At 68.3% G+C, this 57,671-nt stretch carries 50 protein-coding genes (2 of these 50 cut by a window edge); 40 read left to right on the top strand and 10 right to left on the bottom strand.

Annotation, left to right across the window (positions count from 1 at the left end; all coding sequences use genetic code 11):
* Positions 1-258, bottom strand: partial view of an ACT domain-containing protein gene (locus tag ATK74_RS06565; protein ID WP_098460285.1) — the 5' portion only. 381 nt of this gene lie to the left of the window's left edge; only the first 258 of its 639 coding nucleotides appear in the window; its start codon is at positions 256-258; the stop codon falls past the left edge of the window.
* A gap of 94 nt (positions 259-352) precedes the next feature.
* Between ATK74_RS06565 and gatC the strand changes: the two genes are divergently transcribed.
* From gatC to ATK74_RS06540, 5 genes are read left to right on the top strand one after another with little or no spacing between them, the layout of a single operon-like run.
* On the top strand, positions 353-649 hold the full coding sequence (gene gatC / locus ATK74_RS15570) for an Asp-tRNA(Asn)/Glu-tRNA(Gln) amidotransferase subunit GatC (protein ID WP_169923763.1): 297 nt from the start codon (positions 353-355) through the stop codon (positions 647-649).
* Positions 646-2,166, top strand: a complete 1,521-nt coding sequence (gene gatA, locus ATK74_RS06555) for an Asp-tRNA(Asn)/Glu-tRNA(Gln) amidotransferase subunit GatA (RefSeq protein ID WP_098460283.1) — start codon at positions 646-648, stop codon at positions 2,164-2,166. Before gatC ends, gatA begins: the two co-directional genes overlap by 4 nt.
* Positions 2,163-3,650 carry an Asp-tRNA(Asn)/Glu-tRNA(Gln) amidotransferase subunit GatB gene (gene gatB, locus ATK74_RS06550; RefSeq protein WP_098460282.1) on the top strand — a complete coding sequence of 496 codons (1,488 nt, stop codon included), beginning with the start codon at positions 2,163-2,165 and terminating at the stop codon, positions 3,648-3,650. Before gatA ends, gatB begins: the two co-directional genes overlap by 4 nt.
* A 4-nt stretch (positions 3,651-3,654) precedes the next feature.
* Positions 3,655-4,047, top strand: a complete 393-nt coding sequence (locus tag ATK74_RS06545; protein ID WP_211283302.1) for a VanZ family protein — start codon at positions 3,655-3,657, stop codon at positions 4,045-4,047.
* Positions 4,048-4,050: 3 nt separating this feature from the next.
* Positions 4,051-5,793, top strand: coding sequence for a DEAD/DEAH box helicase (locus tag ATK74_RS06540; protein ID WP_245840788.1), 1,743 nt, complete (start codon positions 4,051-4,053; stop codon positions 5,791-5,793).
* A gap of 1 nt (position 5,794) precedes the next feature.
* Here ATK74_RS06540 and ATK74_RS06535 read toward each other — a convergent pair whose 3' ends face one another.
* The 4 genes from ATK74_RS06535 to serC all read right to left on the bottom strand — a co-directional run bounded on the left by ATK74_RS06535 (position 5,795) and on the right by serC (position 10,750).
* Positions 5,795-6,154, bottom strand: coding sequence for a hypothetical protein (locus ATK74_RS06535; protein WP_098460280.1), 360 nt, complete (start codon positions 6,152-6,154; stop codon positions 5,795-5,797).
* 94 nt (positions 6,155-6,248) lie between these two features.
* Positions 6,249-8,312 carry a spermine/spermidine synthase domain-containing protein gene (locus tag ATK74_RS06530; protein WP_211283301.1) on the bottom strand — a complete coding sequence of 688 codons (2,064 nt, stop codon included), beginning with the start codon at positions 8,310-8,312 and terminating at the stop codon, positions 6,249-6,251.
* Between the two features lie 180 nt (positions 8,313-8,492).
* The gene (locus ATK74_RS06525; protein ID WP_098460278.1) at positions 8,493-9,662 is read right to left on the bottom strand and encodes a phosphoglycerate dehydrogenase; all 1,170 of its coding nucleotides are present in this window, start codon (positions 9,660-9,662) and stop codon (positions 8,493-8,495) included.
* Positions 9,663-9,667: 5 nt separating this feature from the next.
* On the bottom strand, positions 9,668-10,750 hold the full coding sequence (gene serC / locus ATK74_RS06520; RefSeq protein WP_098460277.1) for a 3-phosphoserine/phosphohydroxythreonine transaminase: 1,083 nt from the start codon (positions 10,748-10,750) through the stop codon (positions 9,668-9,670).
* 474 nt (positions 10,751-11,224) lie between these two features.
* Here serC and ATK74_RS06515 point away from each other — a divergent pair, with 474 nt between their 5' ends.
* The 16 genes from ATK74_RS06515 to ATK74_RS06445 all read left to right on the top strand — a co-directional run bounded on the left by ATK74_RS06515 (position 11,225) and on the right by ATK74_RS06445 (position 33,896).
* The gene (locus tag ATK74_RS06515; RefSeq protein ID WP_098460276.1) at positions 11,225-11,899 is read left to right on the top strand and encodes a response regulator; all 675 of its coding nucleotides are present in this window, start codon (positions 11,225-11,227) and stop codon (positions 11,897-11,899) included.
* A complete protein-coding gene (locus tag ATK74_RS06510) occupies positions 11,896-13,773 on the top strand; it encodes a sensor histidine kinase (RefSeq protein ID WP_098460275.1) in 1,878 nt (625 codons plus the stop codon). Before ATK74_RS06515 ends, ATK74_RS06510 begins: the two co-directional genes overlap by 4 nt.
* 69 nt (positions 13,774-13,842) lie before the next feature.
* A complete protein-coding gene (gene hisI / locus ATK74_RS06505; protein WP_098460274.1) occupies positions 13,843-14,196 on the top strand; it encodes a phosphoribosyl-AMP cyclohydrolase in 354 nt (117 codons plus the stop codon).
* Positions 14,193-15,734 carry an anthranilate synthase component I gene (locus ATK74_RS06500; protein WP_098460273.1) on the top strand — a complete coding sequence of 514 codons (1,542 nt, stop codon included), beginning with the start codon at positions 14,193-14,195 and terminating at the stop codon, positions 15,732-15,734. Before hisI ends, ATK74_RS06500 begins: the two co-directional genes overlap by 4 nt.
* 51 nt (positions 15,735-15,785) lie before the next feature.
* On the top strand, positions 15,786-16,016 hold the full coding sequence (locus ATK74_RS06495; protein WP_098460272.1) for a hypothetical protein: 231 nt from the start codon (positions 15,786-15,788) through the stop codon (positions 16,014-16,016).
* A 1-nt stretch (position 16,017) separates the two neighbouring features.
* Positions 16,018-16,794 carry an indole-3-glycerol phosphate synthase TrpC gene (gene trpC / locus ATK74_RS06490; protein WP_098460271.1) on the top strand — a complete coding sequence of 259 codons (777 nt, stop codon included), beginning with the start codon at positions 16,018-16,020 and terminating at the stop codon, positions 16,792-16,794.
* A gap of 31 nt (positions 16,795-16,825) precedes the next feature.
* A complete protein-coding gene (trpB, locus tag ATK74_RS06485; RefSeq protein ID WP_098460270.1) occupies positions 16,826-18,070 on the top strand; it encodes a tryptophan synthase subunit beta in 1,245 nt (414 codons plus the stop codon).
* A complete protein-coding gene (trpA, locus tag ATK74_RS06480) occupies positions 18,067-18,894 on the top strand; it encodes a tryptophan synthase subunit alpha (protein WP_098460269.1) in 828 nt (275 codons plus the stop codon). Before trpB ends, trpA begins: the two co-directional genes overlap by 4 nt.
* A gap of 18 nt (positions 18,895-18,912) precedes the next feature.
* Positions 18,913-19,839 carry a prolipoprotein diacylglyceryl transferase gene (gene lgt, locus ATK74_RS06475; protein WP_211283300.1) on the top strand — a complete coding sequence of 309 codons (927 nt, stop codon included), beginning with the start codon at positions 18,913-18,915 and terminating at the stop codon, positions 19,837-19,839.
* A gap of 178 nt (positions 19,840-20,017) precedes the next feature.
* Positions 20,018-24,541: a glutamate synthase large subunit gene (gene gltB, locus ATK74_RS06470; RefSeq protein WP_098462080.1), complete on the top strand. Its 4,524-nt coding sequence runs from the start codon at positions 20,018-20,020 to the stop codon at positions 24,539-24,541.
* Positions 24,534-26,003, top strand: a complete 1,470-nt coding sequence (locus tag ATK74_RS06465) for a glutamate synthase subunit beta (protein WP_098460268.1) — start codon at positions 24,534-24,536, stop codon at positions 26,001-26,003. Before gltB ends, ATK74_RS06465 begins: the two co-directional genes overlap by 8 nt.
* Positions 26,004-26,039: 36 nt before the next feature.
* Complete coding sequence (locus ATK74_RS15335) at positions 26,040-27,563, top strand: hypothetical protein (RefSeq protein WP_169923762.1); 1,524 nt, start codon at positions 26,040-26,042, stop codon at positions 27,561-27,563.
* A gap of 2 nt (positions 27,564-27,565) precedes the next feature.
* On the top strand, positions 27,566-28,111 hold the full coding sequence (locus ATK74_RS15330) for a DUF1697 domain-containing protein (protein ID WP_169923761.1): 546 nt from the start codon (positions 27,566-27,568) through the stop codon (positions 28,109-28,111).
* A 101-nt stretch (positions 28,112-28,212) separates the two neighbouring features.
* Positions 28,213-31,731, top strand: a complete 3,519-nt coding sequence (gene dnaE / locus ATK74_RS06455; protein ID WP_098460267.1) for a DNA polymerase III subunit alpha — start codon at positions 28,213-28,215, stop codon at positions 31,729-31,731.
* A 60-nt stretch (positions 31,732-31,791) separates the two neighbouring features.
* The gene (locus tag ATK74_RS06450) at positions 31,792-32,460 is read left to right on the top strand and encodes a hypothetical protein (protein WP_211283299.1); all 669 of its coding nucleotides are present in this window, start codon (positions 31,792-31,794) and stop codon (positions 32,458-32,460) included.
* A gap of 5 nt (positions 32,461-32,465) precedes the next feature.
* Positions 32,466-33,896, top strand: a complete 1,431-nt coding sequence (locus ATK74_RS06445) for a CYTH and CHAD domain-containing protein (RefSeq protein WP_169923760.1) — start codon at positions 32,466-32,468, stop codon at positions 33,894-33,896.
* Positions 33,897-33,900: 4 nt separating this feature from the next.
* Here ATK74_RS06445 and ybaK read toward each other — a convergent pair whose 3' ends face one another.
* Positions 33,901-34,383, bottom strand: coding sequence for a Cys-tRNA(Pro) deacylase (gene ybaK, locus ATK74_RS06440; protein ID WP_098460265.1), 483 nt, complete (start codon positions 34,381-34,383; stop codon positions 33,901-33,903).
* Entirely contained in the window at positions 34,383-35,120 is a 738-nt protein-coding gene (locus ATK74_RS06435; protein ID WP_098460264.1) for a DUF554 domain-containing protein, read from the bottom strand. The genes ybaK and ATK74_RS06435 overlap by 1 nt, the downstream gene beginning before the upstream one ends.
* 100 nt (positions 35,121-35,220) lie before the next feature.
* Between ATK74_RS06435 and hisD the strand changes: the two genes are divergently transcribed.
* The 6 genes from hisD to ATK74_RS06405 are packed head-to-tail and all read left to right on the top strand — an operon-like array spanning position 35,221 to position 40,376.
* Positions 35,221-36,522: a histidinol dehydrogenase gene (gene hisD / locus ATK74_RS06430; RefSeq protein WP_098460263.1), complete on the top strand. Its 1,302-nt coding sequence runs from the start codon at positions 35,221-35,223 to the stop codon at positions 36,520-36,522.
* Positions 36,519-37,613, top strand: coding sequence for a histidinol-phosphate transaminase (locus ATK74_RS06425; protein ID WP_098460262.1), 1,095 nt, complete (start codon positions 36,519-36,521; stop codon positions 37,611-37,613). Before hisD ends, ATK74_RS06425 begins: the two co-directional genes overlap by 4 nt.
* Positions 37,610-38,224 (top strand): imidazoleglycerol-phosphate dehydratase HisB, encoded by a 615-nt coding sequence (gene hisB, locus ATK74_RS06420; RefSeq protein WP_098460261.1) that lies wholly within the window; start codon positions 37,610-37,612, stop codon positions 38,222-38,224. Before ATK74_RS06425 ends, hisB begins: the two co-directional genes overlap by 4 nt.
* Complete coding sequence (gene hisH / locus ATK74_RS06415; RefSeq protein WP_098460260.1) at positions 38,221-38,868, top strand: imidazole glycerol phosphate synthase subunit HisH; 648 nt, start codon at positions 38,221-38,223, stop codon at positions 38,866-38,868. The genes hisB and hisH overlap by 4 nt, the downstream gene beginning before the upstream one ends.
* Positions 38,858-39,580 (top strand): bifunctional 1-(5-phosphoribosyl)-5-((5-phosphoribosylamino)methylideneamino)imidazole-4-carboxamide isomerase/phosphoribosylanthranilate isomerase PriA, encoded by a 723-nt coding sequence (priA, locus tag ATK74_RS06410; RefSeq protein ID WP_098460259.1) that lies wholly within the window; start codon positions 38,858-38,860, stop codon positions 39,578-39,580. The genes hisH and priA overlap by 11 nt, the downstream gene beginning before the upstream one ends.
* Positions 39,564-40,376, top strand: a complete 813-nt coding sequence (locus ATK74_RS06405) for a GNAT family N-acetyltransferase (RefSeq protein ID WP_098460258.1) — start codon at positions 39,564-39,566, stop codon at positions 40,374-40,376. The genes priA and ATK74_RS06405 overlap by 17 nt, the downstream gene beginning before the upstream one ends.
* Positions 40,377-40,380: 4 nt before the next feature.
* Here the strand turns inward: ATK74_RS06405 and lplB are convergent, their stop codons facing one another.
* Positions 40,381-41,469 carry a lipoate-protein ligase small subunit gene (gene lplB / locus ATK74_RS06400; RefSeq protein ID WP_098460257.1) on the bottom strand — a complete coding sequence of 363 codons (1,089 nt, stop codon included), beginning with the start codon at positions 41,467-41,469 and terminating at the stop codon, positions 40,381-40,383.
* 67 nt (positions 41,470-41,536) lie between these two features.
* Between lplB and ATK74_RS06395 the strand changes: the two genes are divergently transcribed.
* The 10 genes from ATK74_RS06395 (at position 41,537) to ATK74_RS06350 (ending at position 51,861) form a co-directional block, all read left to right on the top strand.
* Positions 41,537-42,304, top strand: a complete 768-nt coding sequence (locus tag ATK74_RS06395; RefSeq protein WP_098462076.1) for a YebC/PmpR family DNA-binding transcriptional regulator — start codon at positions 41,537-41,539, stop codon at positions 42,302-42,304.
* 71 nt (positions 42,305-42,375) lie between these two features.
* Positions 42,376-42,900, top strand: a complete 525-nt coding sequence (gene ruvC, locus ATK74_RS06390; RefSeq protein WP_098460256.1) for a crossover junction endodeoxyribonuclease RuvC — start codon at positions 42,376-42,378, stop codon at positions 42,898-42,900.
* On the top strand, positions 42,897-43,499 hold the full coding sequence (gene ruvA / locus ATK74_RS06385) for a Holliday junction branch migration protein RuvA (protein WP_098460255.1): 603 nt from the start codon (positions 42,897-42,899) through the stop codon (positions 43,497-43,499). The genes ruvC and ruvA overlap by 4 nt, the downstream gene beginning before the upstream one ends.
* 5 nt (positions 43,500-43,504) lie before the next feature.
* The gene (gene ruvB / locus ATK74_RS06380) at positions 43,505-44,566 is read left to right on the top strand and encodes a Holliday junction branch migration DNA helicase RuvB (protein ID WP_098462073.1); all 1,062 of its coding nucleotides are present in this window, start codon (positions 43,505-43,507) and stop codon (positions 44,564-44,566) included.
* Positions 44,567-44,666: 100 nt separating this feature from the next.
* Positions 44,667-45,008 carry a preprotein translocase subunit YajC gene (yajC, locus tag ATK74_RS06375; RefSeq protein ID WP_098460254.1) on the top strand — a complete coding sequence of 114 codons (342 nt, stop codon included), beginning with the start codon at positions 44,667-44,669 and terminating at the stop codon, positions 45,006-45,008.
* Positions 45,009-45,024: 16 nt separating this feature from the next.
* Positions 45,025-46,728: a protein translocase subunit SecD gene (gene secD / locus ATK74_RS06370; RefSeq protein ID WP_098460253.1), complete on the top strand. Its 1,704-nt coding sequence runs from the start codon at positions 45,025-45,027 to the stop codon at positions 46,726-46,728.
* On the top strand, positions 46,725-47,918 hold the full coding sequence (secF, locus tag ATK74_RS06365; RefSeq protein WP_098460252.1) for a protein translocase subunit SecF: 1,194 nt from the start codon (positions 46,725-46,727) through the stop codon (positions 47,916-47,918). Before secD ends, secF begins: the two co-directional genes overlap by 4 nt.
* Before the next feature lie 2 nt (positions 47,919-47,920).
* Entirely contained in the window at positions 47,921-48,457 is a 537-nt protein-coding gene (locus ATK74_RS06360) for an adenine phosphoribosyltransferase (protein WP_098460251.1), read from the top strand.
* Positions 48,457-49,533 (top strand): potassium channel family protein, encoded by a 1,077-nt coding sequence (locus ATK74_RS06355; RefSeq protein ID WP_098460250.1) that lies wholly within the window; start codon positions 48,457-48,459, stop codon positions 49,531-49,533. The genes ATK74_RS06360 and ATK74_RS06355 overlap by 1 nt, the downstream gene beginning before the upstream one ends.
* A gap of 30 nt (positions 49,534-49,563) precedes the next feature.
* Complete coding sequence (locus tag ATK74_RS06350; protein ID WP_098460249.1) at positions 49,564-51,861, top strand: RelA/SpoT family protein; 2,298 nt, start codon at positions 49,564-49,566, stop codon at positions 51,859-51,861.
* A 7-nt stretch (positions 51,862-51,868) separates the two neighbouring features.
* Here ATK74_RS06350 and ATK74_RS06345 read toward each other — a convergent pair whose 3' ends face one another.
* Positions 51,869-53,113 carry a DUF349 domain-containing protein gene (locus tag ATK74_RS06345; RefSeq protein WP_098462070.1) on the bottom strand — a complete coding sequence of 415 codons (1,245 nt, stop codon included), beginning with the start codon at positions 53,111-53,113 and terminating at the stop codon, positions 51,869-51,871.
* A 74-nt stretch (positions 53,114-53,187) separates the two neighbouring features.
* On the opposite strand from ATK74_RS06345, the gene ATK74_RS06340 reads away from it, so the two are divergent.
* Genes ATK74_RS06340 through aspS form a run of 3 tightly spaced genes read left to right on the top strand, consistent with a single transcriptional unit; the run spans position 53,188 to position 57,024 of the window.
* Entirely contained in the window at positions 53,188-53,874 is a 687-nt protein-coding gene (locus ATK74_RS06340; protein WP_098460248.1) for an MBL fold metallo-hydrolase, read from the top strand.
* Entirely contained in the window at positions 53,874-55,205 is a 1,332-nt protein-coding gene (gene hisS, locus ATK74_RS06335) for a histidine--tRNA ligase (protein ID WP_098460247.1), read from the top strand. Before ATK74_RS06340 ends, hisS begins: the two co-directional genes overlap by 1 nt.
* Positions 55,206-55,236: 31 nt before the next feature.
* Complete coding sequence (gene aspS, locus ATK74_RS06330; protein ID WP_098460246.1) at positions 55,237-57,024, top strand: aspartate--tRNA ligase; 1,788 nt, start codon at positions 55,237-55,239, stop codon at positions 57,022-57,024.
* A 68-nt stretch (positions 57,025-57,092) separates the two neighbouring features.
* Here aspS and ATK74_RS06325 read toward each other — a convergent pair whose 3' ends face one another.
* Positions 57,093-57,671: the 3' portion of a PadR family transcriptional regulator gene (locus ATK74_RS06325; protein ID WP_098460245.1), read on the bottom strand. 147 nt of this gene lie beyond the right edge of the window; only the last 579 of its 726 coding nucleotides appear in the window; its start codon lies beyond the right edge, outside the window — the gene reads right to left on this strand; its stop codon occupies positions 57,093-57,095.

Genomic DNA, 57,671 nt, shown 5'->3' with positions numbered 1-57,671 from the left:
GGCTTCCGGATAGTGGGACACCCAGATCACTTCGACGCCGGGCACCGAGGCGCACGCGCTGACTAAGGAGTCGGGCCGGGAACCGGCCGGAAGTTCCACCATGAAGTCGTCCACGGCGTAGCCATCGCCCTTTTCGACGATCTCGACCGCATTGATGTCGGCAGAGACCACGCCCATGGCCGTCGCTACGGCACCGAGGGAGCCGGGACGGTCTGGCAAGAGCACGCGAACGAGGAACACTCCGACAGTCTGCCTCATCGGTGTTACGAGGGTGTCAAACGGCACCGGTAGAGTGAGACCTCGTCACCGAGCGGACGATTCCGGCCCGCTCCATCCCCACAGGAGATGTGTCTTGGCCTTGACCCCAGCCGATGTGGCCCGGCTCGCCGAGCTGGCCAGAATCCGGCTCACCGAAGACGAGTTGTCAGCCCTCGCCCCGCAGCTGGACGTGATTCTGGACGCCGTGGCCGGGGTGGCCGAGGTGGCCACCGCCGAGGTGCCGCCGACCTCTCATGCGCTGCCGCTGACCAATGTCTTCCGTCCGGATCGCGTCGGACCGTCGCTGACGGCCGACGCCGTCCTTGCGGCTGCTCCGGCTGCCGAAGATGGCCGGTTCCGGGTGCCGCGGATTCTGGGGGAGGAACAGTGAACGAGTTGCTGCGGGCCACCGCGTCCGAGCTGGCCGGGCTGATCGCCGCCGGCGAGGTGAGTTCTCGCGAGGTCACTCAGGCCCACCTGGACCAGATCGCGGCCGTCGACGACCGGATCAACGCCTTCCTGCATGTTGCCGCCGATCGTGCCCTGGCTACTGCCGATGCGGTGGACGCCGGCCGCGCAGCCGGTGAGGTGCTCAGCCCGCTGGCCGGGGTGCCGCTGGCCATGAAGGACATCTTCTGCACCAAGGGCATCCCGACCACCTGTGGCTCGCGGATTCTCGAGGGCTGGGTGCCGCCCTACGACTCCACGATCACCTCGCGGCTGGCCGATGCCGGCGTGGTGGTGCTGGGCAAGACCAACATGGACGAGTTCGCTATGGGTTCGTCCACCGAGAACTCCGGCTTCTTCGTCACTCACAACCCGTGGGACAACACCAAGATCCCTGGCGGATCTGGTGGTGGCTCGGCGGCCGCCCTGGCCTCCTTCGAGGCCCCGCTGGCGCTGGGTACTGACACCGGTGGCTCGATTCGGCAGCCGGCCTCGGTCACCGGGACGGTGGGCGTGAAGCCCACTTATGGCGGGACCTCCCGCTACGGCGTGGTGGCCATGGCGTCCTCGCTGGACACCCCCGGCCCGTGCGCCCGGACGGTGCTGGACGCGGCCCTGCTGCACCAGGTGATCGGCGGCTGGGATCCGATGGACTCGACCTCGATCAACGCCCCGCTGCCCGACGTTGTCGGAGCGGCTCGCAGCGGTGACATTTCCGGAATGCGGGTCGGTGTGGTCACCGAGCTGGGCGGCGAGGGCTATGCCCCCGGCGTCGAGCAGCGGTTCGCCGAAGCCCTGGAGGCTTTGCAGCGCCGCGGTGCCGAGATCGTCGAGGTGTCCTGCCCGAGCTTCGACTATGCGCTGGCCGCCTACTACCTGATCATGCCCAGCGAGGTCAGCTCCAACCTGGCCCGCTTCGACGCCATGCGCTACGGCTTGCGAGTCGGCGACGACGGCAATGCCAGCGCCGAAGAAGTGATGAACCTGACCCGCGGGGCCGGCTTCGGAGCCGAGGCCAAGCGCCGGATCATCATCGGCACCTACGCCCTGTCGGCCGGCTATTACGACGCCTACTACGGCTCGGCGCAGAAGGTGCGCACCCTGATCACCCAGGACTTCAACGCCGCCTTCGGTGCCGCGGACGTGCTGGTCTCCCCGACCACGCCGACCACGGCCTTCACCATCGGTGAGCGGGTGGACGACCCGCTGGCCATGTACAAGGCCGACCTGTGCACGATCCCGTCCAACCTGGCCGGCAACTGCGCCATCTCGGTGCCCTGTGGCCTGGCCGACGGTCTGCCGGTCGGCTTCCAGGTGATGGCCCCGGCCATGGCCGATGACCGGCTGTACCGGGTGGGTGCGGCTCTGGAGGCCGAACTCGCGGCCGGCTGGGGCGGCTCGCTGCTGGATCAGCTGCTCGCCTCGCCGTCCGGCGCCTATCTGGAAGGAGCACGGCGGTGAGCGTCGAGCTGTACGACTTCGATCAGGCCATGGCCGAGTTCGATCCGGTGCTGGGCCTGGAGGTTCACGTCGAGCTGAACACCGTCTCCAAGATGTTCTGCAGCTGTGCGAACGTCTTCGGCGGCGAGCCCAACACCCGTACCTGTCCGGTCTGCCTGGGCCTGCCCGGGTCGCTGCCGGTGGTCAACGCGAAGGCCATCGAGTCGGCCATCCGGATCGGCCTGGCCCTGAACTGCGAGATCGCTCCGTGGTGCCGGTTCGCCCGGAAGAACTACTTCTACCCGGACATGACCAAGGACTTCCAGACCTCGCAGTACGACGAGCCGATCGCCTTCAACGGCTGGGTCGAGATCGAGGTGGACGGTGAGCCCTACCGGATCGAGATCGAGCGCGCGCACATGGAGGAGGACGCCGGCAAGAGCGTCCATGTCGGGGTGAGCGGACGGATCGGCGACGCCGACTACTCGCTGCTGGACTACAACCGGGCCGGCACCCCGCTGGTCGAGATCGTCACCAAGCCGATCACCGGCACCGGAGCCAAGGCGCCGGCCGTGGCCAAGGCCTATGTGGCGTTCCTGCGCGATCTGATGCTGGCGCTGGGCGTCTCGGACGTCCGGATGGAGCAGGGCTCGCTGCGCTGCGACGCGAACGTCTCACTGATGCCCAAGGGTGCCACCCAATTCGGGCTGCGCACCGAGACCAAGAACGTGAACTCGCTGCGGAGCATCGAGGCCGCGCTGCACTACGAGATCCGCCGTCAGGCCGCCCTGCTGGCCGCCGGCGGCAAGGTGCACCAGGAGACCCGGCACTGGCACGAGGAGGGGCACACCACCCCGGGCCGGTCCAAGGAGACCGCCGAGGACTACCGCTACTTCCCCGAGCCGGACCTGGTGCCGGTGGCACCGAGTGCGGAGTGGGTCGCCGAGCTGCGGGCCACCCTGCCGGAACTGCCCGATCTCAAGCGCAAACGGCTCAAGGCCGAATGGGGCTTCGCCGACCAGGAGTTCGCCGACATCGTGAACTCCGGGGCCCTCGACCTGATCGAGGCGACCGTGGCGGCCGGGGCGAGCGCGTCCGCCGCCCGCAAGTGGTGGCTGACCGAGCTGGCCCGTCGGGCCAACGAGGCCGGTTGCGAGCTGGGCGAGCTGGCGATCACCCCGGCGCAGGTCGCCGAAGTGCAGACTCTGGTCGAGGCCGGCACGATCAACGACAAGCTGGCCCGTCAGGTCATCGACGGCGTGCTGGGCGGCGAGGGGAGTCCGGCCGACGTCGTGGCCGCCCGCGGCCTGGCTGTGGTCAGCGACGACTCGGCACTGACGGCTGCGGTCGATCGCGCCATCGAGGCCAACCCGGACGTGGCCGAGCGGATCCGTTCGGGCAAGGTGCAAGCAGCCGGTGCCCTGATCGGTGCGGTGATGCAGGAACTGCGCGGCCAAGCCGACGCTGCCAAGGTCCGCGAGCTGGTCTTGGCCAGGCTGAGCTGAGCCCGTGAAGTCCTCAGATCCGAGTGTCGGCGGCGAGGTCAGCGAGGCGGTGGTCTCGCGGTGGTGGTGGGTGGCTGCGATCGTCGCAGTGCTCGTCCAGTTGGCCGCGGTGTACTGGCCTGGCTCGCCAGGTGGTGAGCAGTTCGTCACCATCACCGGCGCTGACAAGGTTGTTCACGCCTTGATCTTCGGCATCCCGGCCTACCTCTTGGGTTCGCTGACCGGACGGCGCTGGCTGGTGGCCACGGTGTTCGCACTGCATGCCCCGATCAGCGAGCTGGTCCAGTGGCGCTTCCTTCCCTATCGCGACGGCGACGTCTGGGACATGGTGGCCGATCTGACCGGAATCGCCATCGCCGTCCTGGTCGGATGGCGTGTGGACCGGGCCAGGAGCTGATTGGTGCCGATCCATGACCTGTCTCCGGCATTTCCGGGGCGGGCCGCCTGGGGCACGGCTGCGCGCTTGCGCGCGTGGCAGGTGGAGGCGCTGACCCGCTATCGAGAGCTGGAGTCCAAGGACTTCCTGGCAGTGGCGACCCCCGGGGCCGGCAAGACCACCTTCGCGCTGCGCGTAGCCACCGACTTGCTGGAGGCGCGCACCATCGAGCAGGTGATCGTGGTGACCCCGACCGAGCACCTGAAGGTGCAGTGGGCGGACGCCGCGGCCAAGGTCGGCCTGCACCTGGATCCGGGCCTGGGTCAGCAGCGCCGCGGCCGGTCGCGGCAATATCAGGGCCAGGCGGTCACCTATGCCGGCGTGGCGGCGGCCACCTTCGCCTACGAGTCGCGGACAGCGGATGCTCGCACGCTGGTGATCTTCGATGAGATCCACCATGCCGGCGATGCGCTGAGCTGGGGAGAGGCGATCGCTCAGGCCTTCGCGCTGGCCACTCGGCGGCTGTCGCTGACCGGCACTCCATTCCGCTCCGACGCGACCCCGATCCCTTTCGTTCACTATGCCGAAGACGGCGACGGCACTCGGCGCTCGGTGCCCGACTACACCTACGGCTACGCCGAGGCGCTGCGCGACCACGTCGTGCGTCCGGTGGTGTTCCTGGCCTATGGCGGTCCGATGCGCTGGAAGACTCGAGCCGGTGACGAGCTGGCCGCCAACCTGGGTGAACCGCTGACCAAGGACCTCACCGCGCAGGCCTGGCGGACGGCCCTGGATCCGGCCGGGGAATGGATGCCGGCCGTGCTGCAGGCAGCCGATCGCCGACTGAGTGAGGTGCGCCGCCAGGTGCCGGACGCCGGCGGGCTGGTGATCGCCAGCGACCAAAGACAGGCCCGCGCCTATGCGCGGGCCCTGGGTACGATCACCGGCGAGAAGCCGACCACGGTGCTGTCCGACGATCCCGGCGCGAGCCGGCGGATCGAGGCCTTCGCCGAAGGCACTGACCGCTGGATGGTGGCGGTCCGGATGGTCTCCGAGGGCGTGGACGTCCCGCGGCTGGCGGTCGGGGTGTACGCCACGGCCACCTCGACTCCGCTGTTCTTCGCCCAGGCCGTGGGCCGCTTCGTCCGCAGCCGTCGGCGTGGCGAGCTGGCCAGTGTGTTCCTGCCCACGGTGCCGATCCTGCTGGCCCACGCCGGAGCGCTGGAGCGGCAGCGCGACCACGTCCTGGGCCGCCCGCAGCGCAGCGAGGACTTGTGGGCCGAGGAGGAGGCGCTGCTGGCCGAGGCGAACCGGACCCGGCGGATGGCCGACTTCGAAGGGGAGCAGGAGACCCTGGAGGCGAATGCCATCTTCGATCACGTCCTGTTCGATGCCCAGGCCTACGGCATCCAGGCCGAGCCGACCAGCATGGACGAGGCCGACTACCTGGGGCTTCCGGGGTTGCTGGAACCCGAGCAGGTGGCCACCTTGTTGGCCGATCGGCAGCGTCGGCAACTGAACCGCGCCTCGCATCGCGAGAAGCGGGAGAAGGTGCCTGCGGAGGTGAGTCTGTTCCGGGCATTGGAGGGCCGGCGCAAGGAGCTCAACAGCCTGGTCTCGCAGGTCGCTCGGGTCAGGGGAGTGCCGCACAGCCACGTCCATGCCGGGCTGCGGCGAGAGGTCGGCGGACCGACCCTGGCCCAGGCCACCACCGAACAGGTGGAGGCCAGGATTCGGCTGGCCCGGCAGTGGCTGGCCAGCGCCTAGCTCAGGACTCGGTCCGCCACATCACTGCGACCAGGACGTTCAGGACCGCGAAGACGGCGGCCAGATCGACCAGGCGCGGAGCCGGAGTGCCCTTGCCCTGCCGGACATTGGCGATCTCGGCGCAGGCCACGGCGGCCAGAGCGACCACGAGCTTCACCGCGATCTTGGCCATGTTCAGATCAGCGCTGACGATTTCCAGCAGCGCGACCAGAGCCAAGCCGATCAACAGCTGCGCCCGGGCGGCCCAGACCAAGACCGTGATGCCCTTGGTGGCGCCGAGCCGGAGGGCCAGCCAGCCGCCGAGGATGGCGGCCATGCCGAGGAAGTGCAGGACGACGAAGATTCCGATCACAGGACCCATGTCAGCGACCATACCGAGCCCGGCCGAGGCTCGACAGCTCGCGGCCGGACTCGTGCGCAGGGTTGCTGACCGATCGGTCAGCTGAGCCGGGTGGCTAGTTCGTAGCCAATCCGGAGCGTGCGCGAGGGGTGACCAGGAAGGCGATCAAGTAGATGGCCGCCACCAGAATCAGCAGATTGCGGTAGCCGGTGAGCAGCCCCAGGTACTCCAGGCAGCCGCCCAGCATGGCACCGAGCAGGTTCAGTCCGAAGGCCGACTGGGAGTCGTCGGAGGCTGCGAAGCGCTTGGAGAATGCGACATTGGCCAAGTAGATCGGGATGAACGCCAGCAGAACGGCGACGATCAGCCGGGGTACCGGCGGCAAGGTGAGCAGCCAGGCCGGCTCCACGAAGAAGGTGAGCGTCAGGGCGACCGCGATCCCAGCGAAGACCACCGGCAGAGGTGGCGTCCGGAACCGCCTGGTGGTCTCCACCGCAGCCAGCACGATCAGGAGCACTCCGGCGAAGACAAGGGCGTTCACCAACCAGGTGGTGCCGAAGAGCAGAGCGAAGGTGGCGATGTTCTTGGTCTCCAGCAGCATGAAGGCCGCACCCATGAAGAACAGATCGGCATAGGGACGCATGCCGCGCAGCGGCCCACCCAGTGCCCGCACCGCGATCAGCGAGTTCAGCAGAATCCCGCCGAGCGTCCACAGGTAGATGGCCGGGATCGGTCCGCCCTGGTAGTACAGGAACGGACGATCGTCGCTGGCCGGTGCAATCACCGCGCCGGCCGGGACGTAGGTGCTGCCGCAACGTTGGTTCGCCTCGTGCAGGCCGACGGTGATCACCGCCTGGTTGCCGCCCGGCAGGTCGACACAGGGACGGTGGCCGAAAGCGGACTCGGCGGTCCCGGCCAACCGGTCGATCAGCCAGGGCTCGCGATAGTAGTTGTACATGGCGAAGGCGCCCTGATCGGTCAGGTGTCGTCGGGCCGAGGTGAGTGCCTCCTGGGTGAACAGGAAGCTCTCCAGCCGGATCTGCGACGCGCCGGTGACCAGTGCCAGCGAGTCCGGCAGGGCGAACAGGATCAGGTCGTACTTGCTGGACGTGCTCTCCAGGAAGGCGCGACCGTCATTGACGTAGCGAGTGACCCGCGGGTCGCTGTAGGGGTGGTCGGGGTTCTTGTCGGCACCCAGCTGCATGATCCGTGGATCGATGTCGACGGCATCGACATGGGCGGCCCCTTTAGACAGCGCGATCGCCACGTCGGAGCCGGAGCCGGCACCGATGATCAGCACATTGCCCAGCGGGTTGCCCGGCGTCCGCTGGTACGGCAGGCCGTATTGCGGCTCCTCGACGAGGCGCTGGGCGGCCGCTCGCATGATCTGGTGCGGTACTCCGTTCACCGAGATGTCGGTCAGCGGGATGCCAGCGTAGACCTGATCCTTGGTCTGGATCTTGTAGTACGGCGACCAGGAGACCCCCGGAGTCAGCGACTCGGCCAGCAGCATGGCCACGACGATCAGCCCGGCAACGGCGGCGAGGAGTCGGTGGACGCCCCGGGTCAGGGCGAGGAAGGCGGCCACCACCAGCACACCCCACACCACCGACGGAGCCTGCAGGAAGGAGAGCAGGGTGAACGAGGTGATCCCGATCAGCGAACCGACCAGATCCCAGCGATAGGCCGTGAGTGGGGCGAGTTCGGCGAAGCAGCGTCCGACGACCTCGGACGGGCCGGCCAGGGCGGCGGCCACGAACACAAAGATCAGCGGCAGAACCACCCAGGCCGGAGGGCCGGAGGTGCTCAGCGAGGTGAAGTAGATGATCTGGTCGCCGGCTCGGTCGATGGTCACCGGGGCGGCCAGGGTTGCCACCACCAGAACCGCCAGGATCAGCGGCGCAGCGGGCAGGATCGTCCACCGCTTGCGAGCGATCAGGAAGCCCAGCCCGACGCCGAGGAAGGAGCCGAGCAGGACGAAGTTCGAGAAGTAGCTCAGGTGGACCACGTTGGAGCCCAACCAGCGAATCAGGGACAGCTCCAGAAAGAGCATCAACGTGCTGCCCAGCACCAGCCGCCGGATCACGGCGGCGGGCGGACGTTCCGGGGACCGAGTCGAGGCCGGAGAGTCGCCGGCTGCGGCTACCTCTCCCGGTGGGGGCGTGTCAGCGCCGGCCATTGCGAACAGCCACCTTGCTGCAACCAGGGAACGACATCGTGCCACTCCTGCGAAATCGCCAGGGCTCGCCGAACGCGCGCCACGAGGCGATCATTGCGTACCCAGACCGGCTTGCCGGGCAGGCTCGCGAGATGATCCGGGGCTGAGGGCGGCCAGGTCGTGGCCACCCTCAGCGGAGACTCAGATCAGCCGTGCGGACAGCACACCTTCGATCGAACGGATCTGATCCAGCAGCGAGGACGGGACCACACCCTCGACGTCCACGAGGGTGTAGGCGAGTTCGCCGCGAGACTTGTTCAGCAGGTCGGCGATGTTCAGGCCACTGCCGGCCACCAAGGTCGAGATCTGGCCGACCATGTTCGGCACATTGCTGTTGGCGATCGCGATTCGGCTGGTGCCTTCCGAGCGCGGCAGCTCGGCGTCCGGGAAGTTCACCGAGTTCTTGATCGTGCCGGCTTCCAGGTAGTGGCGCAGCTCCTCGGCGGCCATGTAGGCGCAGTTCTCTTCGGCCTCGTTGGTGGACGCCCCCAGGTGCGGCAGCGTCACCACGTGCTCATGCTTGTTGAGCTCGGGGGTGGGGAAGTCGCACACGTAGCCACGCAGCGCGCCCGCCTCCAGTGCGGCGACCACAGCCTCCTGATCGACGATCGGACCGCGGGAGAAGTTGATCAGCACCGAGGACTTGCGCATCAGAGCCAGCTTGTCGGCGCTGATCAGTCCACGGGTGCCGTCCACCAGCGGCACGTGCACCGTGACGATGTCGGCCCGCTTGAGCAGCGAGTCCAGGTTGGTGACGTGCTCAACGAAGGAGGACAGCTTCCAGGCATGCTCGACGGTGACCCCGGGGTCGTAGCCGAGCACCTTCATGCCCAGCCCGACCGCGGCATTGGCCACCTCGACGCCGATGGCCCCCAGGCCGATCACGCCGAGGGTCCGACCCGGCAGCTCGAAGCCGACGAAGGCCTTCTTGCCGGACTCGACGGCCTTGTCCATGCTGGCCGCGTCGCCCTCCAGGCGGTGTGCGAAGGAGGCAGCCGGAATGATGTTGCGGGCGGCCAGGAACAGCGCGGCCACGACCAGTTCCTTCACCGCATTGGCATTGGCACCAGGGGTGTTGAAGACCGGGATGCCGCGAGCGCTGTACTCGGCGATCGGGATGTTGTTGGTACCGGCGCCGGCCCGAGCCACCGCGAGGACGGAGGCAGGGATTTCCACCCCATGCAAGCTGGCGGAGCGGAGCAGCAGGGCGTCCGGATTCTCCAGATCGTTGCCGATCTCGAAGTCGGTCTCGGGGAGCCGGTTCAGGCCCACCTTGCTGATGGCGTTGAGAGTCTTGATCTTGTAGGTCATCTGATTCACCCGTTGCGGCGTTCGAAGTCGGTCATGAAGTCGATCAGCGCCTGCACGCCTTCCAGCGGCATGGCGTTGTAGATGCTGGCCCGCATGCCACCGACGCTGCGGTGGCCTGCCAGGTTGGTCAGGCCAGCGGCAGTCGCCTCGGCAACGAAGGTCTTGTCGAGCTCGTCCTTGGCCTGGCGGAAGGGCACATTCATCCAGGAGCGAGAGTCCGTGGCGACCGGGTTGGAGTAGTAACCCGAGGCATCGATGAAGCCGTAGAGGGCTTCGGCCTTGGCCCGGTTCCGATCGGCCATCGCGGTCAGGCCACCGGCGTCCTTGACCCACTGCAGGATCTTGCCCAGCAGGTAGACCCCGAAGGTCGGCGGCGTGTTCAGCATCGAGTCGGCGGCAGCCATGGCCGCGTAGTTCCACACCGACGGGGTGTTCGGACGAGCCTTGTCGAGCAGGTCCTCCCGGACGATCACCACGCACAGGCCGGACGGACCCATGTTCTTCTGGGCGCCGGCGTAGATCAGGCCGTAGCGGTTGACGTCGATCGGACGGGACAGGATTGTCGAGCTCATGTCGGCCACCAGCGGCACCGACCCGGACTCGGGGATGTAGCCGAACTCCACGCCGCCGATGGTCTCGTTGGGCGTGTAGTGCAGGTAGGCCGCATCCGGATGCACCTCGAAGCTGCCGGCAGCCGGGGTGTCGGTGTACTTGGAGTCGGCCTGGTCGGCGAGCACCGAGACCTCGAGACCTTGCCGCTTGGCGGCGCTGATCGCCTTGGCCGACCACTGTCCGGTGTTGAGGAAGTCGACCCGGTCACCGGCCGCGGTCAGGTTGAACGGAATGGCGTCGAACTGGCCCGAAGCACCGCCCTGGAGGAACAGCACCTTGTAGTTGTCGCCGATGCCCATCACCTCGCGCAGCAGGGCCTCCGCCTCCGCCGCGCAGGCCACGAAGTCCTTACCGCGGTGGGAGACCTCGAGCACAGACATACCGCTTCCGCGCCAATCAGACAGCTCAGAGGCAGCCGCCTCAAGGACCTCGAAGGGGAGCATTGCCGGACCGGAGGAGAAGTTGTGTACGCGCATGTTCACATTGTGTCATTCAGATGACACGGGCCCGGTCGGAGCCGGTATCTGTGGACGCTACCGGCTGGCAGTGGCAGTCCTAGCGATCCGTTCGCACCACTGCCGGCGCCGGAGCGACTCGAGGGCTCTGGGGGGTGGCGCGAGGGGCCTTGCCGGCGGCAGCACGAGCGCGATGTGCGGCCTCGCGGTCTCGGCGCATGGCGATCACGAAGTTGTCGATATTCACAGGGGTCTCCTTCGGCTTCGCTGTCCGGTGCCGAGCCCCTAGTCATGGGGGAGGGATCGGTCGGGCAGGGAAAGGCGGTTCCGAGGGCACAAGTTGTCCGTCGCCGGTGAATCTAGCCTGCCGCTGTGACCTCGGCGCCCCGGCTGAGCGGCTAGCCTCACGGCCACCGCGGACGGCTGCGGCGCGCCCACCGCTTTCGGCGCGCGGCCGAATGCGAGGATGAGCGCAAGCAGCAAGTGAGGAGAGCCATGCCAGTGCAGGAGGGTCCGGGTTCGCAGCGTCCGCCGGCCGAGGCGCGCCGCGTGCTGGTGGTCGAAGACGAGCCGTTGATCCGGTCGTTGGTGATTTCATTGCTGGAGAGCGCTGGGTTCGATGCCATCGGGGTGGACAACGCCACGGACGCCATCGAGGAATTGCGTGAGTTCGACCCGGACGCGCTGGTGGTCGATCTCAACCTCGGTGATGGCCCCGGAGGCGCCGAAGTTCTCGCCTACGCCGATCGGGCCGCACCCTGGTCGGCCTTGGTGGTGCTGACCAATGCGCCGTCTCCCGCGGTGGCCGGTGTGGCCGGCGAGGTGATTCCGAAGCGGGCCGCGTACCTGCACAAACGGAACCTGGCCGATGCCGGGCTCCTCATCCAGACTCTGGAGGAGGTGCTCAGCGATGAGACGCCCCGTCGCGATGATGCATCCCGCAGCGACCCGCTGAGCGGGCTGAGCCGTGACCAGCTGGAGGTTCTCCGGTTGATCGCCGCCGGGCTGTCGAATGCCGAAATCGGGATGCGCCGCGGAACCTCGGCTCATGGGGTGGAGCAGATCGTCCAACGGCTGATCACCCGGCTGAACATCGAGAAGAGCTCCACGACCAACCCGAGGGTTCAGTTGGCCAAGCTGTACTACGCGCACGGGCCCAATCCGACGTGAGCGAGGTCGCCGCCGGGGGCTGGCTGCGTCCGATCTGGTCGGAGTGGCGTGAGGCTCTCGGCACCCACCCGGTGTCGTGGTGGGTGGTCCTGCTGCCGTTCCTGTGGTTCCTGGCCAGCGACACCTTCTACGCCAGGCAGCTCGGCTGGGGTCCGCTGAGTTCCTTTGCGATCGGTCTGATCGCTCAGGGATCGATGATCGTGGTGCTCCGTTTGCTCTTCCCGCCGATCCTGGACCGGCTGGCCGACGGCACTGGCCGCAAGGTGATCGCGGCACTGGCCGGCTACGTGTTGGCCGGGGCGATCGAGGGCAGTGTTCTGATGATCTTCACCCCGACCGAGGTGCCCTTCCTGCCGACCTGGCTGTTGCCGGTCCGGATCGTCAGCGCGGTCAGCTGGTACAGCGCCGGCTCACTGCTGGCCAACCGGATGCTGCGGGCGCGGCGCCAACGGATCGAGTTGACCACCGAGTACGAGCGGCTGGTGCGCACCCGGGCCCGGACCAGCGCAGCTCTCGCCGAGGCCGATCGCAGCTTGGCCGAGGTGCGGGCGTCCACCGAGGATTCGTTGACCGAGATCGGACGTCGGCTGGACGGGACCCTGGACGCCGCGGCGTTGGACGATCTGACCGAGTACATCGAGCTGGTGGTCTCCCGCCAGGTGCGTCCGGTGAGCCACGATCTGGCCAGAATGCCGGACGATCTGCGAGCGCCGGAGGTGGAGCGGCTCTGGCTCGGCTGGCGCCAGCTGTTGCCGGCCACCCTGCGCCGAATCCCCACCGCGCACCCGTTCCAGCCATTGCTGGTGGCGATCGTCAGCCTGCCGATCACCATCGCCGGGCTCTATCTGCCCGAACCACACCACATCGATCTGGACTCCCTCGACTCACTGGCCGCCCTGGCCGCGCAGCTGTTGTACCTGGTCGTGGCGCGATGGCTGCTGGCCAAGCCGTTGCGATCCATGCGAAGCCGGCCCGCGCTCCTGGTCACCATCACGGTGTACTTGGTGCAGTACCTGCTCGGCCTGGCCGGGCTGTTGGCGATGACCCAGGCCGGCTTCCGATCCTCGCTCGATCCCTACCTGGTCCCACCGCTGCTGGGCTCAGTGTTGTGTGTGGTGGCCGCGCTCTACGAGTTGCGGGTCGAAGAAGGACGAGCAGCGCAGCGGGTGGTCTCCCAGACCGAGTGGGATCTGCGGCGCACCCGGCAGCGTCTGTGGGCGCAGCGGCGCCGACTGGCGCTGGCCCTGCACGGACGGGTCCAGGCGAACCTCACCGCAGCCGGCTTGGTGCTGCGCCAGGCACGCGCCGAACTGGAGGCAACCGGTGAACTCGACGCGACGCTGATCGACCGGGTGCGCAGCACGCTGGAGTTGGCTGCCCAGCTCGATGCGAAGCCCACCCGGACGGTGGAGGAGCGGCTGGCTCTGGTCACCGGCATCTGGGCCGGCATTCTCACCGTCGATCTACAGCTGCGGCCCGGCGGCCTGCGCCTGCTGAGGTCCAATGACGATGCCGCGGACGCCTGCGTCGAAGTGCTGCGGGAGGTCCTGCTCAATGCGGTCCGGCACAGTGCCGCTGATCGGGCTGAAGTGGTGGTCGGAGCGGTGGGCCCGGCCCTGCTCGGGCTATCGGTGATCGAGGTGGCCGCCGGGCGCACGCCGGCTGCGGTCGAGTCCGACGGCACCGGGGTGGGACGCTCGCTGATCGACTCACTGGCTGTCGATTGGGCGGTGGTTGAAGAGCCGGACCGCCGAGTGACGGTCGCGCTTCTGGCCGGGGGTCTGGGCAGTGCATTGCTCACCGGCGGAGCCGGTGCGACCCGCCGGGCCGAGGTGGCCACACGGGTGGCTCGGGACACCAGCCTGCTCGGCTGAGTCGTCCCTGAGCGTCCGGGCTTCGTCCCGGGTCATGGGGGACCGGACCTGCCCTGTCACAATGAGGCGGTGACCACAGCCGATCTTGATCCCATGCTGGCGGCCAGACTGAAGCGCACTGCCGACGGCCTGGTGCCCGTGATTGTCCAGGAAGCCACCACCGATGCGGTGTTGATGCTGGCCTGGATGGACGACGAGGCGTTGCGCCGGACGCTGGACAGCGGTCAGGCCACCTACTGGTCCCGCAGCCGGCAGTCCTACTGGGTCAAGGGTGAGACCAGCGGTCACCGCCAGGCCGTCCGCGAGGTACGCCTGGACTGCGATGGCGACACCATCCTGCTCAAGGTCGACCAGACCGGTGCGGCCTGCCACACCGGAACCACTACCTGTTTCGATGCCGATCTGATTTGGGAGCAGCGGTGAGCCTGAACATCACTCCGGAGCTTCCCGAGTTCCTCACCCTCGGTGCCCAGCACCGGGTGGTCAGCGTGCATGCCCGGTTGCTCGGGGACGATTTCACCCCGGTGGGGCTGTACCACCAGCTGTGCGGGGACCGGCCGAACACCTTCCTGCTCGAGTCTGCCGAGGGTGGGGTCTGGTCGCGCTACTCCTTCATCGGAGTTCGCTCGGCCGCCACCCTGATCGAGCAAGACGGCCAGGCCGAGTGGCGCTGGGACGGGCGTCCGATCAGCGGCCTGCCCACCGGCGGTGACCCGCTGCAGGTGCTGGCCAAGACCCTGGAGCTGCTGCACACCCCGCGGATGCCGGGGCTGCCGCCGCTGGTGTCGGGGATGGTCGGCTACCTCGGCTACGACGTGGTCCGTCGGCTGGAGCGGCTGCCCGATCAGAACCCGGACGATCTGGACCTGCCCGAACTGGTGATGATGCTGGCCTCGGATGTGGCCGTCCTCGACCATCACAGTGGCGAGTTGTGGCTGATCGCCAATGCCATCAACTTCGACGGCTCGGACGAGCGGATCGCCGAGGCCTATGCCGACGCCTGCCGCCGGGTGGAGGCCATGGCCGAGGCTCTGCTGGCGCCGGTCATGCCGCTGGTCGCGGTCCGGGGCCACGGCGACCTGCCCACTGTGCGGCGCCAGCGCCAGCCAGAGGAGTACCAGCAGGCAGTGGCGGACGCCATCGAGGAGATCCGGGCCGGCGAGGCCTTCCAGATCGTGGTCAGCCAGCGGTTCGAGGTGGACTGCCCGTCCGACGCCTTGGATGTCTACCGGGTGCTACGCCGCAACAACCCCAGCCCCTATCTGTACCTGTTGCGGCTGGACGGGTTCGCCGTCGTGGGCTCCAGCCCGGAAGCGCTGGTCCAGGTCAGCGAGGGACGAGCGACCACCCATCCGATCGCCGGCACCCGTCCGCGCGGGGCCGGTGCCGAGGCCGACGTTGCCCTGGAGGCCGAGCTGCTGGCTGATCCCAAGGAGGCGGCCGAGCACCTGATGCTCGTCGACCTCGGCCGCAACGACCTGGGCCGGGTCTGCGATCCGGGAACGGTCGCCGTGGTGGAGTTCATGAAGGTGCGCCGCTACAGCCACGTCATGCATCTGGAGGCCGCCGTCACCGGACGCCTGTCCGCCGGCCGCACGGCACTGGACGCCACCTTGAGCTGCTTCCCGGCCGGCACGTTGTCGGGGGCGCCGAAGGTGCGGGCCATGGAGATCATCGATCGGCTGGAGGTATCCCGGCGCGGCCTGTACGGCGGAGTGGTCGGCTACTTCGACTTCGCCGGCGACTCCGACACAGCGATCGCGATCCGGACCGCGGTGATTCGGGACGGGATCGGCTACGTGCAGGCCGGAGCCGGGGTGGTGGCCGATTCTCGGCCGGCCGCGGAGGACGCTGAGAGCGTGAACAAGGCCGCCGCCGTCCTCGGGGCCATCGCCGAAGCCGCGATTTGGTCACGATTGGGTAACCGAACCTCTGGCCTTTCGGCGTCCGAGCAGCCATGATGTTCTTCGCGGAGCTAATCAGGCGACCCAGGCCGGAAGGAGCGAGCGTCGATGATCGATGGCACCAGCCAGACCGAGGAATCGGTGGTCGAGTTGCCTGCGTCGGAGTCGCTGCTGGCCTTCCGGGTCGGAACCATCTTGGTGATTCTGGGTCTGGGCTTGGCCGCGGTCTCCGCCTTCACCGGTCCGAACTGGACGTTGCTGTGGCTGGCCTGCGTGACCTTGGTCCTCGCCGTGGTGGCGCCGTCGGTGGTGCGACGAATGGACTACAGGCAGGACTGACATGACGGTGCTGGACGAGATCATCGCCGGAGTCGTGGCGGATCTCGAAGCCCGGCAGGCCGCGCGTTCCCTGGAATCGCTGCAAGAGACAGTTGCTGGGTGGCGTCCGCGTGATCCCAAGCCGGCGTTGCGCGCCTCCGGATTGTCAGTGATCGCCGAGGTCAAGCGGGCCAGCCCGAGCAAGGGCCACCTGGCTACGATCGATGACCCGGCCAGCCTGGCTCAGGCCTATCAGGACGGCGGGGCGGCGGCGATCTCCGTGCTGACCGAAGCCCGACGGTTCCGCGGCAGTCTGGCCGACCTGAGTGCGGTCCGGGCCGCGGTGAGCGTCCCGCTGCTGCGCAAGGACTTCGTGGTCACCGAGTACCAGCTGTGGGAGGGAGCGGCCGCCGGTGCCGACCTGGCCCTGCTGATCGTGGCTGCGCTGACCCCGTCCCAACTGGCCGACTACCTGGCGCTGGGGCACCGCCTCGGCCTGACCTGCCTGGTCGAGGCGCACACCCCCGACGAGGTACGCCAGGCCCGGGACGCCGGCGCCGAGCTGCTCGGGATCAACAACCGCAATCTGAAGACCCTGGACGTCGACCTGGCCAACTTCGAGCAGATGGCCTCGCTGATCGACGGTGACGCCATCCGGGTGGCCGAGTCCGGCATCCTGAGTCTGGACGACGCCCGCCGGATGCGCGAGGCCGGAGCCGACGCCGTTCTGGTCGGAGAACTGCTGGTGCGCGACGGCGACCCGGCGGCAACAGTGGCCGCACTGCGGTCGCTGGCGTGACCTCCGGGTCCAACTGTGAGTGAATAGGCGAATGAACCACATTTCCCTGCCGGATCAGGCCGGGCACTTCGACGCCTTCGGCGGTCGCTATGTGCCTGAAGCGCTGATCGCCGCGCTGAACCAGTTGGAGGCCGAGTTCGATCGGGCGTCGCTGGAGCCGGCGTTCTGGCAGGAGTTGGATGAGTTGCGCCGCAACTACTCCGGACGTCCGACCCCGCTCACCGAGGTGCCGAAGTTCGCCCAGCATTGCGGCCGGGCTCGGATCTTCCTCAAGCGGGAGGATCTCAACCACACCGGCTCGCACAAGATCAACAACGTGCTCGGCCAGGCATTGCTGACCCGGCGAATGGGCAAGACCCGGGTGATCGCCGAGACCGGTGCCGGCCAGCACGGTGTGGCGACCGCCACCGCGGCCGCGCTGCTCGGCATGGAGTGCCGGGTCTACATGGGCCGGGTCGACACCGACCGGCAGGCCCTCAACGTGGCGCGGATGCAGCTACTGGGCGCCGAGGTGGTGGCCGTCGAGTCCGGCAGCCAGACCCTGAAGGACGCCATGAACGAGGCCATGCGTGACTGGGTGGCCTCGGTCGACAACACCCATTACCTGATCGGGACCGTCGGCGGCCCGCACCCCTTCCCGAAGATGGTCCGCGAGTTCCAGCGGGTGATCAGCACCGAGATCAAGGCCCAGGTGCGCGAGCGCTTCGACCGGCTGCCGGATGCGGTGGCCGCCTGCGTGGGCGGCGGATCGAACGCCATCGGCACCTTCGCCGACTTCATCGACGAGCCCGAGGTGGCCCTGTACGGCTTCGAGGCCGGCGGCGACGGCGTGGAGACCGGACGGCATGCCGCCTCCATCCAGGGCGGATCGATCGGCGTACTGCACGGGATGCGGACCTACATCCTTCAGGACGCCGACGGCCAGACCATGGAGTCGCACTCGATCTCGGCCGGCCTGGACTACCCGGGCGTCGGCCCCGAACACGCGTGGCTGGCCGCCACCGGACGAGCACACTACGAGGCGGTCACCGACACCGAAGCCATGGCGGCCTTCCAGCTGCTGTGCCGCACCGAGGGGATCATGCCGGCCATCGAGTCCGCGCATGCCCTGGCCGGAGTGATCCGGCTGGGCCAGCGGCTGGCCGTTGAGCAACCGCACGCCGAGCCGCTGATCGTGGCCTGCCTGTCCGGTCGGGGCGACAAGGACGTGGATACGGCGATCACGTACTTCGGTCTGCCTGGGCATCCCGATCTGTACACCGGAGGCGTGGCATGACGCTGAGTTCGAGCGCGGCCTTCAGCGCCGCGTCAGCTGAGGGCAGGGGAGCGCTGGTCGGCTACCTTCCGGTCGGCTATCCGAGTGTGGCCGGCTCGTTGGACGCGCTGCGTGCGCTGTGCGGGGTCGGCGGCGACGGCCCGGGAGTGGATCTGGTCGAGATCGGCTTGCCCTACTCCGACCCGATCATGGATGGCCCGGTGATCCAGCAGGCCGGCACCAAGGCGCTGGAGCGCGGGGTGCACACCAGCGATGTCTTCGCCGCGGTGGAAGCCGTCCGGGAGACCGGCACGCCGGCGGTGGTGATGACCTACTGGAACCTGGTCGATCGCTACGGTGCGGACGCCTTCGCCCGCGACCTGGCCAATGCCGGCGGCTCCGGCCTGATCACCCCGGATCTGATCCCGGACGAGGCCGAGGACTGGCTGGCCGCGTCGGAGAACCATGAGCTGGACCGGATCTTCCTGGTCTCCCCGTCTTCGACCGACGAGCGGATCCGTTCCACGGTGGCCGCCTGCCGCGGCTGGGTCTACGCAACCTCGGTGATGGGCGTGACCGGCACCCGGACGTCCAGCCCGAGTGCGGCCCCCGAACTGGTGGCCCGGATCCGGGAGCTGGCTCCGGGCACTCCGGTGGGGGTGGGCCTCGGCGTGTCCACCGGCGACCAGGCCGCGGATGTGGTCGGCTATGCCGACGCTGTGATCGTGGGCTCGGCCTTCATCAAGCCGCTGCTCGCGGCCGAGAAGGCGGGACGGCCCGACGACTTCAGTGGGCTGCGCGCCGTCCTGGCCGACTTGACCGCCGGAGTGCGGCGACGTCCCTGACCCGAAAGTGAGGCTGTCGTGGTGATCGCGTTCATTCCTAGCCCGTCGATCAGCTACTTCCAGCTGGGTCCGGTGACGATCCACATCTATGCGCTGTGCCTGTTGGCAGGCATCGCCGCGGCCTGGGCGATCGGCTCCCGCCGATGGCAGGCCCGGGGCGGCTCCACCGAGAGCTTCGAGACGATCCTGCTCTGGGCGATCCCGGTGGGGATTCTCGGAGCGCGCTTCTATCACGTGATGACGCATCTGGGGGACTACTTCGGCCCGACCGCCGACCAGCATTGGTGGGCGATCTGGGAGGGCGGTATCGCCATTTACGGCGCGATCGGCTTCGGCGCCCTGGCCGCCTTCCTGGTGGCTCGTCGGCAGAAGGTGTCCTTCACGGCATTGGCCGACGCGCTGGCCCCGGGGATCGCGGTTGGCCAGGCGCTGGGCCGGTTCGGCAACTGGTTCAACCAGGAGTTGTACGGCCTGCCCACCACCTTGCCCTGGGGCCTGGAGATCGATCCGGCGCATCGGGTGCCCGGCCTGGAGAACTACTCCACCTTCCACCCGACATTCCTCTATGAATCGCTGTGGAACCTGCTGGTCGCCGGGGTCCTGCTCTGGGCCGACCGCAGGTTCCGGCTGGGTCGGGGCAAGGTGTTCGCTCTCTACGTGGCCCTGTACGGATTCGGACGGATCTTCACCGAGTCGCTGCGCACCGACTACTCCTACGACATCTTCGGGCCGCTGCGCTTCAATGCCGCGGTGGCTCTGCTGATCTGCCTGGCCGGGATCGTGGCGCTGGTCCTGCTGGTGCGGCTTCGTCCGGGCCGGGAGACCGACGTTGATCCACTTTCCGAGACGAATTCGTCTCTCCTGGTGGACACTGAGGCTGAGGCCGAGCCCGCTAAGGCCACCCCACCGGCCGCTGAGACAGACCAGAAACCCGGCTCCGACTAGGAGAGTAGTCTGTGACCGCGGCTATCGGCTGCGGGCGGCTCGGCCACCTAGTAGACAATCGCGGCATCGGCCACCCGTTCAGGTAGGCTCGCCGTCCGAACGTGCATCGCCGACTGGGCTCTGGCCGGCTGGCGCGAGCCCCACGCTTGGCGTAGATGGGAGAACACATATGGCGCAGGTGTCGATGCCTCACCGACCCGCCGAGGGACTCTACGATCCCGCCTTCGAACACGACGCGTGTGGCGTCGCCTTCGTCGCGCGGCTGGGCGGGGAGGCCAGCCACGACATCATCGCCAAGGGCTTGATCGCCCTGGAGAATCTGGACCACCGCGGCGCCACCGGCGCCGATCCGGCAGCCGGTGACGGTGCCGGAATGCTGCTCCAGGTGCCGGACCGGTTCTTCCGCGAGGTGGTCGACTTCGACCTGCCGGCGCCGGGACAGTACGCGGTGGGGATGGCATTCCTGCCCACCGACCCGGCCAAGCGGGCCTCGGCCAAGCGCACCATCGAGTTCATGGCCACCGAAGAGCGGCTGGTGATCAACGGCTGGCGGGAGGTGCCCACCGACGACTCCACGCTGAGCCCGATCTCGCGGGAGAACATGCCGCATTTCGAGCAGTTCTTCGTCTCCACGGTGAACCTCGACAGCGGGATCGAACTGGATCGGGCGGTCTACCCGCTGCGCCAGCGGGCCCGCGGCGAGGCCGGGGTGTACTTCGCCTCGCTTTCCGGCCGGACCACGGTCTACAAGGGGATGCTGACCACCCAGCAGCTGGCCGAGGTCTTTCCCGACCTGCTGGACGAGCGGATGGAGAGCGCCCTGGCGCTGGTCCACTCCCGGTTCTCCACCAACACTTTCCCGGCCTGGGAGCTGGCTCACCCCTACCGGCTGATGGCCCACAACGGCGAGATCAACACAGTCAAGGGCAACCGCAACTGGATGCGAGCCCGTGAGGCGCTGCTGGCCACCGACGTGATCCCCGGTGACCTGTCTCGGGTGTTCCCGATTTGCACTCCCGGTGGTTCGGACTCGGCCTCCTTCGACGAGGTCCTCGAGCTGCTGCACCTGGGCGGACGCTCGCTGCCGCATGCGGTGCTGATGATGATCCCGGAGGCCTGGGAGAACCACACCGAGATGGACCAGGCGCGGCGCGACTTCTACTCGTTCCACTCCTCGCTGATGGAGCCCTGGGACGGGCCGGCATCGGTGACCTTCACCGACGGCACCCTGATCGGCGCCGTGCTGGACCGCAACGGACTGCGTCCGGGACGGTTCTGGGTGACCGACGACGGCCTGGTGGTCTTCGCCTCCGAGGCCGGCGTGCTCGACCTGGATCCGGCCCACGTCGTCCAGAAGGGCCGGATGAAGCCCGGCAAGATGCTGCTGGTCGACCTGTCCAGCCATCGCCTGATCGACGACGACGAGATCAAGGCCAAGCTGGCCGCTGCCGAGCCGTACGCCGAGTGGCTGGCCGAGGGTCGGGTGGACCTGAACGATCTTCCCGAGCAGCAGCACGTCGTCCACAGCCACGCCTCGGTGACCCGGCGTCAGCAGGTCTTCGGCTACAGCCACGAAGAGCTGCGGATGATCGTGGCGCCGATGGCGAACACCGGTGCCGAGCCGATCGGCTCGATGGGCAATGACGCGCCGGTGGCCGTCCTCTCGGACCGTCCGCGGTTGCTCTTCGATTACTTCGCTCAGCTCTTCGCACAGGTGACCAACCCGCCGTTGGACGCGATTCGCGAAGAGCTGGTCACCTCGCTGTCGGCGACCTTCGGTCCGGAAGGCAACCTGCTGGCCCCCGGGCCCGACTCCTGTCGGCAGATCGTGATCGGCTACCCGATCCTGGACTCCGATCAGCTGGCCAAGCTGGTCCGGATCAACCGGGACGGTTCGATGCCGGCCTACGACACCCATGTGGTGCGTGGCCTGTACCCGGTCGAGGGCGGCGGCGCCGCGCTCAAGGCGCGGCTGGAGGAGCTGTGCACCGCGGTCAGCGAGGCCATCGCCCAGGGCGCACGGACCATCATCTTGTCCGATCGGCACTCCAACGCCGACCTGGCGCCGATCCCGTCGCTGCTGCTCACCGCGGCGATCCACCACCACTTGGTACGGGAGAAGACCCGCACCCAGGTGGGCCTGATCGTCGAGGCCGGTGACGTCCGCGAGGTGCATCACGTTGCCCTGCTGATCGGCTACGGAGCGGCAGCGGTGAACCCCTACCTGGCCTTCGAGTCCGCCGAGGACCTGGCCCGCCGCGAGTGGCTGGTCAACGTCGATCCGGACAAGGCGGTCTACAACGTCCGCAAGGCGCTGGGCAAGGGCGTGCTGAAGGTGATGTCCAAGATGGGCGTCTCCACCATCGCCTCCTACACCGGTGCCCAGATCTTCGAAGCGCTCGGCCTGTCCAGCGAGCTGATCGAGTCCTACTTCACCGGCACCACCAGCCGGGTCGAGGGGATCGGCTTGGACGAGATCGCCGAAGAGGTCGCCAAGCGGCACGCTCGGGCCTACCCGCCGGACGGCATTCCGCTGCCGCACCGGACGCTGTCCGGAGGCGGGGAGTACAAGTGGCGCCGCGAGGGCGAGCCGCACCTGTTCGATCCGGAGACCATCTTCCGGCTGCAGCACTCCACCCGGCAGGGCCGCTACGACATCTTCAAGCAGTACACGGCGCGGGTGAACGATCAGTCCAAGCGACTGATGACCCTGCGCGGGCTGCTCGAGTTCGACTCGAACCGGACTCCGGTCCCGATCAACGAGGTCGAGCCGGTCAGCGAGATCGTCAAGCGGTTCTCCACCGGCGCGATGAGCTACGGCTCGATCAGCCGCGAGGCGCACGAGACCCTGGCCATCGCCATGAACCGGCTGGGTGCGAAGTCCAATACCGGCGAGGGCGGCGAGGATCCCGAGCGGCTGCACGACCCGGCTCGGCGCAGCGCCATCAAGCAGGTGGCGTCCGGCCGGTTCGGCGTGACCAGCGACTACCTGACCAATGCCGACGACATTCAGATCAAGATGGCCCAAGGCGCCAAGCCCGGTGAGGGCGGCCAGCTGCCCGGCCAGAAGGTCTACCCGTGGGTGGCCAAGACCCGGCACTCCACGCCGGGGGTCGGTCTGATCTCGCCGCCGCCGCATCACGACATCTACTCGATCGAGGATCTCAAGCAGCTGATCCACGACCTGAAGTGCGCCAACCCGGCGGCTCGAGTGCACGTGAAGCTGGTCGCCGAAGTCGGCGTCGGGACGGTCGCGGCCGGTGTCTGCAAGGCCAAGGCCGATGTGGTGCTGGTCTCCGGCCATGACGGCGGCACCGGCGCGGCACCGCTGACCTCGATCAAGCACGCCGGTGGTCCCTGGGAACTCGGCCTTGCCGAAACCCAGCAGACCCTGCTGCTCAACGGGCTGCGGGACCGGATCGTGGTGCAGGCCGACGGCCAGCTGAAGACCGGACGTGACGTGGTGATCGCCGCTCTGCTGGGTGCAGAGGAGTTCGGCTTCGCCACGGCCCCGCTGGTGGTTTCCGGCTGCGTGATGATGCGGGTCTGTCACCTGGACACCTGCCCGGTCGGGGTTGCCACCCAGAACCCGGATCTGCGCGCGAAGTACTCCGGCCATGCCGACTACATCGTGAACTTCTTCCAGTTCATCGCCGAGGAGGTCCGCGAACTGCTCGCCGAGTTGGGCTTCCGCTCCATCGAAGAGGCCGTCGGCCACGTCGAGGCGCTGAAGACGAAGTCGGCCGTCGATCACTGGAAGGCCAAGGGGCTGGATCTGGCCCCGGTGCTGCACCAGGTCGAGCTGCCGGCCGGCGCAGCCCTGCATCGGACCTCCGTCCAGGATCACGGGCTGGACGACAAGCTGGACGTCCAGCTGATCGAGATGGCTCAGCCGGCGCTGACCAACGGAGAGCTGGTCCGGGCCGAACTGACCGTTCGCAATGTCGACCGCACCGTCGGCACCCTGCTCGGCCACTACGTGACCAAGGCCACCGAGGGCGTGGGGCTGCCGGAGAACACCATCGACCTGACCCTGCGCGGCACGGCCGGGCAGAGCTTCGGCGCCTTCCTGCCCAAGGGGGTCACGCTGCGCCTGGTTGGCGACAGCAACGACTACTTCGGCAAGGGCCTGTCCGGTGGACGGCTGATCCTGCGTCCGCACGGCAACGCGCCGTTCCGGGCCGAGGAGCAGATCATCGCCGGAAACGTGATCGGCTACGGCGCCACCAGCGGCGAGCTGTTCATTCGTGGCCAGGTGGGCGAGCGGTTCTGCGTCCGCAACTCCGGAGCCACCGCGGTGGTCGAGGGGGTGGGCGACCACGCCTGTGAGTACATGACCGGCGGTGAGGCGCTGATCCTGGGCGCGACCGGACGCAACATCGCAGCCGGCATGTCGGGTGGGGTGGCCTGGGTGATGGACCTGGTGCCGGAGCGCCTGAATGCCGAGCTTGTCGACGCGCAGCCGCTGAGCGATGAGCATCTGGAGCGGGTACGGGCACTGCTGACCAAGCACTGTGAGGAGACCGACTCGGCGGTGGCCAAGGCGCTGCTGGAGCTCGATCCCGAGCAACTGCGCGGGCGGTTCACCACCTTGGTGCCGCGTGACTACGCCCGAGTACTGAAGGCCCGGGCCGAGGCCGAAGCGGCCGGACTGGACGAGGAGACCACCGTGAAGCTGATGATGGAGGCGTCCCATGGCTGATCCCAGAGGATTCATCACCACGCCGAGGCAGGTTGCCGAGCGTCGTCCGGTCGACGAGCGGGTCGGTGACTGGAACGAGGTCTACCCGGGTACCCCGGGGACGGCCGTGCTGCCGATCATCAGCCGACAGGCCGGGCGCTGCATGGACTGTGGCATCCCGTTCTGTCACTCCGGCTGCCCGCTGGGCAACTTGATCCCGGAGTGGAACGACCTGATCTGGCGCGACGACTGGGCTGGAGCGTTGGAGCGGCTGCACGCCACCAACAACTTCCCCGAGTTCACCGGACGGCTCTGCCCGGCCCCGTGTGAGACCGCCTGTGTGGTCGGGATCAACCGTGAGCCGGTGACCATCAAGAACGTCGAGGTCTCGATCATCGACCGCGCCTGGGGGGACCGTCGGGTGGTGGCTCAGCCGGCCGCCTGGCACACCGGCAAAACCGTGGCTGTGATCGGCTCCGGTCCGGCCGGACTGGCCGCCGCCCAGCAGCTGTCCCGGGCCGGCCACACCGTGGTCGTCTACGAGCGAGCCGACGCCGTCGGTGGCCTGATGCGCTACGGGATCCCCGAGTTCAAGATGGAAAAGAAGGTCCTCGACCGGCGCCTGAAGCAGATGGTGCTGGAGGGGACGGTCTTCAAGACCGGCGTGAACATCGGCGTCGACATCACCGGCGAGCAGCTGCTGGAGCGTTTCGACTCGGTGGTGTTGGCCATCGGCTCGACCGTGGCCCGTGATCTTCCGGTGCCCGGCCGCGAACTGGCCGGCATCCACCAGGCCATGGAGTTCCTGCCGCAGGCCAATCGGGTCGCCGTGGGCCAGGAGGTGGCCGACCAGATCGTGGCCACCGGCAAGGACGTGGTGATCATCGGCGGTGGCGACACCGGTGCCGACTGCTTGGGCACGTCCATCCGGCAGGGAGCCCGCTCGGTCACCCAGCTGGAGATCATGCCGGTACCGCCGCAGGGTCGGCCGTCCGGACAGCCGTGGCCGACCTACCCGATGGTCTACCGGATCTCCTCTGCGCATGAGGAGGGCGGCGAGCGGCTCTACTCGGTGTCCACTCAGCGCTTCCTGGGCGACGAGGCCGGCAACGTCAGCGGCCTGGAACTCAACGAGGTGCGCTTCGTCGAGGGTCGTCTGGAGACGGTCGAGGGAACCACCCGCGAGCTGCCGGCCCAGCTGGTCCTGCTGGCCATGGGCTTCACCGGTCCGCAGCGGGACGGCGTGGTGGAGCAACTGGGGGTGGAACTCGACCCGCGCGGCAATATCGCTCGGGACGAGAACTACGCCACCAGCGTCGACCGGGTCTTCGTGGCCGGCGACGCCGGACGCGGCCAGTCACTGATCGTGTGGGCGATCGCCGAGGGGCGCTCCTGCGCGAACGGTGTGGACGCCTTCCTGAACCAGCGTGAGTCCCGGCTGCCCAAGCCGATCCTGCCGACCGAACGTCCACTAGCGGTTTAGCTCTAGAATCGGCCTGCCGTCCAAGGAGGGAAGCCGATGCGTCGGGTGCGCCAGGCCCTGCAGGGGATCGCCACGCCGCGCTGGGATCGCCTCCTGGTGACCCTCTGGTTGGTGGGCTTTGCGATCGCCAGGTCCGCGAGGTTCAAAGAACGTGACCCGTACTGGCAGGTTCGGGCCGGGCTGGAGAACCTGTCGGGGCAGCCGTTGGCACGTCCGGACAGCTGGAGCTGGGCTCCGGTGGGCGGGGACTGGTACCAGAACTCGCCGCTATGGGACACACTGCTGGGCGCGGGCTACTCGGTTGCGGGGTTCTGGGGGCTGTTCGCGGTCACCCTGGCCACCATGGTCGGCTACTTCCTGCTGGCCGAAAGACTGGCTCTGCGGCTCGGCGGACGTCCACTGCCCACCCTGGCCGGACTGCTGGCGGTGTTCTCCGCCACGCTGGCCATGCTGTCTCCGCGGGCCACGCTGGCTGTGCAGCTGTTGATTCTGCTCGGTGTGTGGGCCGCTCTTGCCTGGGCCGACGGCCCGGCCGGCCGTCTGGCCTGGCCGGTGAACCTAGCCGCGATCTTGGCCCTGGCTCTCGGCTTGTCCACGCTGGGCAACTGGGTGCACCTCTCCTTCCTGCTGATCGGCCCCGGGATGGGCGTGGTCTGGCTGGTCGTCTGGTTCTTCGCTCCGCTGAGGCGATCGGTGAAGGCCGCACTCAGCGTGGCCGGCCTGGTCGGCTGGGGGCTGGGACCATTGCTCTCGCCATATGGACTGGCCGCAGGGCTCGAGCGGACGGCCGCGGTCCAGCGGGCCTGCCAAGGAGTGATCCTGGAGTGGTCGACCCCGTTCACCCAGGGGATGCCGGCAGAGCTGGTGGCTATGGCCGTGATCGCGGCGGTGGCTGCCGTCACCGTGGTCGGCTGGCTGCTGCGCCGCTGGCTACGGGGACCGCGTGACCTGGCCTTCGGTGGTCTGCTGGCCTTGGCCGTAATCGGGGTCCCGTCGTCGCTGCTCGGGCTCAGCGCAGTTCGATTCCTCGGTATCGGTCTGCTGACTCTGGCGCCGGTGTTGGCCGTCGGGGTGACGGCCCTCGTTGATCGGGTTCGTGTCCGCTGGGCCCACGCGGCCGCGTCCCGCTGGTGGGAGTACACGACCGGACGGCTGTGGCGGATCGTGCTATGGCTGACGGCAGTCGTGCTGACACCGGCGGCGCTGCTGCTCGGCGCGAACCACTCACTGCCCGCCGAGGCGTCCCTGGTGGCCCAGTTGCCGTCCGGCTGTCGGCTCTACAGCGACGCCGGTCTGGCCGGCCCGGTCATCCTGCTGCGTCCCGATGTGAAGGTGTGGATCGACGGTCGGGCCGACTACTACGGCCGCGAGCGCACGCTGCTGCAGCATGCCTACCTCGAGGGGACGGCGCCGGAGTTGGTGCCCACCGGGACTACCTGCGTGGTACTGGACACCTCGCTGGGCGAGATTCCCCTGGTCAAGGCCTTGGATGGCTCGTCGCTGTGGCGGGCCGCCGGCCAGGACGGGCCCTACCGGCTGTGGCTGCCGAGCGGGGCCTGAACATGGCTCGGCTGGCTCTCCTGCGCGGGATCAACCTGGCCCGCCATCGCCGCGTTGCGATGGCCGAGCTTCGCCAGGCCGTGGTCGCGCTCGGCTGGACCGGGGTGGCCACCTACCTGCAGTCGGGGAACCTGGTGTTCCAGGCTCCCGGCAGCGATCCCGAGGTGGCCGCACAGCTGTCCGGGCTGTTGCGGGAGCGCTTCGGGCTGGACGTGGACGTCGTGATCCGCGACGGTGCCCGGCTGGCCACCCTGCTGGCCGGCCAGCCCTACCCAGAAGGGGATCCAGCTCGGACCGTCATCGCCTGCTGCGATCGGGCCGTGCCAGAGCCGGCCGTGGCCCGCTTGGCCGCGCTGCGCATTGGCGACGAGCGGTTCGCGCTGGCCGAGAGTGGCTGCGATCTGTACGCGATCTTCCCGGACGGCCAGGCCCGGTCCCGGCTTGCGGCCGGTCTGATCGACGCTCTCGCCCCGGCCACCGGGACTGCCCGGAACCTGCGCACGATGACGGCATTGTCCGATCTGCTCAGCGCGAAACATGCAGGGTGAGTCGATGGCCGGGAAGCGCCTCGGTCCGAGTTAGGGTGAGTACTCGCTGACTTCCCCCAGCGGGTTATCTGTCACTTCCACAGTTCGGAGGCTCGGTCAGCGTGACGGCCGATTTCGTGCATCTGCATTGCCACTCGGAGTACTCGATGCTGGACGGTGCGGCACGACTCAAGGATCTGGTAGGGCGGGCCGATCAACTCGGCATGCCGGCCCTCGCTGTGACCGACCACGGGAACCTGTTCGGTGCCTACGAGTTCTACAAGGTGGCCAAGAACTCGCCGGTGAAGCCGATCATCGGGCTGGAGGCCTACCTCACTCCGAAGACCCATCGCAGCGAGCGCAAGCGCGTCCAGTTCGGCGACGGCACCGGCGACGATGTCGCCTCCAAGGGCGCCTACACCCACATGACGATGTGGGCCGAAAGCAGCGAGGGCATGCACAACCTGTTCCGGCTGAGCTCACTGAGTTCGCTGGAGGGCTTCTTCTACAAGCCGCGCGCTGACCGGGAGCTGCTGCACCGCTACGCCAAGGGCCTGATCGCCACCACCGGCTGCCCGTCCGGGGAAGTGCAGACCTACCTGCGGTTGGGCCAGTACAAGGAGGCGCTCGCCTCGGCCGCGGAGTTCCGCGACATCTTTGGCGCCGAGAACTTCTACGTCGAACTCATGGATCACGGCCTGGACATCGAGACCCGGGTCCGGTCCGACCTGCTCAAGCTGGCCAAGGACCTGCACCTGCCGCTGGTGGCGACCAATGACCTGCACTACGTCCACGCCAGCGACTCCGAGGACCACGACACTCTGCTGTGCGTGTCGGCCGGGTCCAACAAGGACACCCCGAACCGGTTCAAGTTCGACGGTGACGGCTACTACCTGAAGTCGCCGGAGGAGATGCGGGCACTGTTCGCCGACCTTCCGGAGGCCTGCGACAGCACCTTGGCAATTGCTGAGCGGTGCCAGACGCACTTCGAAGAGGGCACCGGCACCTACATGCCGCAGTTCCCGGTTCCGGACGGCGAGACCGAGACCTCCTGGTTCATGAAGGAGGTCCGAACCGGGCTGGACAAGCGCTATCGCGGCCAGGTTCCCGAGTACGCCATCAAGCAGGCCGAGTACGAGGAGGAGGTCATCCTCGGAAAGGGCTACGCCGGCTACTTCCTGGTGGTGGCCGACTTCATCAACTGGGCCAAGCGCAACGGGATCCGGGTCGGACCGGGCCGTGGCTCGGGTGCCGGTTCGATGTGCGCGTACGCCATGGGCATCACCGACCTGGATCCGGTCCCGCACGGCCTGATCTTCGAGCGGTTCCTGAACCCGGAACGTCCCTCGATGCCCGACTTCGACGTCGACTTCGACGATCGCCGTCGCGGCGAGGTGATCCGCTACGTCACCGAGAAGTACGGCGACGACCGGGTCTGCCAGATCGTCACTTACGGCACCATCAAGGCCAAGCAGGCCATCAAGGACGCCGGACGGGTGCTGGGCATGCCGTTCTCGATGGGGGAGAAGCTCACCAAGGCCTACCCGGCCCCGGTGCAGGGCAAGGATCTGCCGCTTCCCTACGTGTTCGATCCGCAGAATGAGCGCTACGGCGAAGGCACCGAGTTCCGTGAGCTCTACGAGTCCGAGCCCGAGGCGAAGCTGGTGGTCGACACGGCCCGCGGCATCGAAGGCCTGAAGCGGCAGTGGGGCGTCCACGCGGCCGGCGTGATCATGTCCAGCGTGCCGTTGATGGACGTGATCCCGGTGATGAAGCGGGAGCAGGACGGCCAGATCATCACGCAGTTCGACTACCCGAGCTGTGAGGCGCTCGGCCTGGTCAAGATGGACTTCCTGGGTCTGCGCAACCTGACCATCCTGGACGACGCGGTGCGCAATGTGAAGATCAACCGCGGCATCGATCTGGACCTGGACGCGCTGCGCCGGGACATGACCGACCCGGCCACCTACGAACTGCTCGGCTCGGGGGAGACCCTGGGGGTGTTCCAGCTGGACGGCGGCGGGCTGCGGTCGCTGCTGAAGATGATGCGCCCGGACAACTTCGAAGACATTTCGGCAACCATCGCGCTCTACCGGCCCGGACCGATGGGTGCCGACAGCCACACCAACTACGCGCTGCGTAAGACCGGACGGCAGAAGGTCGAGCCGATTCACCCCGAGCTGGCCGAGCCGCTGGCCGACATCCTGGACATGACCTACGGCCTGATCGTCTACCAGGAGCAGATCCAGCAGATCGCTCAGCGGGTGGCCGGCTACAGCCTGGGCCAGGCCGACCTGCTGCGCCGGGCCATGGGCAAGAAGAAGAAGGAAGTCCTGGAGGCCGAGTTCAAGCCGTTCAGCACCGGCATGAAGGCCAACGGCTTCTCCGACGCGGCGATCTCCACGCTGTGGGAGATCATGGTTCCGTTCGCGGCCTACGCCTTCAACAAGGCCCACTCGGCCGCCTACGGGGTGATCTCGTACTGGACGGCCTACCTCAAGGCGAACTACCCGGCCGAGTTCATGGCCGCCCTGCTCGAGTCGGTGAAGTCCGACAAGGACAAGACCGCGCTCTATCTGGGTGAGTCCCGCCGGATGGGGATCCGGGTGCTTCCGCCGGATGTCAACGAGTCCGAAGGCATGTTCACCCCGGTGGGCGTGGACGTCCGCTACGGACTGGCCGCGGTCCGCAATGTCGGCGACAACGTGGTGAAGGGCGTCGTCGAGGCTCGCACCGAGTTCGGCAAGGCCGGCAACTTCAACGCCTTCCTCGACCAGGTGCCGCTGGTGGTCTGCAACAAGCGGGTCATCGAGTCGCTGATCAAGGCCGGCGCCTTCGACTCGATGGGGCACACCCGGCGCTCGCTGATGGAGTGCTTCGAACGTCGCGTCGACGAGGTGATCGACCTCAAGCGCAACCAGGCCAACGGCCAAGACGACCTGTTCGGGGATGCCGGCAGTGCGGACCAGGTCAGCGCCTCCCCGGTGCCCGACCTTCCCGAGTGGGACAAGCGGGTCCGGCTGGGCTTCGAGCGGGAAATGCTCGGTCTGTACGTCAGCGACCACCCGTTGCAGGGCCTGGAGCACATTCTGGTTGCCCAGCGCGATCTGTCGATCGGCCAGCTGCGCGCCGACGACGGGCCGCGCGACGGGATGATCACCATCGCCGGGATGATCACCCAGGTGGTCCGCAAGCAGACCAAGAACGGCGACCTGTGGGCGATCGTGACCGTCGAGGACCTGGAGTCGGCGGTCGAGGTGCTGCTGTTCCCCAAGGTCTACGCCACGGTCGCCTCCGGCCTGGCCAGCGATGTGGTGGTGCGGATCAAGGGCCGGGTGCGGACCAAGGACGACAGCCTGGAACTGACCGGCCAGGAGGTGACCTTCCCGGACGTCTCGGAGGGGCCGTCGGGGCCGCTGGTGATTCAGCTGCCGGCCGTCCGCTGCACTCCGGCCGTCGTCGAGCAGCTGCGACAGGTGCTGCGCGCGCACCCGGGCCCGACCGAGGTGCGAGTCAAACTCGTCTCCACCACCAATGGCGCCAAGATCTGGCGGCTGGACGACGGGCTGAGGGTGGCCCCGTCCCGCCCGCTGATGGCCGACCTGAAGGCACTGCTGGGGCCGTCCTGTGTGGCCGGCTGAGCAGGTCTCGACCGGTGCGCCCGTAGTGCGGGCGTGCGCCCGAGCGCCTAGGCTTCCAGCGTGACCACCGACACCACCTCGACAGTTCCGCGCCTGCCTGACGACAGTCCGGCACGGGTGCTGCCCTGGATTGCGATCCTGGTCGGGCTGTCCATCGTGGTTGGCGCTCTGGGCGGGGTGTTCTGGGCCGCAGTGGTGAAGCTGCCGGCCTATCTGGTGGGAGCCGACGGCTCGGGCACCATGACCGAACGTGGACTGACCGAGATCGTCGGTGGCGACGCGTGGTTCGTGATCGTCGGGACTCTGATCGGGGTCGGACTGGGCCTGGTCGCCTGGAAGTGGTTCCGTCCGCTCGGCTGGCCGACCCCGCTGCTGGCGATCGGCGCCGGCTTGATGGCCGGTCTGGTCTGCTGGCAGGTCGGTCAGCTGGTGGGACCGGGCAACTTCAATGATCGGCTGGCGGCAGCCAGTCCCGGCGACCTGGTCCGGATGTCCCTGGAGCTGCACTCCTGGTCGGCGCTGGCCGTGTGGGCGTTCGCCGCGGTCACCCCGGTGCTGCTGATCTCGTCGCTGGGACCCGACGATGAGGAGCATCACCGCAAGCCGCGGTCCACGCAACCGACCCTGGTGCAGCCCGCCGAGCCGGAGAGTGTGGACGAGCGCGGTGTGGTGACCGCGGACAGCGCCGACGAGCGGGGTGTCGTCACCGCGGAGAGCGAGACCGAGTGAGGCCCGTGGTCGAACTGGAGATCGAGCGCAAGTACGCCCTCGGCCTCGACCAGAGTCTTCCCTCGCTGGCCGGCACCTTGATCGAGGGGCCGATCAACAACTATCAACTGGTTGCGACCTACTACGACACTCCGGATCAGCGGCTGCGCGCCGAGCGTCTGGTGATCCGGCGCCGCACCGGCGGCCGGGACGACGGCTGGCACCTCAAGGCGCCGGGTCAGGATGCCGACCATCGCGTCGAGCAGCAGCTGCCGATCGATCCTGACGCCCCCGGCCTGGTTCCGCCCGGTTTCTGGGAGGAGGTCAGCCAGCGGCTCGGCGGGCAACCGCTGGTGCCGGTGGCCACCTTGCACACCTTCCGGCAGGAGCAGGACCTGCTCGGTGCCGATCATGCGGTGCTGGCTCGGTTGTGCATCGATGAGGTGTACTCCGACGCCGCCGGGCATCGCGACCACTGGCGGGAGGCCGAGCTCGAGCTCGCCGCCGGTCAGCTGGCCCTCCTCGATGAGCTGGAGGCGATCCTGGCTGCGGCTGGCATCGTCCGGGCCACCGACGTGGCTAAGATCGCCCGGGCACTGGGGGCCGCGCCGACTGCGTCCGCTCCGGCTACCGCGGGTCAGGTCGTGCAGGCCTATCTGGCCGGCCAGTTGGGCGTCCTGCAGCACTGGTATCGGGATCCGTCCGGCTTGCCCGGGGGAGACGCCCATGACGGTCGGGTCGCCTGTCGGCGGTTGCGCAGCGTGCTGGGCACCTTCGGCTCGGTGTTCGCCGCCGGCGCTCGCGGACGGCTCCGCGCTGAACTGCGTTGGCTGGGCCTGCAGCTGAGCCCGGCCCGGGACGCCGAAGTGGTCGCCGATCGGCTCGCCGCAGGGATCGCGGACTGTGACCCTGCCGCTGCCCCCCTTGTTGAGGGCTACCGCGAGTCGGTCCTGCGCGCCCGGCTGGCGACGCTGGAGGAGAGCCTTGATCGGTCTCGGGTGGCCGCGATCCTGGTCGGCATCGAGGGACTGTTGAGCAGTGAGGCGCTCTCCCCGCGAGCAGAGCGGGAGCCGTCCGCGGTGCTGGCGAAGAGCTGGCGATCGGCGGTGGCCGCGGTCCGGACCGAGCAGGCCGCCGCCCTGCAGAGCAGCGACGAGCAGGCATGGCACGGCGTCCGCAAGGCGGCCAAGGCCGCCCGGTATGGGGCCGAGGTGCTGGTGTCGGCGCTGCCCGGCTACGACCAGCAGCGGGTGGCGTGGGAGCAGGTCACCGAAGCCCTGGGGGTGGTGCAGGATGCGGTGGTCACCCGGGCCGAACTGCATTGGCTGCAAGGGCAGGGCTGGCCGGGGCTGACCCCGGAGCTGCTGGCCGCATTGGACGCCCGCGAGGCGGAAGCCCAGCAGGGTGCGCTGGCGCGCGGGAAAGCTGCGGTCGCCGCGGCCCTGGCGCTCAGCTGAGGGATCAGCGGGCGATATCGGCGAAGCGGGCCGCGCAGGCCGCGGCCAGATCGTCGGGGGCCAGTTCTACCTGCAGTCCACGGCGTCCGGCCGAGACCAGGATGGTGTCCCACAGCTGCGCGGTCTCATCGATCACCGTGGGCAGCGGCGTCTTCTGGCCCAGCGGGGAGACCCCGCCAAGCAGGTAGCCGGTGCTCCGGGTGACCAGGGCCTTGTCGGCCATCGCAGCCCGCTTGGCGCCCATCACCTGGGCGAAGTGCTTCAGGTCCAGCTGAGTGGCCACCGGCACCACGGCCACGGCTAGCTCGGGGCGGGTGGCCCCCAGATCGATCACCAGGGTCTTGAACAGCCGCTCCGGGTCCATGCCGAGGGCCGCAGCGGCCTCGGCTCCGTAGTTGATCACGTCCGGATCATGCTCGTACGGGTGGACGACGTGAGCGATCCCGGCCTGGACCAGTACCTCAAGGGCGGGAGTGGCGGCCGGCATCAGACGAACGCCCCCACCACCGCGACCAGCACCGGAGCCAGCACCAGCGCCGGCAGCAGGTCGCCGATCGGGATCTGCTTGATCCCAGCCAGCCGGAAGCCGAGCCCGAGCAGCATCACTCCGCCGGTGGCGCCCAGAGCATCCACCTGGGCGGCTGGCAGGAAGTTGCCCAGAGCAAAGCCGAGCAGGGTCAGCAGCCCTTGATAGAGCGCCAATGGGAGCACCGAGACCATCACTCCGATCCCGAAGGTCGAAGCGAACGCGATCGCGGCGAACCCGTCCATCACTGCCTTGACCAGCAGTTGGTCGGGGCCGTGGCCCAGTCCGTCGGAGAGCGCGCCGAGGATGGCCAGCGGTCCGATGCAGAACACCAAGGTGGCGGTCACCGCGCCCTCGACGAAGCGGCCGTCCTCGCCGTCGGGGGAGAAGCGCTGGTGCAGCCGGTTGACCCCGGCGTCCAGGCGGTCCTCGATCCCCAGCAGCGAACCGATGATGCCGCCGATCAGCAGCGCAGCCAGGATGACCAGTGGCCGGGCCAACGAGCCGACCTCCGCGGTGAGAGCATCGGACAGGCCGGAGGCGATCGATGACGCGCCGGTGACCATGGTGAACAGGCCGAGTACTTGGGTGACCAGGGTCCGGGTTCGTTCATTGAGCCGGTGCCCGGCCAGCACCCCGAGTCCGGAGCCCAGCACGATGGTGGCGACGTTGGCAGCGGTGCCGAGGCCGATGAACATGTGGCCCAGTCAATCACTCGGCGCCGGGGGCGTCGGCAAGGGTGCCCAGGAACGGACGCCGGGGCGGACCCGGTCCGGGCACACCCCATAGAATCCGGTTGTGCTCAGAACCATCGACCTACGCGGAGTCAGTGTTGCCGATTACCGCGCCGTGGTGCCCCGGGCCGGCTTCGACGTCGCTGCGGCCGCACTCGTTGTGCAGCCGATCATCGATGCCGTGGCCGAGCGTGGCGCCGCGGCCCTGGCCGAGTTCTCGGAGCGCTTCGACCATGTGGTTCCGCCGAGCTTCCGAGTGCCACCGGAGGCGCTGAGCCAGGCCCTGGACGACCTCGAACCCGAGGTCAGGTCGGCTTTCGAGGTGGCCATCGAGCGGCGGCGTCGGGTTGCCGAGGCGGAGGCCGCTCATGATCCGGTGCGGGTCGAGCTTGCCCCCGGAGCGATCGTCGAGCAGCGGCTGGTCCCAGTCGGACGGGTGGGCCTGTACGTCCCCGGTGGACTGGCGCCGTTGGCGTCCAGCGTGCTGATGAATGTGGTGCCGGCTCAGGTGGCCGGGGTGGGTTCGATCGCGGTGGCCAGCCCGCCGCAGGCCGAGTTCGGCGGTCTGCCGCACCCGAACATTCTGGCTGTGTGCGCTCTGCTCGGCGTGGACGAGGTCTATGCCGTCGGCGGGGCTCAGGCCATCGCCATGTTCGCCTACGGCGTGGACGGTGTGTGCGCCGCCGTGGACCTGGTCACCGGCCCGGGAAACATCTACGTGGTCGCGGCCAAACGGCTGTTGCGCGGACGGATCGGCATCGACTCCGAGGCCGGACCGACCGAGATCGCCATCCTGGCCGACGAGACTGCGAACCCGGTCTTCGTGGCCGCCGATCTGATCTCTCAGGCCGAGCATGACCCGCTGGCGGCCAGCGTGCTGGTCACCACCTCGCCGGCGCTGGCCGAAGCGGTCCGCGCCGAACTGGAGCCGCAGGTGGCTGCCACCCGCCACCTCGAGCGAGTGCGGACGGCGCTGACCGGGCCGCAGTCGGCCGTGGTGCTGGTCTCCGATCTGGAGCAGGGGATCGCCGTGGTGGACGCCTACGCGGCCGAGCACCTGGAGATCCAGACCGCTGATGCCGCGGCAGTGGCGGCCCGGATTCACAATGCCGGGGCGATCTTCGTGGGCAGCTTCTCCCCGGTGTCGCTGGGCGACTACACCGCCGGATCCACCCACGTGCTGCCGACGGCCGGCTGCGCCTGCCACTCGTCCGGGCTGAACGTGCACAGCTTCCGCAAGCAGGTTCACGTCATCGACTACTCCCGCGAGGCGCTGCTGGAGGTGGCCGGGGTGGTGGAGACCTTCGCCGCGGCCGAGGATCTGCCTGCCCACGGGGCGGCGGTCACCGTTCGGCGCCAGCCATGAAGCCACAGGTGAGCCTGGCCGAGCTGCCGTTGCGTCCGGAGCTGGTTGGGGAGGAGCCATACGGCGCCCCGCAGCTGGACGTCCCGGTGCGGCTGAACGTGAACGAGAACCCGTACCCGCCCTCGCCGGCCATCATCGCCGACATGGCGGACGCGGTGGCCGCTGCCGCGGCCCAGATCGATCGGTACCCCGATCGTGAAGCGCTCGGTTTGCGCGCCGACCTGGCCGGCTACCTGGGCCATGGACTCAGTGCTGCGAACCTGTGGGCGGCCAATGGCTCCAACGAGGTGATGACCCACCTGCTGGGAGCCTTCGCCGGACCCGGACGCACGGTGCTGACCTTCGCGCCCACCTACTCGATGTACCCGGAGTACGCCCGCAACACCCACAGCGAGTACGTCGTGGTGCCGCGGCGCGACGACTTCACGGTCGCGGCGGACGACGCACTGGCCGCCATCGCGGAGCATCAGCCGTCGGTGGTGATCATCACCACCCCGAACAACCCCACCGGCACCACCACACCGCTGGCCGAGATCGAGAAGATCCTGGCCGGCACCGAGGCCATCGTGGTGGTCGATGAGGCCTACCAGGAGTTCGCCCGGCACCCCGAGCAGACTGCTCTGACTCTGTTGCCGCGGTTTGGCAATCTGGTGGTGAGCCGGACCATGAGCAAGGCCTTCGCCCTAGCCGGCGGACGGGTCGGCTATCTGGCCGCGGCCCCGGCGATCGTGGACGCGTGCCGGATCGTCCGGCTGCCGTACCACCTGTCGGCCCAGACCCAGGCGCTGGCCCGGGTGGCGCTGGCCCATGCCACCGAGATGCTGGCCAAAGTGGACGAACTGCGCGCCACTCGCGACGAGTTGCTGCTTCGGCTGCCTCAACTGGGAGTCGAGGTGATCGACTCCGACGCGAACTTCTGCCTGTTCGGACGCTTCGCCGACCGGCATGATGTCTGGCAGCGGTTGTTGGACCGCGGCGTGCTGGTGCGCGAAACCGGACCGGCCGGTTACTTGCGGGTCTCGGTGGGCACCCCGGCCGAGATGGCCCAGTTCTACCAAGCTCTGACCGACGTGATTGAGGAGATTCGATGAGTGCGCGAACGGCTGTCCGTGAGCGTCGGACCAGCGAGTCCGAGGTACGGGTCAGCCTGAACCTGGACGGGACCGGCACCGCGTCGGTGAGCACCGGGGTCGGTTTCTACGACCACATGCTGACCGCGCTGGCCCGGCACTCCCTGATCGACCTGGAGATCGCGACCACCGGAGATCTGCACATCGACGGCCACCACAGCATCGAGGACACCGCCATCGTGCTCGGCCAGGCGTTCGCCGAGGCCCTCGGCGACAAGGCCGGGATCCGTCGCTACGGCGACGCCACCGTGCCGCTGGACGAGGCGCTGGCCCAGGCCGTGGTCGACCTGGCCGGACGCGCCTATGTGGTGCACACCGGCGAGCCGGAAGGTCAGCAGTACGCGCTGATCGGCGGCACCGGCGTGAAGTACGCCGGGTCGATGACCCGGCACGTCATGGAGTCCTTCGCGGTGAACGCGGGGATCACCCTGCACCTGCGGGTGTTGGCTGGACGCGACCCGCACCACATCGTCGAGGCCCAGTTCAAGGCGTTGGCCCGGGCGTTGCGGGATGCGGTCGCCTTCGATCCGAGGATCGAAGGGATCGTCCCCTCCACCAAGGGCAGCCTGTGACCGCTGGAGGCCCGCTGGTCGCGGTCCTGGACTACGGCTCGGGGAACCTGCACTCGGCCACCCGGGCGCTGGCTGCTGCCGGCGCCGATGTGGTGCTCACCGCCGATCCGGCGACTTGTCTTGACGCAGACGGCCTGGTGGTGCCCGGTGTGGGAGCCTTCGCGGCCTGCATGGACGGGCTACTGGCCGTCGACGGTGGACGCATCGTCGCCGAGCGGCTGGCCGCCGCACGTCCGGTGCTGGGCATCTGCGTGGGTCATCAGGTCATGTTTGCCGCCGGCGTCGAGCACGGCAGCCAGGCGGCCGGGCTGGGCGTGTTGCCGGGCGTGGTCGCCGAACTGGAGGCACGTCCGTTGCCGCACATGGGCTGGAACACGGTCACGGCGGCCGCCGGCAGCCGGATGTTCGCCGACATTGAGGACGAGCGGTTCTACTTCGTCCATTCCTTCGGCGTGCGCAGCACCCAGGGATGGCCCGATCAGGCCCTGCCCAGCTACACCGAGCATGGCGGAGACCGATTCGTGGCGGCCGTGGAGTACGGGCCGCTGTGGAGCACGCAGTTCCACCCCGAGAAGTCCGGGGCGGCCGGGGGACGGCTGCTGCGCAACTGGCTGAACACCCTGAAGGAGACCCATGAAGCTTGAACTGTTGCCGGCCGTCGATGTCCAAGGCGGCCAGGCGGTTCAGCTGGTCCAAGGTGTCGCCGGAAGTGAGAAGGTCTTCGGCGACCCGCTGGCGGCCGCGAAGCGTTGGCAGGACGCCGGCGCGGAATGGCTGCACCTGGTCGACCTGGACGCGGCCTTCGGCCGGGGCAGCAATGCCGAGCTTCTGGCCGGGATCATCAGCGAGCTCGAGCTGAAGGTCGAGCTGTCCGGGGGCATCCGGGACGACGCCTCACTGACCCGGGCGCTGAGTACTGGCTGCCGCCGGGTGAACATCGGCACGGCGGCGCTGGAGAACCCGGACTGGTGCGATGCCATCATCGCCGAGTACGGGGATCGCATCGCCATCGGCCTGGACGTCCGCGGCACCCGGCTGGCCGCGCGCGGCTGGACCCGCGAAGGCGGCGAGCTGTGGCCAACCCTGGAGCGGCTCAACGCAGCCGGCTGCACTCGCTATGTGGTGACCGATGTGGCCAGCGACGGCATGCTCAGCGGGCCGAACCTGGAACTGCTCAGCGAGGTGTGTGCACGCACCGACGCCAAGGTGGTGGCCAGCGGCGGCATCTCCCAGCTGGACGACCTGCGCGCGCTGCGCGAACTGGTTCCGCTGGGCGTCGAGGGCGCGATCATCGGCACGGCTCTGTACGTGGGCAACTTCACTCTCGAGGAAGCCCTCGATGTCGCTGGTCAGTGACCCTGACGGGCTGCGCCTGCTGGCCGCGCATGACCGGCTGCTCCGCGGGCAACGCGAGGTGGCCGGCGCCGCTGGGCATGCGCAGGTGGGACCACTCTGGTTGGCCGACTTCGGCGGCTACGGAATGGTCAGCTACCAGGGCCACGAACTTGCCGGGGTGAACCTGGCTGAGCTGATCGCAGCATCGACCGGCTGGTTCACCGAGCGCGGCATCACCGAGTTCGAATGGAAGACCCGCGGCCACGACGACCTCCCCGAGCTGGATCCCGCCCTGCGGGCGGCCGGCTTCGCCCCGGACCCGGTCGAGGTGGTGATGATCGGCGAGCCGGCCATGCTGGCGGCTCCCGGCGAACTCCCGGCCCCGCTGCAGCTGCGCCAGGCCGGGGCCGGCCCGGTCAGTCTGGCCGAGGACGTGGCGGCTGTGGCCCGGTTGCACGACGCCGTCTTCGAGCGCTCCGGCCCGGATCGTCAGGAGCGCACCATCGCCATCCTGACCGAGCGGCCCGAGACCATGCAGCTGTGGCTGGTGGCCGACGGCGACCGGGCGATCTGCGCGGGACGGGTGGACCTGGAGCCCCCGGTGGCCGGGCTCTTCGGCGGCGCCACCGCGCCGGGCTGGCGGGGCCGGGGCATCTACCGGACCCTGACCGCGGCCCGGGCTCAGTCGGCCGCCGCGGCCGGCTGTGAGCTGATCTACGCCGAATGCACCCCGTACAGCCGTCCGATCATGGAGCGGGCCGGGCTGCGGGCGATCACCACCACCACGCCCTACCTGTGGCAGGGCGCGGCCGGCTGAGTGATCAGGGGACCCGGGCGGTCCACTCCGGGGTGCCGAACTTGGTCCGGACGAGGTCGGTGGCCTTGGCCAGTTCGTCGGCGGTGAGGGCGGAGTCCTGCACTCGGTAGAGCTCACGGAAGGTCTCGGTGAACGAGGCGATTACCTCTGCGCGGGCCAAGTGAGTCTGTGAGCGGACCGGGTCGACCCGCTTGTTGGCGCTCTTGGTGCCCTTGTCAGACAGCTTTTCCCGGCCGATCCGCAGCACCTGCAGCATCTTGTCGGCGTCGATGTCGTAGGCCATGGTCACGTGGTGCAACACGGCACCACCCACGAAGCGCTTCTGGGCAGCTCCGGCCAGCTTGCCGGCATCGGAGGCGATGTCGTTGAGCCCGGCGTAGTGAGCCTGGACGCCCACCTTGGCCAGTGCGGTCAGCACCCACTGATCGAGGAAGGCGTAAGAGGCCTCGTAGCTCATCCCGTCCACCAGAGTCTCGGGGACGACCAGGGAGAAGGTGATGCAGTTGCCGGCCTCCATGAACATGGCACCGCCGCCGGAGATCCGCCGGACCACCTGAATGCCGAGCGCGGCGGCCGCCTCCTGGTCGACCTCATTGTGCAGCGACTGGAACGAGCCGATCACGACGGCCGGGTCCTGCCACTCCCAGAATCGGAAGGTCGGGCCGCGTCGTCCGGCGGCGAGCTCGCGGCCGAGCACCTCGTCCAGGGCGGCATGCATCACCGGCGGCAGCGGACCGGGGTCCAGGAAGCTGATCTCGTGGTCGGCCCAGCTGCTGGCCTTGCCGAGCGCCCGACGGACGGCCATGGCGATCGCGTGGGCATCGAAGCCGGCCATGGTCACTGGGGCCGGCAGAGTTGCCTCGATCCGAGCCTGATCCAGTGCGTCCTGCACCCGGCGAGCCAGCTCGGACGGCGGTGCGGTCACCGGTGTGCCCAGTAGCGAGGAGTTGATCACCTCGAGCGCCTCATCGGGGTCGAGGAAGAAGTCGCCATGGACATGCACCTGGCTGATTCGCTCCTCGGAGACCGCAAGATCGACCGCCACCAGCTTCCCGCCGGGGACCTTGTACTCGCCATGCAGAGGCTCGCTCATGCAGGCGAGAGTAGGTGGCCTAGACTAGGGCGCGCAAAATGCACCTGCGACGACGGACGGGATGTACATGAGCGGTCACTCCAAGTGGGCCACCACCAAGCACAAGAAGGCTGCCATCGATGCCAAGCGCGGCAAGCTCTTTGCCAAGCTGGTCAAGAACATCGAGGTTGCGGCCCGGACCGGTGGCCCCGACCCCTCTGGCAACCCGACCCTGTACGACGCCATCCAGAAGGCGCGCAAGAACTCGGTGCCCGTGGACAACATCGATCGCGCGGTCAAGCGTGGCGGTGGCGTCGGCGGCGAGTCCGTGGACTACATCGAGATCACCTATGAGGCCTACGGCCCGGCCGGGGTGTCGATCCTCATCGAGTGCCTGACCGACAACCGGAACCGTTCCGCTGCCGACGTGAAGGTTGCCGTGACCCGCAACGGCGGCACCATGGCCGATGTCGGCTCGGTGTCGCGGATCTTCGACCGCAAGGGCGTGGTCGAGGTCGCCAAGTCCCAGGGCGGCAAGACGCTGACCGAGGACGACCTGCTCGAGGCGACCCTGGACGCCGGCCCGGAGGACGTCACCGACGACGGCGAGGTGTTCAAGGTGATCAGTGACCCGAGCGTCCTGGTCGAGGTGCGCAAGGCCGTCCAGGCTGCCGGCTACGACTACGAGTCGGCCGAAGTCCAGTTCATGCCGCAGTACGGCCAGGCCATCGACTCGGTCGAGACCGCCGAGAAGCTGTTCAAGCTGCTGGACGCGATCGAGGACCTCGACGACGTGCAGAACGTCTACAGCAACGAGGACGTGCCCGACGAGATCGGCGAGCAACTAGCCGACTGAGCCCGGCGTGGCAGCCCGGCCACCGTGGGTGGTCCGGGCTAGTCTTCGAACATGCGTTCGGATGGCTGCTGATGCGGGTACTTGGCGTCGACCCTGGGCTGACCAGGTGCGGAGTCGGTGTGGTCGAAGGTGGACCAGGCCGAGCCCCGCGCTTGGTCGCGGTCGGAGTGATCACCACGCCCTCTGACTTGGAGCTTCCGCAGCGGCTGCTTCGAATCGAAGCCGGACTGACCCAGTGGGTCGATGAGCATGCTCCCGACGTCGTCGCCGTGGAGCGGGTGTTCGCCGACCAGAACGTGCTCTCGGTGATCGGGACGGCCCAGGCCGCCGGACTGGCCATGTTGGTGGCGGCGCGGGCCGGCTTGCCGGTGCACACCCATACCCCGACCGAGGTCAAGGCCGCGATCACCGGCTCGGGCCGAGCCGACAAGGCCCAGGTCGGTGCCATGGTGGCCCGGCTGCTGCGGCTCGAGGCGGCCCCCAAGCCGGCGGACGCTGCCGATGCCGTGGCCTTGGCCATCTGTCATCTGTGGCGGGGTGCGGCCAATGATCGGATCGCCGCCGCGGTGGCGCGTCAGGGGAGGGCCAGCGCATGATCGCGCAACTGAGCGGACGGGTGGTCGCCGTCGGCGGCACCTGGGTGGTGGTCGAACTCAGCGGACTCGGCCTGAAGGTGCTGTGCACCCCGGCCACCGCTGCCGGAGCCCGGCCGGGGGAGTCGATCCGACTGCACACCTCGCTGGTGGTCCGGGAGGACTCGCTGACCTTGTACGGCTTCGCCGAAGCGGAGGAGCGGGACTGCTTCGAACTCGTCCAGACCGCCTCCGGGATCGGTCCGCGGATCGCACTGGCCGTGGTCTCGGTGTTCACTCCGTCCGATTTCGCCCGGGCGGTGAACGCCGGCAACACCGCGGCCATCACCAAGGTGCCCGGAATCGGCGCCAAGGGTGCGGCCAAGCTGGTGCTCGAACTCAAGGACAAGGTGACTGGCCTCTTGGGTGCCGGCCCCACCCGCGGGCTCAGTGAGTTGCCCGGCGACTGGCGAGACCAGGTGTGCGGTGCGCTGGAAGGGCTCGGCTACTCGACCCGAGACGCCGAGGCCGCTTGTGACCAGGTATCCGGGCTGGTCGAGGCCGATCCGGACACGCCGGTTTCGGTGCTGCTGCGAGCCGCGCTGCGAACCCTGGCAAAGTGACCTCCGTGGCCCACGATTCCGAGCTCGACCCGCTCGACCCCAACATCCACTCCGACGAGCGCGCCGCCGAGTCCGCGCTGCGTCCTTCCGCGCTGGCGGACTTCCGTGGCCAGCAGCGGGTCAGCGACCAGCTGGGCCTGGTCCTCGCGGCCGCCCGGCAGCGGGGGACGGTTCCCGATCACGTACTGCTGTCCGGGCCGCCCGGCCTGGGCAAGACCACTCTGGCCATGATCATCGCGGCCGAGCTGGGTGCCTCGATTCGAATCTCGTCGGGTCCGGCGATTCAACACGCCGGCGACCTGGCCGCCATCCTGTCCGGATTGACCGAGGGTGAAGTCTTCTTCCTCGACGAGATCCATCGGATGTCGCGTCCGGCCGAGGAGATGCTCTATCTGGCCATGGAGGACTTCCGAGTCGACGTGGTCGTCGGCAAGGGGCCCGGGGCCACCGCCATTCCGCTGGAGATTCCGCGATTCACGCTGGTCGGGGCGACCACTCGAGCCGGGCTGCTGCCCGGTCCGCTGCGGGATCGGTTCGGGTTCACCGCGCAGCTCGACTTCTACGCCAGTGCCGATCTAGAGGAGATCCTGGTGCGCTCGTCCGGCGTCCTGGGCATTCGGCTGGAGCGGGCTGCCGCCATCGAGATCGCCTCCCGCTCGCGGGGGACGCCTCGAATCGCGAATCGGCTACTGCGCCGGGTCCGGGACTATGCCCAGGTGCACTCCGACGGAACTCTCACCGAGCGGATCGCCCGCGCGGCGCTGGAGCTCTACGAAGTGGATCCGCTCGGCCTGGACCGGCTCGACCGCGGGGTGCTGGATGCGTTGTGCCGCAGCTTCGGTGGCGGTCCGGTCGGCCTGACCACCTTGGCCCTGGCCGTGGCCGAGGAACCCGAGACCATCGAAGAGGTCGCCGAGCCGTTCCTGGTCCGCGAGGGGTTCTTGATGCGGACGCCGCGCGGACGGGTGGCCACCCCCCGGGCCTGGCAACATCTCGGGCTGACCCCACCGCGGCAGGCGAGAACCGGTGCCGGGCAGCTGGAGCTTTTCGATGAACCGGACAGCTGAGCTGCGCTGGCGTCGGATGTGACTTGGCTGGTCGGAGCGCTAGGCTTCTACCTCGGCTGGCTTTGGCCGCCGGCCCCCATCGAGCGGTAAGGACTTTGTGATGCCAGATCCGACCATGATCGGCCTGATCGTGCTGATGTTCGCAGGCTTCTACTTCATGATCATTCGGCCGCAGCAGAAGCGGGCCAAGGAGCAGAAGGCTCACATGGAGACCCTGGCCCCGGGCGTGCGGGTTATGACCATCTCTGGGATCGTCGGCACCATCAAGCACTTGGGTGAGAAGCAGGCGATCATCGAGATTTCGCCCGGAGTCGAAATGACCGTCGTCAAGGGCGCGATCAGCATGCAGTCGGTGGACGACGAGTTCGAGTATGCCGATGACAATGAGGACAACGCAGAGCCGGACGTCACCGACGACGTCCCCACGGCTGACCAGAACTGAGCTGACAAGGTACACAGTGGCAACTAGCAAGCACCACAGTCACTCGCTACGCACGCTGGTGATTCTCGCGCTGGTAATCGGCGGGATGTTCACCATCATGGCGGTAACGAATGCCTGGGCCCCCAAACTCGGCCTGGACCTGCGCGGTGGCACCACCATCACGCTGACCGCGAAGAACTCCACCGGCGACGGCCGGGTCGATCCGAAGAGCCTGGAGTTGGCCCGGACCATCCTGCAGCAGCGCGTGGACGCCAATGGCGTCGGCGAGACCGAGGTGACCACCTCCGGCGAGACTCAGATCATCGTCACCGCGCCGAACGTCCAGAAGGACGACTTGCTCAAGCTCGTCGGCCAGACCGCTCAGCTGTACTTCCGGATGGTTTACGCCGCAGACGCTTCGCCGACCGGCAGCATCAACCCCGGTGGCGAGGCGACGCCGAGTGCCTCGGGCACTCCGACCACGTCCGCTTCGCCGGCGACGTCACCGAGCTCATCGCCGAGCCCGCAGGCCACCGAGTCGACCAACCGGCGTCCGTTGCCCGCACTGCCCACTCCGGTGGCCAGCCCGCGGCCGACTGCTGAGCCGGCCGGCGGCCAGACCAAGAGTCTGACCGACCTGCTCGCCTGGACGCCCAGCGATCGGGACAACGCCGACTTCGCGGCCTTCAAGTGTGGCGACCCGTTCCCGGACGTCACCACCGAGCCGCTGATCGCCTGTGATCAGTCCGGCACCTACAAGTACCTGCTGGGCCCGGCGCTGATCAAGGGCTCGGACGTCTCTCGGGCCACCGCCGGCGTCCCGCAGAACTCGGTCAGCTGGGAGGTCGAGTTGCAGTTCAACCCGACCGCAGCCGATCAGTTCTTCCAGGTGACCAAGTACCTGAACGGTCAGTCGAGCCCGAAGAACCAGTTCGGCATCGTCCTGGACGGAAAGGTCATCTCCTCTCCGGAGGTGACCAAGGGCGCCATCGCGGGTGGTCGGGCCTCGATCTCGGGCAACTTCACCCAGAAGAGCGCCAGCGATCTGGCCACGGTGCTCTCCTACGGTGCGCTGCCGCTGACCTTCGACCTGTCCAGCGTGGAGAACGTGTCGGCCAAGCTCGGTATCGACCAGCTGCACGCCGGCATCATCGCCGGCCTGATCGGCCTGGGCCTGGTGCTGCTGTACAGCATCCTGTACTACCGAGGTCTGGCAGTGGTGGTGTCGATGTCCCTTGTGGTGGCGGCATTGCTGACCTGGTCGTCGATGGTCCTGCTGGGCCAAGCCATGGGCTTCGCGTTGAACCTGCCCGGTGTGGCCGGTGCGATCGTGGCCATCGGTGTGACCGCGGACTCGTTCATCATCTACTTCGAACGAATACGAGATGAAGTGCGAGAGGGGCGCAGTCTGCGCACCGCCATCGAGACCGGCTGGGTTCGCTCCCGCAAGACGATTCTGGCCGCCGACTCGGTTTCGCTGCTGTCGGCGCTGGTCTTGTTCATCCTGGCCATCGGTGCGGTGAAGGGCTTCGCGTTCACGCTGGGTCTGACCACGCTGATCGACATCGTGGTGGTGTTCTGCTTCACCAAGCCGTTGATGACGCTGCTCGGCAAGACCAAGTTCTTCGGTGAGGGACATCGCTTCTCGGGCTTCGAGGCCGAGCACATGGGTGCGACCAACCCGCCATTGCACAACTCACGGCGTAAGTCCGTGGCGACTGTTGGAGGGGAGACCCGATGACCGATCAGCAGACTCCGGTGGAGCCGGACGAGGCGCTCGCGAGCCCGGTCCGCAAGGCCGGCCTCGCCCACAAGCTGTACACCGGTGAGGTCTCCTACGACTTCGTGGCCAAGCGGAACCGTTGGTACATCATCTCGGCCATCGCGTTGGCCATCGCCTTCCTGGCGCTGGGCGTCCGCGGTCTGAACTGGGGCATCGAGTTCCAGGGCGGTTCGGTCTTCCAGGCGCCGATCAAGGTCACCGCGACCACGGTTCCGGACGTCCGCAACGCCGTGGTGTCGCTGGGCCTCTCCGACGCCAACGAGGTGAACGTCACCACCGTCGGCGACAACCAGGTGCGGGTGCAGACGCTGGCCCTGACTGGCGAAGAAGTGACCAAGGTCAAGGGTGCGATCGCCAAGGTCGGCGGCCTGCAGCCCGAGGAGGTCGCCTACTCGCTGATCGGCGCCTCGTGGGGGCAGCAGATCACCACCCAGGCGTTGATCGCTCTGGTGGTCTTCTTGGCCTTGGTGATGGTGCTGATCTGGGTCTACTTCCGAGACTTCAAGATGAGCGTCTCGGCCATCGTTGCCCTGGTGCACGACCTGGTGATCACCGTGGGCGTGTACGCCCTCGTCGGGTTCACGGTCACTCCGGCCACCATGATCGGCGTGCTGACCATCCTGGGTTACTCGCTGTACGACACGGTGGTGGTCTTCGACAAGATCCGCGAGAACACCCGGGACATCACCAACTCCCGGTTCACCTACTCGCAGCTGTCCAACACCGCTCTGAACCAGGTGCTGGTCCGCTCGGTGAACACCACGATCATCGGCGTGCTGCCGGTGGCGGCGCTGCTCACGGCCGGCGTGTTCTACCTCGGTGGCGGTCCGCTGGAGGACCTGGGCCTGGCTCTGTTCGTCGGCATGATCGCCGGTGCCTACTCGTCGATCTTCATCGCGACGCCGTTGCTGGCCCAGATGCGCGAAGCTGATCCTGACATGGTCGAGCATCGGCAGCGGCTGGAGCGTCGCGCCTCTCGCGGAGTGGAGAAGAACCCCACCAAGTCGCGCAAGGTGGCCGTGGCCGTGCCCGGCACCGTGGCTCCGACCACCGACCCGGAGAAGCTGGGTCTGGTGGCGGCCGATCGTCTGGACTCCGGCGTCCGTAATCAGCGGGCCAAGCAGCCGCGCAGCCAGCGGAAGAAGTAGTGATGAACGCTGCCAACAAGGCGCTGATCTCCTCGCTGATCCGGGACATTCCCGACTTCCCGAAGCCGGGGGTGCTGTTCAAGGACATCACCCCGCTGCTCGCCTCGGCGGCCGGCTATCGGGCGGCGATCAGCGAACTGGCGGCGTCCGCGCCGGCCGGGATCGACGTGGTGGTCGGCATGGAGGCCCGCGGCTTCATCTTCGCCGGTCCGGTCGCTCTCGAGCTGGGCGCCGGCTTCGTCCCGGTCCGCAAGCCCGGCAAGTTGCCCGGCGATGTGTACACCCAGACCTTCTCCCTTGAGTACGGGGACGAGACCCTGGCCGTCCACACCGATGCCATCCTGCCCGGAGCCAAGGTGCTGGTGATCGACGACGTGCTGGCCACCGGTGGAACCATCGGTGCCACTGCGGCGCTGGTGAACCGACTCGGTGCCGAGCTGGTGGCGGTGTCGGTGCTGCTCGAGCTGAGCTTCCTGGGCGGCCGCGAGCACCTGGCCGGACTCGGAATCGACAACACGACGGCCGTCATCACGGTGTGATGGACGCACCCCGGGCGCGGTTCGGAAGATCGCGGGCACCCTGGGTGGGTCTTGCCCAGGTGCGGCTGCCGGCTCGGCGCCGCAGCGCTACCGGGGAGCTGGTCTGGCGGCTGTTCCTGGCTCTGGGGCTGCTGCTGGTACTGACCCTGATCGTGTATGTGGATCGGGACGCCTACGTCGACCATGCCGGTGGCGATGGCGTGTCGTTCCTGGACGCGCTGTACTACGCGACGGTCACCATGACCACCACCGGGTACGGCGATATCACCCCGGTGGCCGATCATGCTCGGCTGATCAACACCGTGATCGTCACTCCCATCCGGATCGCCTTCCTGGTCTTGTTGGTCGGCACCACTGTCGAGGTGCTTGCCAACGAGGGCCGGCGGGCGTTGGCTGACTCCCGCTGGAGGAAGACCATGCGCAACCACACTGTCGTGATCGGATTCGGCACCACCGGGCAGAGCGCGGTTCAGACGCTCCTGCGTGGCGGGCTGACCGCGGACCGGATCGTCGTGATCGACTCCGACCCGCTGGCAGTCGCCGCGGCGAACCGGGCCGGCCTGGCCGCTTTCGACGGCGATGCCACCGCCCGGGAACTGCTGCATCGCGCCGAGCTGCCCAAGGCCCGCGAAGTGATCATCACCGTCGGCAGGGACGACACCGCGATCCTGGCCACCCTCACCGTCCGGCAGCTGAACCGGGCCGCCCACGTGGTGGTGGCCGTGCGCGACTCCGACAACGTTCCGCTGATTCGACAGTCCGGGGCGGACGCCGTGGTCACCTCCTCCGATGCCGTCGGTCGGCTGATGGGGCTGTCCTCGATCAGTCCGGAGCTCGGCCAGGTGATCGAGGATCTGATCTCCACCGGCGACGGGCTGGAGGTCGTCCAGCGCCAGGTCGAGGCCGACGACATCGGCCGGATGCCCGACGAACTGACCGGTGAGAAGGTGCTGGCGGTGATCCGGCATCGGACCATGCGTCGCTACTACGAGCCTGGGGTGGATGCCTTGCAGGCCGGTGATCAGGTGGTGGTGGTGCGGCAGGCGGTGAAGCAGCGGGCCCCACGGGTAGAGTGATAGCTCACAGCTACAGGCTCGGAGGATTGCGTGTCGGCGGAGGGCATCCATGGTCCCTACGGTGAGGGTGATGGGCTGCCTGGAGAGCCCAGGACTCGCCTGACCACCGATCAGCCGCGCGCCCGCATGCGGCAGGCGCTGGCCCGGCTGGGTTCACAGCGCAACCAGCCGGCCGCGGTGCTGGATCCGCTGATCCGGATCGTCCACGTCCACCACCCCAAGGCGGACGTCGCCCTGATCGAGCGGGCCTATCGGACCGCTGAGCACTACCACACCGGCCAACTCCGCAAGAGCGGGGACGCCTACATCACCCACCCGCTGGCGGTGGCCACCATCCTGGCCGAGCTGGGGATGAATGAGCCCACTCTGTGTGCGGCGCTGCTGCACGACACCGTCGAGGACACCTCCTACACCGTTGAGCAGCTGACTGCCGACTTCGGCCCAGAGATCGCCGCCATGGTCGACGGCGTGACCAAGCTGGACAAGATCGCCTACGGAGAGTCGGCCAAGGCCGAGACCATCCGCAAGATGGTGCTGGCCATGAGCCGGGACATTCGGGTCCTGGTGATCAAGCTGGCCGACCGGCTGCACAACATGCGCACCCTCGGCCATCTGCGCCAGGACAAGCAGATGGCGATCGCCCGGGACACCCTGGAGATCTTCGCTCCGCTGGCCCACCGGCTGGGCATGAACGCGATCAAGTGGGAGCTGGAGGATCTGGCCTTCGCCACCTTGCAGCCCAAGATCTACGACGAGATCGTGAAGCTGGTGGCCACCCGGGCCCCGCTGCGCGAGGAGTACCTGCGCCAGGTGACCGAGCAGGTCCGGGCGGACCTGGCCGACGCCGGGCTGAAGGCGACCGTCTACGGGCGTCCGAAGCACTACTACTCGATCTACCAGAAGATGGTGGTCCGCGGACGCGACTTCGCCGACATCTACGACCTGGTCGGACTGCGGATCCTGGTCGACACCCAGCGGGACTGCTACGCCGCGCTGGGCACACTGCACGCGCGCTGGAACCCGCTGCCGGGCCGGTTCAAGGACTACATCGCCATGCCGAAGTTCAACCTCTACCAGTCGTTGCATACGACGGTGCTGGGGCCGGGCGGCAAGCCGGTGGAGCTGCAGATCCGCACCCACGAGATGCACCGGCAGGCTGAGTACGGTGTGGCCGCCCACTGGAAGTACAAGGAAGGCAAGGTCGACGGCACCGAGCTCAACTGGGTGCAGCAGATCAGCCAGTGGCAGCGCGAGACCGAGGATCCGGCCGAGTTCCTGGACACTCTGCGTTTCGAGATCGCCACCGACGAGGTCTTCGTGTTCACCCCCAAGGGTGATGTGATCAGCCTCCCGCAAGGGGCGACACCGGTCGACTTCGCCTACGCCGTGCACACGGAGGTCGGCCACCGGACCATCGGCGCCCGCGTGAACAACCGCCTGGTGTCGCTGGAGTCGGCGCTGTCCAGCGGGGACGTCGTTGAGGTGCTCACCTCGAAGGCGTCCAATGCCGGTCCCAGCCGGGACTGGCTGGGCTTCGTGAAGAGTCCCCGGGCTCGCGGCAAGATCCGCCAGTACTTCCAGCGGGAGCGCCGCGAGGAGTCGGTGGAAACCGGCCGCGAGATGCTCACCCGACAGTTGCGCCGGGCCGGACTTCCGCTGCAGCGGCTGCTCACCCCCGAGCATCTGGCCGGGCTGGTCGAGCACTTCCGGGTGGCCGACATCGACGGACTCTATGCGGCCGTGGGGGAGTCCACGATCAGTCCGCAGGCAGTCGTCCAGCGCTTGATCGCCGCTGAAGGCGGTGCCGAAGAGGTTGCCGAGCTGGGTGGCGAGGACACCACGGTGCTCGGCCGGGTCCGGCGGGCACGAGCCTCGGGCAACGAGGCTGGCGTGGTCGTCCAGGGCGATCCGAACGTGTGGGTGAAGCTGGCTCGGTGCTGCCGTCCGGTCCCCGGCGATGCGATCTTGGGCTTCATCACCCGAGAGAGCGGCGTGTCGGTGCACCGCACCGACTGCACCAATGCCCAGAACCTGCGCACCCAGCCGGAGCGAGTGGTCGAGGTGGCCTGGGCGCCGACCTCATCGAGTTCGTTCCAGGTGGCCCTGCACGTGGAGGGCCTTGACCGCACCGGGGTGCTGGCCGAGGTGACCAAGGTGATGGGCGACCATCACATCTCGATCCAGTCGGCCAGCCTGAACACGACCAAGGATCACACCTTCAAGTTCCGGTTCACTTTCGAGACCACCGACCTGACCCACCTCGGGCACCTGATCAGTGCCATCCGGCGGGTGGCCGGGGTCTACGACGTCTACCGCTTGAAGGACTGATCAGGCCTCAGGCCTGGAAGTCGGCCAGCGTGGCCTTGGCCTGGTCGAGCCAGGTCGTGTAGGTCGCGATCGACTCCCGCGCCTTGTCGGCGGCCTTCGCATCGCCGCGGGCCTCGGCCTTGGCGATCTTCTCGGTGAGCTTGGCGATCTCGGCATCCAGCATGGCTACGGTGTCTTCCGCGCGCGCCCGTGCCTCAGGGTCGGTGCGGCGCCACTCGTCCTCTTCGGCGCGGCGAACCGCGGCCTCGAGAGCCTTCACCCGAGCATCGAGGGTGCGCACCTGCTCGCGGGGAACCCGTCCGTACTGGTTGTACTTCTCCAGGAAGGAACGGAAGCCGGCGCGTCCGGCGGCCAGATCGGTGACCGGGACCAAGGTGGCCTCAGCCTCGTCCAAGAGCGCCAGCTTGGCGTCCAGGTTTGCCTTGAACTCGGCGTCCTGCTCGCTGAGCACGGAGGCGCGGTTGTTGAAGAAGCCGTCCTGGATGGCCCGGAACTCGGCCCACAGAGCGTCGTCCACATCGCGCGGGGCGGCGCCGGCCGCCTTCCAGCGGGTCATGAGGTCACGGAAGGCCCCCGCAGTCGGTCCCCACTCGGTGGAGTCGGCCAGCTGCCGAGCCTCGGCGATGATCTGCTCCTTGGCCGCCTTGGCCTGATCACGCTTGGCCGACTGCTCGGCGAACTGCACCTTGCGGCGTCGGGTGTAGGTGGTGCGGGCCGCCGAGAAGCGATGCCACAGAGCGTCGTCGGTGGCCCGATCGATGCGGGGCAGCGCCTTCCACTCGTCCAGCAACGAGCGGAAGCGGTTCACTCCGCCACGCCAGTCGTTGCCCTGGGCCAAGGTCTCGGCCTCGGTGACCATCTTCTCCTTGGTCTCCCGGGTGGCCTCCAGCTGCTTGGCGCGCTCGGCCTTGCGGGCCTCGGACTGCTCGGCGATCGCCGGGGCCAGTGCCTCCAGGCGAGCGGCCAGACCCGCCAGGTCACCGACGGCGTTCGCTGCGGCCACCGAAGCCTTCACCTGGTTGACGCTGTGCTTGGCTTCATCGGGGGATAACGCACCACCGCCGATTCGGGCCTCGAGCAGGCCGACCTCCACCTCCAGCGCCTCGAAACGGCGAACGTAGAAGGCCAGAGCCTCGTCCGCGGAAACGTCAGGGATCTGTCCAACGGCACGCTCGCCGTCCGCGGTACGGACGTACACAGTGCCATCGGGGTCGACGCGACCGAAGTCCGCCGGGCCAGCGCTGGAGTTCATGGGCTTCATCTTGCCCGATCCGAAGGGGTTTGTGACAACCTTGCCAAAGCCGGACCAGCGGTAGGCTTCGCGTCGTGTTCCTGGCATCCTTTCCGAGCGGCGCGTGGCAGGCCAACTGCTACCTGATCGCGGCGGCTGAGAAGGCCGAATGCGTGGTCATCGATCCGGGCCAGGATGCGGCCGCCATGGTCGCCCGGCTGGTCGCCGAGCACGGGCTGGTGCCGAGCGCAGTGCTGGCCACTCACGGCCACTTCGACCACGTGGCCGACGCGGCCCAGGTCGCCGATAGCTACGGCATTCCGGTCTACATCCACCCCTCCGACCGGCACCTGCTGGCCGACCCGGCCGCGGGTCTGGATCCGGGTGGCGCGGCTCTGGTCCGCAACCTGATCGGTGCGGTCATGGCAGAACCCGCAGAAGTACGGCCCTATCCGGACGGCATGCTGGCGGTGGCCGGGCTCGAGTTCGAGGTGCTGCCGGCGCCAGGTCACACCGCGGGCAGCGTCCTGCTGTGGGTGGCCACCGACGAGCATCCCGGCGTCGAACGGATCGCCTTCACCGGAGACGTGGTCTTCGCCGGATCGGTGGGACGCACCGACCTACCCGGTGGCGACCAGCCGACGATGCTGCGAAGCTTGCGTGAGGTGGTGCTGACGCTTCCGGATCGGACTGCGCTGCTTCCCGGCCACGGGCCGCAGACCAGCCTCGCCAATGAGCGACTTCACAATCCCTGCCTGCAACCCGATTTCCTGAGGAACTGATGGCCCGTCCCAAGCCCCTGTCCGGCTTCCCCGAGTTCACCCCGGCCGGTCGCATCGTCGAGCAGCGTGTGTTGGCCAGCCTGGCCGACACCTTCGAACTGCACGGCTTCGGCTCGATCGAGACCCGGGCGGTTGAGCCCATGGAGCAGCTCACCCGCAAGGGTGAGATCGACAAGGAGGTGTTCGTGGTCCGCCGGCTGCATGCCGACGCCGATGCTCCGGACGAGTTGGGCCTGCACTTCGACCTGACCGTCCCGTTCGCCCGCTACGTGCTGGAGAACGCCGGGCACCTGCAGTTCCCCTTCCGGCGCTACCAGATTCAGAAGGCCTGGCGGGGCGAGCGCCCCCAGGAGGGCCGGTACCGCGAGTTCACCCAGGCTGACATCGACATCGTCGGCGCCGAGAGCCTGGCCGCGCACCACGATGTCGAGTTGCCGCTGGTCACCTTGGAGGCGCTGGAGAAGCTGCACGTCGACTTCGGGGTGCCGCAAGCCACCATGAGTGTCAACAACCGGCAGCTGTCCGAGGGTTTCTACCGCGGGCTAGGGGTGGAGGATCACCTGGCCGTGCTGCAGCGGGTCGACAAGCTGGACAAGATCGGGCCCGAGGCGGTCGCCGAGTTGCTGGTCAATGAGGTCGGGCTGAGCCGGGCCGCCGCCGACAAGTGCCTGGCGCTGGCCGGCATCCGCAGTGCGGACGCCAGCTTCGTCGATCAGGTCGAGGCGCTCGGCGTCGAGCACCCGCTGCTCAGTGCGGGCCTGGAGCTGTTGGCCGCTGTGGTGGACGAGGCATCCCGGCAGGTTCCCGGACGGCTGGTCGCCGACCTGAAGATCGCCCGCGGCCTGGATTACTACACCGGCACCGTCTACGAGACCACCATGGCCGGCTACGAGTCGATGGGCTCGATCTCCTCCGGCGGTCGCTACGACTCCCTGGCCAGTGATGGCCGGACCACCTACCCCGGGGTCGGCCTGAGCATCGGGGTGAGCCGGATCCTGGTCCCGCTGGTCGGCAAGGGCGTCCTGACCGCGTCCCGTTCGGTGCCCAGCTGTGTGCTGGTGGCCGTGGACGCCGAGGAGACCCGTAGCGCCGCTATCGCCACGGCCGCCAAGCTGCGGGCCCGTGGGATCGCCTGCGAGGTGGCTCCCAAGGCCGACAAGTTTGGCAAGCAGATTCGTTACGCAGACCGGCGGGGGATTCCGTTCGTCTGGTTTTCCACCGACGAGGTGAAGGACATCCGCAGCGGTGAGCAGACGCTGGCCGATCCGGACGCCTGGCTGCCCCCGGCGGGCGACCTGCGCCCAATGGTCGTAAAATCGCCCTCGGCCTGATGTCGAAGGCCCTGGAAAGGACATTGCACTCGTGATTCGCACTCATCAGGCCGGAACGCTGCGCACTGAGCAGGTCGGCACCACCGTCACTTTGGCCGGTTGGGTGGCCAAGCGCCGAGATCTCGGCGGGGTGGCCTTCCTCGACCTGCGCGACGCCAGCGGGATCGTCCAGGTGGTCGTCCGCGACGACATCCTGGAGACCAGTGGTGCCCACGCCCTGCGCAACGAGTACTGCATCGCCGTCACCGGCGTGGTCGAGCAGCGTTCCGCCGACACCGTGAACCCGAACCTGGCCACTGGTGAGGTCGAGGTTGCAGCCAGCTCGCTGGAGGTGCTCAACCCGTCCGCCCCGCTGCCGTTCCAGCTGGACGAGCGCAGTGCGGTCAACGAGGACGCCCGGCTGAAGTACCGCTACCTGGACCTGCGCCGGCAGCGGATGCACGACGCCATGGTGCTGCGCTCCGCAGTGACCCATGCGATCCGCGGCGTGCTGGACAGCCTCGAGTTCTACGACCTCGAGACCCCGACCCTGACCCACTCGACTCCCGAGGGCGCCCGCGACTTCGTGGTGCCGGCTCGGCTGCACCCGGGCTCGTGGTACGCGTTGCCGCAGAGCCCGCAGCTGTTCAAGCAGCTGCTGATGGTGGCCGGCATGGAGCGCTACTACCAGATCGCCCGTTGCTACCGGGACGAGGACTTCCGCGCCGACCGGCAGCCGGAGTTCACTCAGCTCGACATCGAGATGAGCTTCGTCGATCAGGACGACGTGATCGCCATCGCCGAGAAGGTCATGGCGGCCTGTTGGGCGCTGATCGGCGTCGAGCTGCCCGCTCCGCTGCCGCGGATGACCTGGGCGGACGCCATGGACAACTACGGCTCCGACAAGCCCGATCTGCGCTTCGACAACAAGATTCGCGAGCTGACCAGCTTCTTCGCCGACACTCCGTTCCGGGTCTTCCAGGCCGAGTATGTGGGCGGTGTGGTGATGCCCGGTGGCGGCTCGCAGCCGCGACGTACCTTCGATGCCTGGCAGGAATGGGCCAAGCAGCGCGGCGCCAAGGGCCTGGCCTACGTGACCATCGACGAGAACGGTGAGCTCGGCGGCCCGGTGGCCAAGAACATCTCCGAGACCGAGCGGGCCGGCCTGGCCGCCGCCATGGACGCTCAGCCCGGCGACTGCATCTTCTTCGGCGCCGGACGCCGTGAGGCGACCCAGGAGCTGCTGGGCGCGACCCGGCTGGAGATCGCCCGCCGGTGCGGCCTGATCGACGAGAGCGCCTGGTCGTTCCTCTGGGTGGTCGATGCCCCCATGTTCAAGCTGCGTGAGGACGCCGAGGCGTCCGGTGACGTGGCCGTGGCCGGTGGCAAGTACACCGCCGTCCACCACGCCTTCACCTCGCCCAAGCCGGAGTCGATGGACACCTTCGACACCGATCCGGCCTCGGCGCTGAGCTACGGCTACGACTTCATCTGCAACGGCAACGAGGTGGGTGGCGGCTCGATCCGTATCCATCGCCGGGACGTCCAGGAGCGGGTGTTCACCGTGATGGGTCTGGACGCCGAGGAGGCGCAGGAGAAGTTCGGCTTCCTGCTGGACGCCTTCGCCTTCGGCGCCCCGCCGCACGGCGGCATCGCCTTCGGCCTGGACCGGCTGGTCATGCTGCTGGGCGGTTTCGACACGATCCGCGACGTGATCGCGTTCCCGAAGTCCGGTGGCGGTTTCGATCCGCTGACCTCGGCTCCGGCACCGATCAGCGCCAAGCAGCGCAAGGAGGCCGGCGTGGACTTCGTCCCGAAGGCCCCCGCAGCCACTGCCTGATCCTGAACAGCACACAAGCTGTGAGTTGTGCGGCGTAGTCGCCGTCCAGCTCACAGCTTGTGGTGTTCTCAGCGCAGGTCGTCGCCGTTCGGGACGTCGTCCGCACTGGCCAGCAGCGCGTACAGCTTGCGCCGGGCCTCGGCGAGCACCTTGGTCGCTGACTCGATCTCGGCCACGCTGGCATTGCGGGTGAACTCCTTGGCCGCACCGGCCAGCCGTGCGTACTCCTGCCACAGCGCTCCGATCTGACCGGGGTTCCACTCGGCGATGGCCTCGTTGACGACCTCCCATGGGGGAGTCTCCACCTCGCTGGCGGCCTCGCGGCCGGCCTCGGTGAGCCGGAAGGCCTTCTGGCCCTCGTTGTCGAAGGCCTCGATCAGGCCCTCATCTTCGAGCTGGTTCAGCGCCGGGTAGACCGCCCCCGGGCTGGGCCGCCAGGCGCCGCCGGTGCGCTCACCCAGGGTCTGCATGATCTGGTAGCCGTTCAGCGGACCCTCACCCAACAGGGCCAGGATCGAGGTCCGGACGTGGCCGCGGCGACCGCGTCCCCGGCTGCGCGGACCCATCGGACCAGCAGGCCCGAGTGGGCCGTTGGGTCCCATCGGGCCGCCGGGGCCGAACGGGCCGGACGGGCCGAAAGCGCCACC

Origin of the sequence: Propionicimonas paludicola (assembly GCF_002563675.1) — a bacterium.
Classification (GTDB): Bacteria; Actinomycetota; Actinomycetes; order Propionibacteriales; family Propionibacteriaceae; genus Propionicimonas; species Propionicimonas paludicola.
The sequence above is the reverse complement of the archived record's forward strand: the minus strand, read 5'-3'. Positions and strand labels throughout refer to the sequence as shown.

Excerpts from the sequence above, each read along its gene's own strand:
- ATK74_RS06395 (WP_098462076.1), top strand. The coding sequence starts at position 41,537 with ATGAGCGGTCACTCCAAGTGGGCCACCACCAAGCACAAGAAGGCTGCC.
- ybaK (WP_098460265.1), bottom strand. The coding sequence starts at position 34,383 with ATGCCGGCCGCCACTCCCGCCCTTGAGGTACTGGTCCAGGCCGGGATC.
- hisB (WP_098460261.1), top strand. The coding sequence starts at position 37,610 with ATGAGTGCGCGAACGGCTGTCCGTGAGCGTCGGACCAGCGAGTCCGAG.
- lplB (WP_098460257.1), bottom strand. The coding sequence starts at position 41,469 with ATGAGCGAGCCTCTGCATGGCGAGTACAAGGTCCCCGGCGGGAAGCTG.
- trpC (WP_098460271.1), top strand. The coding sequence starts at position 16,018 with ATGACGGTGCTGGACGAGATCATCGCCGGAGTCGTGGCGGATCTCGAA.
- hisS (WP_098460247.1), top strand. The coding sequence starts at position 53,874 with ATGGCCCGTCCCAAGCCCCTGTCCGGCTTCCCCGAGTTCACCCCGGCC.
- secF (WP_098460252.1), top strand. The coding sequence starts at position 46,725 with ATGACCGATCAGCAGACTCCGGTGGAGCCGGACGAGGCGCTCGCGAGC.
- ATK74_RS06435 (WP_098460264.1), bottom strand. The coding sequence starts at position 35,120 with ATGTTCATCGGCCTCGGCACCGCTGCCAACGTCGCCACCATCGTGCTG.
- serC (WP_098460277.1), bottom strand. The coding sequence starts at position 10,750 with ATGCGCGTACACAACTTCTCCTCCGGTCCGGCAATGCTCCCCTTCGAG.
- ATK74_RS15335 (WP_169923762.1), top strand. The coding sequence starts at position 26,040 with ATGCGTCGGGTGCGCCAGGCCCTGCAGGGGATCGCCACGCCGCGCTGG.
- ATK74_RS06360 (WP_098460251.1), top strand. The coding sequence starts at position 47,921 with ATGAACGCTGCCAACAAGGCGCTGATCTCCTCGCTGATCCGGGACATT.
- ATK74_RS06345 (WP_098462070.1), bottom strand. The coding sequence starts at position 53,113 with ATGAACTCCAGCGCTGGCCCGGCGGACTTCGGTCGCGTCGACCCCGAT.
- ATK74_RS06525 (WP_098460278.1), bottom strand. The coding sequence starts at position 9,662 with ATGACCTACAAGATCAAGACTCTCAACGCCATCAGCAAGGTGGGCCTG.
- trpB (WP_098460270.1), top strand. The coding sequence starts at position 16,826 with ATGAACCACATTTCCCTGCCGGATCAGGCCGGGCACTTCGACGCCTTC.
- ATK74_RS06535 (WP_098460280.1), bottom strand. The coding sequence starts at position 6,154 with ATGGGTCCTGTGATCGGAATCTTCGTCGTCCTGCACTTCCTCGGCATG.
- ATK74_RS06355 (WP_098460250.1), top strand. The coding sequence starts at position 48,457 with ATGGACGCACCCCGGGCGCGGTTCGGAAGATCGCGGGCACCCTGGGTG.
- ruvA (WP_098460255.1), top strand. The coding sequence starts at position 42,897 with ATGATCGCGCAACTGAGCGGACGGGTGGTCGCCGTCGGCGGCACCTGG.
- priA (WP_098460259.1), top strand. The coding sequence starts at position 38,858 with ATGAAGCTTGAACTGTTGCCGGCCGTCGATGTCCAAGGCGGCCAGGCG.
- ATK74_RS06495 (WP_098460272.1), top strand. The coding sequence starts at position 15,786 with ATGATCGATGGCACCAGCCAGACCGAGGAATCGGTGGTCGAGTTGCCT.
- ATK74_RS06405 (WP_098460258.1), top strand. The coding sequence starts at position 39,564 with ATGTCGCTGGTCAGTGACCCTGACGGGCTGCGCCTGCTGGCCGCGCAT.
- ATK74_RS15330 (WP_169923761.1), top strand. The coding sequence starts at position 27,566 with ATGGCTCGGCTGGCTCTCCTGCGCGGGATCAACCTGGCCCGCCATCGC.
- yajC (WP_098460254.1), top strand. The coding sequence starts at position 44,667 with ATGCCAGATCCGACCATGATCGGCCTGATCGTGCTGATGTTCGCAGGC.
- trpA (WP_098460269.1), top strand. The coding sequence starts at position 18,067 with ATGACGCTGAGTTCGAGCGCGGCCTTCAGCGCCGCGTCAGCTGAGGGC.
- ATK74_RS06465 (WP_098460268.1), top strand. The coding sequence starts at position 24,534 with ATGGCTGATCCCAGAGGATTCATCACCACGCCGAGGCAGGTTGCCGAG.
- ATK74_RS06515 (WP_098460276.1), top strand. The coding sequence starts at position 11,225 with ATGCCAGTGCAGGAGGGTCCGGGTTCGCAGCGTCCGCCGGCCGAGGCG.
- ATK74_RS06425 (WP_098460262.1), top strand. The coding sequence starts at position 36,519 with ATGAAGCCACAGGTGAGCCTGGCCGAGCTGCCGTTGCGTCCGGAGCTG.
- ruvC (WP_098460256.1), top strand. The coding sequence starts at position 42,376 with ATGCGGGTACTTGGCGTCGACCCTGGGCTGACCAGGTGCGGAGTCGGT.
- ATK74_RS06530 (WP_211283301.1), bottom strand. The coding sequence starts at position 8,312 with ATGGCCGGCGCTGACACGCCCCCACCGGGAGAGGTAGCCGCAGCCGGC.